This is a genomic window from Imperialibacter sp. (assembly GCF_040222385.1).
Lineage (GTDB): Bacteria > Bacteroidota > Bacteroidia > Cytophagales > Cyclobacteriaceae > Imperialibacter.
In genome coordinates, this window is the sequence record NZ_JAVKDF010000004.1 from 1 (window position 1) to 56,241 (window position 56,241).

Genomic DNA, 56,241 nt, shown 5'->3' on the forward strand with positions numbered 1-56,241 from the left:
ATGAAACCTGGGTTCGCTCTCGCAGATAGGGTAGAGGGTGTCCACAAACTGCTTGATATAGGGGGAATCTTTGTGCTTTTCGTCAGCATCCTCACCCGTAAAGCACATAAGGTGCACAAACTCCTGTATGTCGTGATTGAACTGAAAGGACTGATAGGCCAGCGTGCCAGGCTCGTTATTTCTGATATTGTCGATAAAGCCACGTATCAGCTTTTCGGCTTCCTGCACATGGCCTCCTTTTACACGAAATTGAACCATTACGTAGAGCATCGCTGGTGGGTGTTTTAAGTTGAACTTGTATTCTAAAGATACAATTTTTTCCGCTGTCTTGTTACAATTCAAACTCCAGATAGGGCAGTAAGTTTAACATGTCCAGTGCCAGGAAAGTCAAATGTGTCATGATGATGGTGCAGAGCTGGGCATAGGCTGTGGCCATGATCGACAGCGAAACACCCATCCAGTTTTTCATTCGAAAGAAAGTGGTGTAGACCCAAATATTGTACAGAAGCACAATTACTGTGTAAACGGTTATGATGGCCGCCTTGGCATCCGGGAATAGCTGAAGAAATGGGAACATGATGACGATGAGTGCCAGCTGCTGGGCGGTTACATAAATGTTCATCACCAGGTGCTCCGAAAAATTGTCGCCAATGGGTTTGAAGAAAAGCCAGGTGGAAAAGGTATAGATAGGAATGGCAATAATGTTGATAAGGGTAGAATACTCGTTGGCAAAGTCCCAGAAACCAACGAAATGCATTTTGTACCAATGCCAGTCTTCAAAAAAGTTGTTTTCCTGAGCCACTTTGAAGATGCCGTAGCGGATAGAAAGAATGGTGGTAACAGCGCCAACCAACAGCAAGAACTTGGCTGGTACATAAAGACTGAGCCGCTTGCCATCGATATATCCCCTAATGGCTTGTCCCGGACGTATCGCTAGTTCTCTGAGGGTGCCAAACAGGCCCGTTTCGATATCGAGCGACGATTCGAAAGACTCCCCCAACAATGTTTTCATATCAAAGCGATCCACTTTGGCGCTTTGTGCACAATTCGGGCAAAAATTACCCTGGAACACCGTTCCGCAGTTTTTACATACCATCAGCCGTAAAATTAGCAAAACGGCTACTTAACTATCACGGTGACGGTATATTATGTGAGGCAAATATCGGCGGCATGACTTTTCTCCGGAAGGGCTCTATTTCATAAATAGACTAATAATTCCGACATTTTATCAACATAGCCACCTGTATAAATCCAGCCGCTATTTGATCCTCTTCCTTGTATCTTCGCTCTCTTAGAAAACCAAAAAACATTGAGGACATGAAGAGATTAATACTCCTGTTTATGGGTGTAAGTATGGTCTTGTCTCCGGCACTGGCTCAGGAAAACTTTCCTGTGAATGGTGCCCAGGATAAACGGCTGAATATTTATGCTTTTACGAACGCCACCGTGGTGGTGGATTATCAAACAACGTTAACGAATGCAACATTACTTGTGAAAGACGGCTTCGTGGAAGCAGTCGGAGCGAGTGTTGCCATCCCCAAAGGCGCCATCGTTACTGACCTTGGCGGAAAATTCATTTATCCTTCTATCGTAGACCCTTATACCAGTTATGGTATGCCTGAGGTGAAGCGGGGAAGGAGAAGCTTTATGGATCCTCCACAGCTTGATTCGGATCGCAAGGAAGCTTATGGCTGGAACGACGCCATCAAAGCCGACTTCGACGGAGCCAGCGAGTTTACCATCGATGCCAAAACAGCCGAGAAGTGGAGAAAGCAAGGCTTTGGCACTGTGCTGGCCTTCAGGCCCGACGGCATTGTGAGAGGAAGCGCCACCCTGGTGACGCTCAGCGATGGCCCGGTGAACGAAGTGATTGTGAAAGAAAGAGCAGCTGCCAACTACGCATTTGACAAAGGTAGCTCCACGCAGAATTATCCCAACTCAATCATGGGTTATGTGGCTTTGCTTCGCCAAACTCACTACGATGCTCAGTGGTACACCTCACCCCTCAACAAGGTGCAAACCAATGTGAGCCTTGAGGCATTCAATGCGCTTCAAAGCCTTCCACAAATTTTCGAAACTGAAAACAAGCTGAGACTTTTGCTGGCCGACAAAGTGGGCGATGAGTTCGGTGTTCAGTACATCATCAAAGGCTCTGGCGATGAGTACCAGCGCATCAACGAGGTGAAGGCCACGAAGGCTTCTCTGATCATCCCTGTGAACTACCCCGCTACCTACGATGTGGACGACCCTTACGATGCATTGAATGTGTCGCTTTCTCAGTTGAAGCACTGGGAGCTTGCACCTGCCAATGCCGCAACGGTGGCCAAAAACGGCATCACCTTTGCCTTCACCGCCAGCGATCTGAAAGACCCGGCTGACTTTTTGCCAAACGTGAGAAAAGCCATTAAGTATGGCTTGAGCGAGCAGGAAGCCCTGAAGGCCATTACTTACACGCCAGCATCCCTTGTGAAGGCCGCTGACAAAGTAGGCAGTCTGAAGAAAGGCATGCTGGCCAACTTCCTGATTACTTCAGGCAACTTGTTTGACGAGAAAACAGCTATCTACGAAAACTGGGTTCAGGGCAACAAATATGAGGTGACCGACATGAGCGCTCCTGATTATGCCGGCAACTATCAGTTGAGCTACTCAGGCAGCAGCTATACACTGGAGATTTCAGGCAAAGCAGGGTCACAGAAGGCTAAAGTGAAAGTGAACGACTCAACTTCTGTAGATGCCAAAACAACCATTGACGGGCAGAACATCAGCCTGAGCTTTCAGCCTGAAAAGAAGAAAGATGGAAACATCCGACTAAGTGGCTGGTTGAACGGTAAAAACTTCAAAGGTGATGGTCAGCTGGAAAACGGTGACTGGATCAAGTGGACAGCTACTTACCAGAGCGCCATTGAAGAGAAAGAGAAGAAAGAGGACGGAGACAGCGACAAAGCGCTTGATCTTGGTAAGATCATGTATCCTTTTGTCGCTTTCGGTAACGAAGAGCTTCCAACAGCCAAAACATACCTGATCAAAGGTGCCACGGTTTGGACGAGCGAAGATGCCGGCAAGCTGGAAAGCACTGACGTGTTGGTACAAAACGGCAAGATTGCGCAGGTAGGCAAGGGGCTATCGGCTCCGTCTGGCGCTGTAACTATCGACGGTACTGGCAAACACCTTACGCCCGGCATCATCGACGAGCATACGCACATTGCACTTAGCGGCGTGAACGAAGGTTCTGAAGCTGTTACTTCTGAAGTACGCCAGGAAGATGCGATTGACTCAGAAGATTCTGATATCTACCGTCAGCTGGCTGGTGGTGTGGTAGCCGCTCAGCTGCTGCATGGCTCGGCCAACCCTATTGGCGGCCAGTCGGCATTGATCAAGTTCCGCTGGGGAGCAGCGCCTCAGGACCTGCTGATCAAAGGTGCTGATAAGTACATCAAATTTGCTTTGGGTGAAAACGTGAAGCAGTCGAACCGACCACCCACCAGCAATATCCGTTTCCCTCAAACCCGTATGGGTGTGGAGCAGGTAATGGCGGATGCGTTTACAAGGGCCGGGGAATACGACAAAGAGTGGAAAGCTTACAACGGCCTTTCTGCCAAGGCAAAAGCAACAGCAGTGAAGCCAAGGAAGGATCTGGAACTGGATGCATTGGCTGAGATATTGAACAAACAGCGTTTTGTTACTTGCCACTCTTATGTGCAGCCCGAAATCAATATGATGATGAAAGTGGCTGAGCGCTTCAACTTCCGTGTCAATACATTCACTCATATTTTGGAGGGCTACAAAGTAGCGGATAAAATGGCCGAGCATGGCGTGGGTGGTGGTACTTTTGCCGACTGGTGGCAGTACAAATACGAAGTGCGTGAGGCGATTCCTTACAACGCTGCACTGATGACCATGGCCGGCGTAACGGTGGCCATAAACTCCGACGACGCTGAAATGGCCCGTCGCCTGAACCAGGAAGCTGCCAAATCGATCAAGTATGCCGACATGGGCGAGTTAGAAGCCATAAAAATGGTGACCATCAACCCAGCCAAACTACTTCACCTCGACAGCAGAATGGGCAGCATTAAAGCAGGCAAAGATGCCGACCTTGTGTTATGGAACGATCATCCGCTGTCAATTTATGCCAAACCAGAGAAGACTATGGTAGATGGCATTGTGTACTTCGATATTGAGAAAGATGCACAAATGAGAGACGCCATTCAGGATGAAAGAGCCAGGATTATTGCCAAAATGAAGTCAGCGAAGGCTTCTGGTGCTCCAACGCAAAGACCAAGCCGTCAGTACAAGCACAGATGGGATTGCGAAGACGAATACCTTGGCGACATGATCAAAGCTTCGCAGGAAGACTAATCGCCCACTTTAAAAGCTAAACGAGATGAAAAAATTGAAATATATAATTGCAGCCTGTTTGTTGATAGCAGGACAAGCCAAAGGTCAGGTACCTGAGCCGGTAGGCCCGCAGGAAAAACCTATCCTGCTAATGAATGGCACGGCGCATATTGGCAATGGCCAGGTGATCGGAAACTCATTTGTTACTTTTGAGAATGGTAAAATCACCAACGTGGGCGATGCCACCGTTGTGCGGTTAGACATGACGAAATTCGAAGTCATCAATATTGCAGGTAAGCATGTGTATCCGGGCCTGATCCTGCCTAATACAACCTTGGGCCTTGAGGATATCTCTGCAGTGCGAGCGTCTATTGACAGCGAGGAAGTCGGAGACCTGAATCCACACGTAAGAAGCCTCGTGGCCTATAATACAGATTCTGAAGTGATTGCTACGTTGCGCTACAACGGTATTTTGCTTGCTCAGAGCACCCCTCAGGGTGACCTGGTTACGGGCACTTCTTCCATTATGATGCTGGAAGGCTGGAATTGGGAAGATGCTCAGTACAAAGCCGATGATGCGATTCATCTGAACTGGCCTACCAAGACCTTTGGCCCACGCTGGTGGATGGGCGAGACAGAACCTCGCAAGAACCCCAATTACCAGTCGTCGATTGACAAGCTGGAGAAGTTTTTTGCAGACGCAAAGGCTTACAGTGAAGGACAACCTGCTGTGACCAACCTGAGGCTGGAAGCGATGAAAGGTTTGTTTACCGGCGCAAAAAAGCTGTTTGTTCATGCCGATAGGAGAGTGGAGATCATGGAAGGTATTCAGTTTGCCAAGGCGAGCGGTGCCACCAGCATCGTTCTTGTAGGCGGAACGGACGCTGCCAACTGCATCGACTTTCTGAAAGACAACGACATTCCGGTGTTGCTGACAGACGTGCACAGAATCCCGGGCAGAGAGGATGAAGACTATGACCTGGCCTACAAACTGCCAGCCATTCTATCTAATGCAGGTATCAAAGTAGGGTTGACTTATGAAACCCTTCATGGCTCAAGGAACCTGCCTTTCACAGCAGGAACAGTAGCAGCCTATGGCGGTATCAGCAAAGAGGAGGCTCTGAAGATGATCACCTCTAACACTGCTCAGATACTCGGTATCGATAGTACAACCGGTACGCTGGAAAATGGCAAAGATGCCAATATCGTGGTGTCTGAAGGCGATATTCTCGATATGCGTACCAGCAAGGTGACCAGTGCCTTTATTATGGGCAAAGGCATCATATTGGATGGCAAGCAGCAAATGCTGTACGACCGCTTCAAGCGGAAGTATGAGTCTCAGAAATAGATCACATTGGTGATAGTAGTGAAAGGCCTCAAGAATGCTTGAGGCCTTTTTTTGTGCCTTATTAAAAGATATAAATTTTTTATTCACCAACAGCAACTATTTTTGCGCCCGCTCGTCATTGTGATATTATTATCATTCTGTTAAGATGTTAAAATTAGTTTCTGCTATTGTCCTTTTCGCATCGGCATTTCCCGTTTCTTCGGATGAAACCAATGCGCCAGCCGAAGTAGCTTTCAAGCAGGTGTACGCCCGGGAAAACATTACCCTTCATGAGCGGCCTATTGTTAACAGATATGGTGTTGATGTTCGGGAGGTGAAAGCTGTCTTTACTGCCAGGAGTAGTTCTGCGGTGGTGGTAGAAATGCTGAGAAATGCTGATAAGGGAATGCAGTGGAATATCGGCGCCGGTGCCTACGATGTGCTCAACAACGAGAAACACACCTGGGTCACATATATTGAATACGACCTGCCCTGGCCACTGAACGACCACGATGCTGTGCTTCGCCACTCTCTGGTAGAGAAGGGCAGTATTATTGAGGTGGCTATTGAAAGTGTAGAAGATGTCCTTCCTTTGAAGAAAGGCGCCGAAAGGATGGAACAGGTACAGGGAAAATGGACGATCCGATCTTTGGGATTTGACGTAGTCGAAATCAGCTATCAGGTCAGCACCAAGCCAAGCGCCGTACCACGGCTTATCACAGATCCCATCGTTCACTATCAAATGACCAAGTCGATGAGCGCTCTCAGGGAGTTGCTTGAGCAAACAACCATTTAGTCGCTACATCCAGTATCCCGCACAACTCATCATTGTAAATCGACGGTTCAGCATTTCTTTGTGGTATAGTCACTTTTTGCGGCGTTTCTTTGATCAAAAGGAAACGATATGGAAAAAGCGATACTTATTTCTCACGCCTCTGCAGGTGCACTGGTGCTACTCACCGGCCTGCTCAACTTCATTAGCAAGAAGGGCGGCAATCTCCACAAAAAGCTGGGGATAGCGTATGTGCTGGGAATGGCCTGGATATTTGTTTCTGCCATACTTATCATCGCTTTCTATCGGTTCAGTGCCTTTCTCATGGTCGTAGGGGTAGTGAGCTTCTACGCCACTTTCACTGGCTATAGGGTGACCAAACGAAAGAAGCTGGGAGAGCACACCTGGGTTGATCTGAGTGCTTCGGGACTTACCATGGCTTTTGGTATCGGATTGGTGGGCTACGGATTCTATGTGGGAAGTGTCGCTGGTTTTGGAGTGTCTTTGGCTATCCTCAGTTACATTTTCGGTTTTTTCACTGCTTTTGCTGCCTACAGAGATTTGGCTTTTTTACTAAAGCCGAAGGAAGAGACCTATAAACTGTGGTGGTTGCGCCAGCATATCAGTGCCATTGGTGGCAGTTATATTGCAGCCATTACAGCTTTCGCAGTGCAAAACGGTGACCGTATCATGGGAGGTTCGCAGTATCAATGGCTGCTTTGGCTTATCCCGACCGTGATTTTTACACCTGCGATCATTTTCTTTCAGCGCAAGTTTAAAACAAGGAAGGAACACATTACCGTATCTGCTGGGGCATAAATTGGAGGCTGCCTCAAGGCATTGACTATAAGCCAGCGGTGGAGACAGCCTCACATTGCTTAAATCACGTTTGGCAGGTCAGCTACCAGCTTCCATTTATCTTCCCTGGTCAAAACCAGGAGCAGGGTAGAAACAAACGTCATTTTACTGCCTTTAAAGCTCACCAGAGCGCTGGCTGTATTTCCGTTGATGCTCACATTGGAAATAGTTACCTCCCTTTTGTCGCCACCAAATTCTTTGCTTTTTATTTTGGCGAGGTAAACTTCCCGGGACATGATGGCCACACCCTCCGAGCCAAAGAGGCGGTTCATCACCACCCTGAAGTTGGTGTCCAGTACTTCTTCAAGGATAATCGGATCCTGATAATCGGCCGCTGTTGCGAATTGCATGACCGTCTTTTTCACCTCTTCCACGCCAGTTTCCTGGCCCTGAGCAATGCTAAATACCATAGTGCCAAATACGGTCATCATAATGTTTGAAATGTTTGTGTTCATGATTAGAAATTGTTAGAGCTTTATAATTGAATTGTTGTTTGTGTTCGCATGACCGAATGATGCTGGAAGTCATCTTCCAGGCTAAAGCCATTAATAGGAGTAGCTTTTGCCAGGCCCTAAATCCTTGCGGTAGGCGTCAATTGCCTCTATAGGCAATGAGAACCTGATGACTGTCCCATCTTCACTTTCCAGGCCTTCAATAACGTCGACCAATACGGGAGCTCCGAATGTTTCAATAGGCCGATAGTCTCCCGGCTCGACAACAAAGTGTTCTTTCACTTTCACCAATTTGTTGACCACGCTACCCATGATGAGGTAGGTGTTCTTCAACTGATCCGCCTCGTTGAAGCCCATGGCCATCCAGCCCGTTGTCGGGGCTTTCATTTCGAATTGCACCCGGTTGTTCTCGTAGGCCCAGGTGACTTCCATTCCGTTTTTGCGAATGCTGTTGGTTTGAACAGAAGGGGTGGGGTTAAACAACATTGCCACAGCGCCGCAAAGGATTCCGATGCTTGTAATTATTATTTTCATTACTATCAATTATTGATATATCAATTATTTAGGTAAATTTTTTTTAAATCATATTTCCCTGGATTCTTAAAAGCATACCTTTCAATTTGTTTACCTCTTTCTTAGAAAACCCTTCCAGGCTCTTGGCCCGGTGACTTTGCACCAGATCCATATGCTTATTGATGAATTTTTGTCCTTCTTTGGAAACAGTAATCATGTATTGTCTTCTATTGCCCTCTATGGCTTCCCTTTGAATAAGTCCTTTCTTTTCCAGTAAATCGAGCATTCTGGTGATGGAAGCCGGATCTTTAATAGACTTTTCGGCAAGGTCACGCTGAGAAAGACCAGGGTCTGCTTCGATCACTTTTAGCAATACCCATTGGTCGACAGTGATGCCTGCACCTCTCTTATCCAGCTCCTTTTGGGAGTATTGTTTGGCCAGCTTGTTGGTTTGGTCGAGCATGAAGAGCACAACTTGCGACAAATCATCTTTCATTATTGATACATCAATTATTGATATTCAAATTTAGAGATGATCTGCTTAACGAGAAAGTTTTGAAAAGGTTATTTTACCGGCTCCCGCAAAATTGTCTTTAATTTTTCCGGGGCTGTTTTCCTGAAGTCCGACAGATAAATCTCATGGTGCAGGCCGTTCCGTTTCAAGCCATTGGCTTCAATAAACCCCTGTAGTTTACCCAGGCTTTCGGGCTCTTGATCAAACGGGCCAACATGGAGGATTTGCACAACATTACCTTCGTTCATTTCAAAGTGCTCTACCTGCCTGGCGACTGTCAGCCCTTTTTTGCTAACAACATTGGATGCTGCAGTGGTAATATTCTCTTTTTCCACAAACTCTGGCATCCTTATGAGCAAACGAAACATCCACTCTGACCTGGGGATTTTGGTAGGAGCATCTGTCATGGATACCCCGCCATACTTGTCTTCATCAAACCACCATTGCCCTTCCAGCTTTGGCACCACGAAGTCTTTTCCCGCAACTTTCCACTCAAATTTAATGGTGTAGGCGACCGAGTAGAGAGCTTCTATGCACTCAGCAAAACCTTTTGATGACGGATCGCCCTGGCCTGCAATAGCCAGGTATTGCATAGGTGCCAGTTTCAATAGCTCAGGCTTTTGTTTGGCTGTATAATATGTTTTGTCAGTTTTGGAGAGGTCAATCTTCGTCATTGCTGCGCTTCGATGTTATTGGGGATAAGAAAACCCAGGTCACTGACAACGTTGTGTCAGTGGGAATCAGTTTTTTTCTCACATTTGTTAGCGAGCGACTCAAGAACTTTGGTAAGGAGAGTAGAAAGGGTGGGGTCCGTAATTTCTCCTTCAAGTGAAAATCGTTGCCTGATGGCCGGAATGGTTGAGGTGGTGCTTTCATCAAAGTCTGCGTTTTGGGCTTTCAGTGTGAGGAGCAGCGTGGAGAGCGCATTTTCGCCTCCCATCATAGATGGAGAGTAGCTCAAAGCTGCCAATGGCTTGTGATATACTTCACCACTACCTACCAGCCAGTCGAGGGCATCTTTTAGCACACCAGGCATTCCAAAGGCGTACTCCGGCGTGCAGATGATGACGGCGTCGGCTTGCTTCCATAGATTTCTCCAATGAAGAACATGCTTGTCGGTAGTGGTGTCCGACTGTTGAGGGTTAAAGTGTGGAATACCGCCAAGGCTTTCGAAGATAGCGAATTGAAAGCCAGGGCCGGCGAGCCTTTCAATAGCTTGTAGAAGCCTCCCTGCGGTTGCGCTAGGGTTGATACTACCTGAAATCGCCAATACTTTCACCGTCTTACTTTTCATAAACGCAAAAATGAATGTAGCCGACAAATTGATTTGTCGGCTAAAAATCATGTCAACGAAAACTCTTCTGCATAAGTTGACTATTCGTATCGCAAGGCATGACTTGGATTCACCGTTACCGTTTTTAGTACGGCGAGCGTCACACTCAAGCTGGCGATAGCAAGGATAATGGCGATGGTGATGGCATAGGGAAGTAGGCCGATGGGCACTCTGTAGGCGAAACCCGCCAGCCATTCGTTCATGGTGAAATAGGCAACTGGCAAACCGAGTACGAAGGCAATGGCAATCAGCTTCAGGAAGCTGAAATTTTCCTGCCAAAGTAGATTGCCAACAGAAGCTCCGAGGATCTTTCTTACGCCCATTTCCTTGGTGCGCTGCACCATCATCAAATAGGCCAGACCAACAAGTCCCATGGCGGCAAGTAACAAGGCAATGCCTGCAAAGAGATTAAATACCCTGAGTGCCTGTTTTTCTGCCGTGTAGAGTTGCTGGTTCTTCTGATCCATAAAATACGCTTCATAGCCAAATTTTTGGTCAAAGCCTGTGTAAATCTTGCCAATCTCGGCAACAGCCTGCTGGATATTTCCGCCATTTAGTTTTACAAGCAGAAAGTTGAGTTCGTCGTAATCGACAGTGATCAACAGGGGCTGAATGGGCACATGTAGCGACTGAAAATGAAAGTCTTTTACGATGCCAACCACGATACCGTCAAGCACAGCATCCTCGTCATCCCAAAGGAGTCGGCTACCCAGAGGGTCGGCCAGACCAAGGCCTTTTGCTGCAGTTTCATTCAACATGTAAGACCTGCCAAGGGAGTCCATGCCGTTCGACTTATCAAACCACCTTCCTGATAACAGTTCCAGGCCAAGTGGAGCTTTAGCATCGAAATCCATCCCCATTTCTGACACATCCACATTGATGTCGGGTGCGCCAATTTGAAAGATGCCATTTTGATTGAATTGGGTGCCCGGAAGGTTGGATACCGCTCCCATGTCGATGACGCCGGGTACCTTGCTGATTTCATTTTTCATAGCCTCCAGGCTTTCCACCACATTTCTGCTTTTGAGTTCTACCACGAGCACCTGCTGATCGTCATAACCCAGGGGCACCTCCTCCATGTATTTTACCTGCGACACCAGAATGGTGCTGCCAAAAATGAGAATGGCCGAGACAGAAAATTGAATCACTACCAGCGTCTTCCTTACCCAACTGCTTTTGGTACCGGTCACAAATTTACCTTTTAATATTTCGCCGGCTTTGATTCGGGATACCGTGAGGGCCGGATACAGGCCAGCGATAGATCCGACAACAACCACTACTAAAAGGCCAAGAAGTGTATTGAGCGTGGTGAACAGATCACTGTAAACAAATGGCTTTCCGGTTAGGTTTTTGAAGCCGTCGAAAGCCAGCAAGGCCAGCAAATAGGCCAAGCCTAAGGATAGTAAACAGGTGAAAATGCCTTCGGATAGAAACTGCCAGGAGATACCCGTTCTATTGGCTCCGAGTGTTCTTCGCACGCCTACCTCTTTGGCCCTTTCGAAAGCCCTAGCCGTGGAGAGGTTGATAAAATTAATAGAAGCGATAGCCAGGATAAAGGCAATGGCTGCAAAAAGGATGTAAACGTAAACAACATTGCCATTGGCTTCCAGTTCCCAGCGGATATGCGACTTGAGATGGATGTCAGTGATGGGCTGCAGGTCGAACCTAACTTCACCACTTTCAAAGCCAGCGTACCACTGGTCGCTGATATGACCATTGCGATGCATCCACTCTGGGATTTTCTGTTGCAGTGCCAGGGCATCAGCTCCAGGCTGAAGCTTTAAATAGTTGAAATGGCCGTAGTCGTCCCATTGAAACCAGGAGTCCGTTGGATCCATGTATTTCAAAGTGACATAGGAGATGATGAAATTAGGGTGAAAGTGTGAAGTAACCGGCGCATCTTCCATGATACCTGTGATCATAACTGGGTGGCCTTCGGCATCTACTTCAAGCACTTTTCCGAGGGGATTCTCGTCGCCAAAGTACTTTTTGGCCATCGAAGACGAGATGATCATGCCGCCTATTTCTTTCAGTGCAGCATCAGGGTTGCCCACCAATAGTTTAAAGTCAAAAACCCTGAAGAAAGTGCTGTCGGCAGCATAGCCATCAGGCTCCCGGAACATGACATCTTTCTCGGGGTTTCGGATATACATGGACTGCTTGGTGAGTCCAGGCCCATAAAGAGGGGTTAGGGAAACTGCCGCTTCCACTTCAGGAAACTCTTTCACCATCTCCAGTGCCATGGGGTGAGGCGTGCGGGTTTGCGGATTACTCGACATGAAAGCGATCCGGTATATGTCCTCGGCCCTTTGATGAAATCTGTCGTACGACAGTTCAAGCTGGATGTAAATGAAAATGAGCATGGCGCTGGCCATTCCTATGACCAGTCCTGACATGTTGATGAAGGTAAAGGCCTTCTTTCTTGTCAGGTTTCTAAAGTAAACTTTGATGAAGTTGTTGAGCATGATACCTGTGATTTGTAATGAACCAAAAGTACCTTGCGTAACGTGGTTTTGACGTATGTCGGCCTCATGTCGGCGTTCGAGATCATCATGTCGAACGTCCCGATCCCTGTATTGCGAAGGAGTGAGGCCAGTAAATTTCTTGAAAACGGTATTGAAGGAAGACTTCGACATGTAGCCGACCATTTCACCTATCTGCTCAATTTTCAGTGCTTTGTTATCCTCTTTACGAAACAGCTTTTTAGCTTCCAGCACCCGGTGGTAGGCCATCAGGTCAAAGAAACTCATGCCTTTGGTTTCGTTGATTACCTGCGAGAGTTGATGCGGCGATGCAAACACTTTTTTGGCAAGTCCGGCTAAGGAGGCATTGGGATCCAGGGCATATTTCTTTTCCGTCAGCTGGTGATCCAGTGCATTCATGATCCTGTATTTTTCAGGCTGATCGAGAGAAGAGCTGCCGTATTTCTGCTCGCTTTTTAGTGGTTCATGTGCATCCGGGCCAGAAAAGTACCAGGCCGATTGAGTGGAGAGCGCAAAAGCGCAGATGATGAACGGTAATTGTGAGGATGCCGAGGGCCAGATTTCCGATAGAACTACCGATATAATCATAGCGGCCACCATCAGGAAAAAGAACTTCAGCCAGATCACCTTTTTACTGCCTGAGCCTGGTGTGTCGATGCCTTTAAGCCTGGAACAAAGTAGGTAGGTTTTGCTAAGAGTGTAAGCTTCCCAAGTCAAAAAGATGGTAGCCACGAGGCTAGCGACTAACGGGACAAAATAAATGACAATGCCTACTAACAACGAAGGCAATAGCTGCAGTGTGTATGACTTGGGAATTGGCTTTTCGAAAAAGCTAAGCAGCAAGCCCCTGAAAAGAACTGGTGCTGGCAAAACCAGGTAAACACAGAGCGCTGGCCCAAAGTAGAAAATCAGGCTGAGGATCGTTAGCCAAGCCCAGGCATAGGTGAGCCACTGTGCGTAGGGAATGGCTCTTTTTCGCAGGGCACCAAAAGCAAGCATCGTCATTTGCCCAATGGCGATTAGCAGAATAATTTCGGAGTATCCTAAGTTTGGCATTTTCTGGTAATGAACAGCAGGCTTTCGTGCGAAGGAAGGTAAATTTAACCTCCATCCGCCATATTATCTATTCCTTACTTTTGTTAAGGAACTCATCAAAGGGCTGCAATACTCTGAAGACTTTCGCAGCATGATCTAAAAAGTCGCCCGCAATAACCTGGCTATCGCTAGGTTTATGGCTGGCCAGAAAGCTCTTTTGTTTCAGAAGTGCTATTTCCGGGTGATCCGCATCATAGCCCTTGGGTGTCGTTTTCAGGCTTTCGCCTTCTATCTGACCAAAAGTAGCTTTGAAGTCTTTGCTGTCGAGTATTTTATGCAGCTCAGCTCCGTTATAATCTATTTCCTGCCTGATGCTTTTCAGCCAGTCCTTCTCAGGGAGATAGGCACCGCCAGCAAGCATTGAGCCACCCGGCTCCAGATGGATGTAGTAACCAGCCCTGGTATGGATTTCAGACCTTTTAGCCGCAGCGGTCACATGTGCACCAAAATGGGTTTTGTACGGTGATTTGTCCTTCGAAAAGCGCACATCCCGATAAATGCGGAAGACACAGTCTTTGGCTTTGTGGTGGCCGATGGCGGGGTCAAACTCGACAATTTTTGCAATAAGGGCATCGATGAAAACTTCGAATTCGGCTTTTGCGGCTTCATACCTTTTCTTATTTTCTGTGAACCACTCCCGGTTATTGTTCTCTTTGAGTTCTTTAAGGAATTGAAAAGTGGATTTGGATATCCCTGGCATAGCGATCAGCTTAGTTAGATTGAATAGATAAATCTACTTAATGCTTCTGAAAGAGAGAACTCACAGGCGGCTTAATTCTAATTGGTGTTCTTTACCTTTAGTGCCCGGTAGTAGTCTCTGATGTTGAAGGAAACTGGCAACACCATTCTTACAAACACTGGTTGTCCGTTTTGCTTGCCAGGAGTCCATTTAGGGCCCTCTTTGATAAGCCTGATTGCCTCCTCGTTGCAGGTCTTGCACAATCCACGTTGCACCTTGATCCCATCAACGCTCCCGTCTTTGTTGACCACAAACTGCAGGAATACTTTTCCCTCTTTCTTCTGTTGAAGTGCATCGGGCGGGTAGTTCATGTTTTGCTCCAGGTAGGTAGTGTAGTTTTTCATGCCACCTACTGGCTCCGGATTTTTGTCAGCGATTGAATAGACCTTCAAGTCCACGCCGCCCTCCATGACCTGCTCGCCCCATTCGCCCAAACTAGCCTCATACACCTTTTTTGAGGCTTGCATCAGCGAATCCTTTTTTGTGGGTTCTGGCGTTTCCCGGGAAAGACTTTCCAGGCTTTTGCTCACTGCATAGTAGAGCTGGTTGTTAGTAAAGTAGTTGTTGGAGACAATGGAATCGAACATGGCGACTACCTGCTGCCACTTGCCTTGCTTGAAGGACGTTACAGCAGAATCGATATGTCCACCGGTCAGGCTTGGGTTCTTGACGTCATCGGGGTAGGGATTCCCCGGTTTTTGTGCCGAAGCAAACAGTGGGATAGAGGTGATAGCCAGGAAATATAAAACTTTCAACATGAGTTTTCGAAGGTAAAAAAAGAGAATGACTCTACCATCTTCGGAAGAGACGGCTGGTGATGTTCACCTGTCAGGAGGTGATATTTGAATTTGCCCGATCATGATAAAAAATTGAGATGAAAGCTTTTACGTAGTGATTCTGAGAAGGTTTGAAAATGGCTGCGATAAATCAGGGTGTTGATTGGTTACCAATCGTTAAACTCCTTATTACCATAGTCCAGCGCTAGTTTCATATACTTTTTTACTTCATCATTGATGTCATCTTTGTGCATCAGCCGCAAGTAGTGCTGATAAATCTCGATTCCCGGCACCTCGCCAATGCGATGGAAGCACAGGTTGTCTGCATATTTTCTGGGCAGGGTGAGGGCCACATCAATGAACTCTTTACCTACCCTTGGTATGTAGCCAAACCTGATTTTGGCCCCCAAACCAATCTGGGTTTTGGCGGGATGCACCTCGAAGTCGCCAATTTGCTTATACTGATCAATGAAGTAGTAAAACAGCTCTACTATTTCCGGCTTTCGCCTTTCCAGAAAACTCTCCAGCGTGCGGTCGTTGCAGGAGTGGTATTGATTTTCCCTGGAAAAGCTATGGTTGCATAGGGGGCACGTCCACATATTCACCAGCAACTATGACTTCTTCAGAAACTTTGTCAGAAGCACCAACTGTTGGCCATTCACCTTGCCTTCGATTTGCTCTGCATTGTCGACTACGAGCGAAATATTGCGCACCGCCGTGCCACGCTTGGCTGTAAAGCCGCCTCCTTTTACATCCAGGTCTTTTACGAGCACCACTGTATCGCCATTGGCCAGGGTCACTCCGTTGCTGTCCTTGTGGACGACGGCCACCTCTCCGTCTTGCATCAGAGTAGCCTGGGCCCATTTCAGCTCCGATTCTTCCATGTACATCATGTCGAGCAGGTCCTGTGGCCAGCCCTCGGCTCTTAAATCATAAAGGATTCGATAGGCTTGTACCTTTACGGCTGATACTTCGCTCCAGATGGTGTCGTTAAGGCAGCGCCAGTGGTTGGAGTCAGAGGCTTCACTTTGATCTAGCTGGGCCTGACATTTACCACAAACCAGGATGCTGTTGTCGACCGTTTCGTTCTCGCCAGGTGATACCAGAAAGGTAGAAAGGTTTTCTGTGGCTTGGCAAAGCTCACACTTTGATTCACTTCTTGCTTCGAGTTCGGAGGCTACGCTCATGGTATTGGTTTAAGAGAGCGCAAAAATAAGGATTTTAAATGGAAGGAGGTTGCCATCGAGACAAATGCAATTTCGATAACGTCACCTCGATCCGACGCAGGAGGGAGAGGTCTCCTCAACCTGACTCTGCGCTCCTACAGGAAGACCTCATCCACTTCGGCTCCCTTTGGTATTACCGAGGTGACGTTGCTTAATATTAGATTATTGTTCGTTAATGATGATGTCCACCTGGCCCATGTACGTGGCCATGCGCCAGTTCGTCTTTGCTCGCATCACGTACGTCAAGTACTTCCACTGAAAAGTTGAGTTCAACGCCTGCCAGGGCATGGTTGCCGTCAATGGTAATGCCATCCATTTCCACTTTGGTAACAGTCACTACCTGCTGCCCGTTTTTAGTGCCTGCATTGAACTGCATGCCCACTTCCACTTTTTGGTCGCCGAAAGCTGAGCGTGGCATCTTCTGAATCATTCGCTCGTCACGAACGCCATAGCCTTTCTCCGGGCTCACTTTTATTTCTACTTTGTCGCCCTTCGTTTTTCCGTCCAGGCCTTCTTCCATACCTGGTATAAGGTTGCCAATGCCATGGATGTATAGTAAGGGCTGATCGCCAACGCTTGAGTCAAGCGTGGTTCCTTCGTTGTCTTTCAGGGTATAGTGGATGGAAACCACTTTTTCTTTGCCGATTTTCATTCGTTTAAATTTTGTTTTGAACAATACTAAGGGAAAAAGGAGAGAAAAAGTTTAGCGACTGGATTTTTTGATCAGATCATAAGCCGGTTAGGATGAATTCAGAGATAGATTGCTAATTTGTTATTACTTCGGAAAAACAGAGATACATCGTATGATTTTCATTGACTATTTAACTTTCGGACTAACAAAAACTAACGTTTTTATCAGTATTTTCACTTCGTTGGGTAATTATTGTGCCGGACAAAAACTACAAACACTCATCACTCTGTGAACTTAACTATTTTATGAAAAACTTTTTTTTAGTTCTGGTTCTACTAGTGCCCGCAACTATCCTCGGGCAGGATGCAGTTGAGGATCGAATCCAACAAATAAAAAGTCGGTTTTACAGCCTGACAAATAATACGCTTACGAAGCTTCAACTAGAGGGATTTGAGTTTTACTTCCAGAATGGCAACCTCAAAAAGGTTATCTCCAGGACGAATACAAATATCTATGAGTACTACTTTGATCTAGACTATACGTCACATCATGCTTACTTTATCTATACCATCGATGATAAAAATGGTAAAAAGCTGGAAAACAGGTATTACTTCGGAAAAGACGACCACCCAATCCGCTGGCTGGGTCCTGATAAGAAGGAGGTGGATTTAGAAAGCGAGGGAGGTTGCGAACAGCCCTTATTACTTATTTCAAAATCAACTGATTTCCTTATCATGTACAACAACTATCTGTTGAGTAAGAAAAATCCATCCTATAGTAGTGTTGTTGAAGAAATTGATGAGAAAATGAAGGATTTTTCGAATAGGTCACTTTTGTCGGATACAATTGAAGTTGAAAATGCTCCGGAAGAGTACTATTACTCACATAAAGTTCTCTTTTCTAGCCAGAGCGGGAAAAAAATAAAATTATTGTCTTTTTCGGGTGGAGACCACGCAGCTACCACGACAACCTCCTTTTTTGATAGCAATGAACAAGTGATGTTCGAAATTGAAGAAAATAGGGATGTTTTTGGACATTACCGTCTGACACACGGGTACTTCAAAGATGGAGATTTGTTCCGAAGGGTAGCGTTTTCAAGCGTTTCTGGAAACTGGGGTAGATGCAGAGATTTTCAATATGCTTTTATTCCGGAATTTAGTGACTACTAGATTTAACGGTGACTTGGTGCAGGTCTTGGAGATACAAAATAGACATTCTCAAAATGCCTGATTTTAAAGCTCTTTGTTAAGGTCCTTGAAGAGAAATGAGCATCGAATAAAAAAAAAGACAAGTAGTAACTGACAGCAATGGAGAGCCTCTCGGCGTTTTTTTACCAATGGAAGAGTACAACGCTTTGCTCGATGAATTGGAAGAGCTGGAGGATATCAAAGAGTACGATAGCATTAAAGCATTGAACGAGCCCACCATTCCACTACGGGAAGCTATCGCCCAAAGGAAGAAAGGCAATGGTTGATTACTTGGTTGTACTTGCCACTACAGCCCGGATATCCTCCTTGGTCAAATGAGGGTAGCTTTCCAGTAACACTTGCTCAGGCCATCCGTTAGCAATCCTGTCTAAAACGAACTCCAAAGAAATGCGAGTGCCTTTGACGGTTGGTTTACCAAGGAGGATATTTTTGTCAGAAACGATTCGATCTTGCCAGTTCATGGCTAAAGATACAAAGCGTTGCTAGATTGGTTTCACGCTTCAAAAAGCAGGCTTGATCATGAGAATGAGGTGAAGCGAACCAAGGTACGCTAGCCTTAAACTTGAAAGAAGTTGGTGAGGTGCGGAAAAATTTTTCCACCATATCTTTCTAAATTTCGCAATCACCAATTTTCAAGGCAAGATGAAAATAACATACATCTTCGGCGCAGGAGCTAGTGCCAATGCAGTTCCAATGGTTAGGGAGACAAAAGGCTACATCGAGAAGACGATCTTAGACTTCCTTGATTTTTATGGAAATGCCGATGACCTAGTGGCCAGAGACCTATCCAATAAGACGCTTCTTGATTCCCTTTTGGCTGATTTGAGATGGATTAGATTGCTTCTGAATGACTATGACACACCCGACCAGTTAGCGCTGGATTTTTACAATCAAAGGCCCGATGACAACAAGTACCCTAACCAGGAATTTGTGAAAATAAAAAACCTTATGGCCATTCTTATTCTTAAGGCGCAATTTGAAAGCGCAGGTAAAGAGGGGAGGTATCTAGCATTCTGGAAAAGAATTATGCAGGGCGACAAGTATAGGGATTTTGAACTGCCCAAAAACCTCAACTTTATAAATTGGAACTACGATTCAATGTTTTATGAAAGCCGGTTTCTCAGCAAAAGCGACTGCGAAGAAAATTCGCTGAAATACGAGGAAATTTTGAAGCCTTTCGAGAATACACTAGCAAACATTAACGGGACTGCAGGTTTTCTCGCCCAGCCTGGTAATCAAGTTAGGGCCTACTATGAACATATGCACCTCCCGTCTTATTACAAATACTTTCCATCAAGATTTCCAATTAGAGGAGACGCAGAGTTTAATTTTAAATATGAGCTCCTTAGATTACACGCAAGGCTTCAACAGTTTGAATATTCAGACAACACAGGAACCAAAAATGGAATATCTTATGCGTTTGAAGACGATGGTAAGAACAAAGAAAAGGCTCTTAACTTCGTTAAAGATTCCGATTTCATAGTAACTATCGGTTACTCCTTCCCAGAGTACAACAAAGAAATCGATCATGCGATTTTGGGTAAGTTCAAGGGAAAGCGGATATATGTTCAGGATATGAGGTCGGAAATAGCCGATAAGATAAGGCGGTTCTTTTCAAACACAGAAATTGTGAAGCATGTAAATGAAGTTGACCAGTTCTACATTCCCTATGAGTGGAAACCAGAGTGGTGATGGTACTATGGGTTCCCAAACTAAGTTCGCAGAACAATTGAATGTATTTAAATGCAGATCACAAAAAATAATAATATGGAGGAAGCAAACTCATTACTCGAAGTTTACAAGCAAAAACTGAGCGACATTAAAAATCCAAGCCATGATATCCATCAAAAATTTGAAATGTTGAGTACTCTAACTGAAGATTTGCTAAAGTCGCATGATAACCTCATGATGTACTGCAATACTCTATCTAATGCTCAAATAGCAATGGCCGAGGCTAACAAAGAATTGTCCGAAACTGTTGTTTCGATACTTCAATACATTAATAAACAGCGACAGTAGCCAGTCATATAACTGGTTGTAATAAAGGATTGGGGATGCCTACAAATTGAGCGAGTACTGATTACCAACGGCAGACACGGCCTTCAGTTTTCCATCGATAGAAAAACCGACCGTCTCCACCCGGTTTTCATTATCATCGAAAGCCTCGATGCCTATTTTTCAAATCTCAAATCCGCCGTCTCAAATTTATAAACCCTTAATCGCCTCTTCCAAGCTTTTAATCTTCGCTTCTGCATCGGCCATCTTTTGTTTTTCCATGGCCACTACCTGCTCGGGCGCACCAGCCACAAAGCGTTCGTTGCTGAGCTTCTTCATTACGGAGTTCAGGAAGCCTTTGGTATAGGTCAGCTCTTCTTCCATTTTCTTGCGCTCGGCCTCTACATCAATTTTCTCGCTCATCGGGATGTAGAACTCATCGCCTTTGATCACAAACTGTGTGGCGTTGTCCACCTTGTCGGAAGTAAAGCTTACTGAACTCAGGTTGCCCAGCTTCTGCATGATGGGCATAAAGGATTCATACAATCCTTTCTTTTCTGTATTAATCAGCAGATCAAGCGCTTCTTTTGGAGAAAGGCCTTTAGCGTTTCTTGTGTTACGGCACTGGCCAACTGCCTCAAAAGCCCAGCTAGCCTGTTCCAAAAGCTCCGCATCGAATGGCTTCTTCTCGGGCCATTCAGCAACGATGATGCAGTCTTTGTCGCTTCTTTCTTTCATCGCATGCCATAGCTCTTCGGTAAGGAAGGGCATGAACGGATGCAACACTTTCATCAGGTCTTCAAACAGCCTGATGGTGGCATCATAAGTGGCTCTGTCGATTGGAGCCTGGTAGGCTGGCTTGATCATCTCCAGGTACCAGCTACAGTAATCATCCCAAATGAGCTTGTACACCGTCATCAGCGCATCGCTCATGCGGAACTTTTCGAAGTGGTCTTCCAGCTCCACGAGAGCCTGATTGAAACGACTTTCAAACCAGCGGATGGCCATTTCGTTGTCCTTGCCCGAAAGGCTGTCATCTATTTCCCAACCGCTTACCAGGCGGTAGGCATTCCAAATCTTGTTGGAAAAATTACGGCCCTGCTCCACCAGCTTCTCGTCAAACAGCAGGTCGTTGCCTGCCGGAGAGCTGAAAAGCATGCCAGTGCGCACACCATCGGCACCAAAGTCACGAATGAGGTCGAGTGGGTCGGGCGAGTTGCCCAGCGACTTCGACATCTTGCGGCGCAATTTATCCCGCACAATACCGGTCAGATACACGTCTTTGAAGGGCCGCTGCCCGGTGTACTCATAGCCTGCAATGATCATCCGGGCCACCCAGAAGAAGAGAATCTCCGGAGCTGTTACCAGCGTGTCGGTAGGGTAGAAGTAGCCCAGGTCTTTGGCCTTGGTCAGGTCAATTTTGCCAGTTGCCTTGTCGAAGCTTTCGTCGGCAAAGCCGCCAAAGGTCTCCGTTGGCCAGAGCCAGCTCGACGCCCAGGTGTCGAGCACGTCAGCGTCTTGCTTCAGGTCATCAGCGTTCAGTGCAGCATTGCCGCTGGCTTTTTGGGCCATGGCCAGTGCTTCCTCAATGGTTTCTGCCACCACAAAGTCGTTTTCCCCTTCGCCGTAGTAGTAAGCGGGAATGCGGTGACCCCACCAAAGCTGCCGACTGATGCACCAGTCACGCACGTTTTCCATCCAGTAGGCGTAGGTGTTCTTGAACTTGTTGGGGTGCAATTTCACCTCATCGTCCATCACGGCTTTGTAGGCACGGGTGGAAATGTCTTTCATTTTGATGAACCACTGTAGCGAAAGCTTGGGTTCAACCACGGTGTTGGTTCTTTCGGAACGACCAATGCGTGTAACAAACTCTTCTGAGCCAACAAGTATCCCGGCAGCATCAAGGTCTTTTACCACCATTTTTCTAACGATAAAGCGATCTCTGCCCACATAAGCTGGCACGCCGCACTTTTCGTTCAAGGTGCCGTCGAGGTCAATGGTGTCAATCACCTCCAGGTTGTGACGCTGACCAATTTCGTAGTCGTTGGGGTCGTGGGCTGGTGTTACTTTCAGGCAGCCTGTACCAAATTCCTTGTCAACGTAGTCGTCGGCAATGATTGGAATTTCACGGTTGATGAAAGGCACAAGGGCGTGCTTGCCGATCAAATGCTTGTAACGTTCATCGGTGGGGTTAACAGCAATGGCAGTGTCGCCCATGATGGTTTCCGGACGCTGCGTGGCAATGACCACAAACTCATTGGGGCTATCTTTGATGGCATATTTTACAGAGTAAAGCAGCGACTTTTCGCCGTCCTCCTTATAGATAACTTCTTCGTTGGAAAGGGCGGTTTTGGCCTCACAGTCCCAGTTGATCATGCGCAGGCCACGGTAGATATAGCCTTTGTTGTAAAGGTCAACGAATACCCGGATTACCGCTTTATAGTAGTCGGGATCCATGGTGAAGGCGGTGCGATCCCAGTCGCAGCTGGCACCCAGCTTTTTGAGCTGCTCCAGGATGATGCCGCCGTATTTTTCCTTCCACTCCCAGGCATACTTCATGAACTCGTCCCGGCCGATTTCCGACTTTTTGATGCCTTTTTCACGTAGCATGGCCACCACTTTGGCTTCGGTAGCGATGGAGGCATGGTCGGTGCCAGGCACCCAGCAAGCTTCAAAACCCTGCATTCTTGCCTTGCGGATGAGGATGTCCTGAATAGTATTGTTGAGCATATGGCCCATGTGCAATACGCCCGTGACGTTCGGCGGAGGAATAACGATGGTGTAAGGTTTTTTGTCTGGATTGGGTGTGGCTTTAAAAAAGCCTTGCTCCATCCAGTGCTTGTACCATTTGTCCTCTACCTGAGTTGGGTCGTATTTGGTAGCCAGTGCCATAAAGTGTCTGTATCTTCTTGAGTTGAAATTCGAGGGGCAAAAGTAATGAAAATCTGCTTGAATGAGGGCGAGACTGCCCTTGCTTTGTTAAACTTTAGAAGTTTATGGATATTAGGAAGGTCGATACACATTATTTTAGCTCACGATGGCAAACTTAAAGAGGAATATCCTGGCGATCGCCTTTGTGGTTGCGCACATTTCCGCAGATGCCCAAATGACAAGTCATGACGCTGAACAGGCGGCCTGGATACAGGCTGTGACTTCGTCGATGGTTTATACCGAGAAACTATACACGCCTAAGGCGGTCGTTGTAGACGCTGATAAAAATGGACTAAGGGCCATAGATGTAAATGGGCTTTCTGATTTTTATAGAAATAAAGGATGGAAGAAGGTGGAGTCGCTGCAATCAATCGGGGCTACTGATGCCAATGTACATATTGGTTATGAGATTGTCACTTTTAAGGCAGGTGATGAAAGCTATACGCAGTTGATTATCTGGAATCAGAAAAACGGTGGGCCATTGCGAGAGCTTGAGGTAATTGGACGGTCTGTAAACCAAGGCAACGTAACTGCTGAAGTGCTTGATGCGCCCAGAGCCAAATGGATACGGCTATGTAATGAACATGATCCACTGAAGCTGGTTGCTGAGTTGTACACCGCAGATGCGATGTACTACAACCATAAACCGATGATAGTCGGTACGGAAGCTATAGCAAAAGAGTACTGGTACATGGGTAACTCCAGCTATCAATTGAGTTTGACTCCTATCGTGATTGAAATGGTCAACCCGGACTTGGCTTTTGAGATTGGCCAGTGTTCGGGCAGCTACAACGGGAAATATGTGTTGGTGTGGAAAAAAAGCGCTGACAAAGGCTGGCAAGTGGCGCTAGACTCTAATATTTGAGACCTGGCAATTAATAGGTTAACTTAGGTTGATATTTTTTTAATAGAAGCGAGCCGACTCATGAACGAATAAAACTTCCAGGAGCAAAAAGTAACAGAATACTAAGTTAATGGTGTGCTTTGACTATTCTGTAAAAAATCTTTCAAACAAGAAATCCAATTGGAGGTTTCGTCACGTAAGTAGCTTCGAAATGTTCCTGAAACATGAGTAACCTTAGAAAAAGTAACCTTTAAAAACAAAATGGAATTAACAGCAACTGCACCGTCAAACTCGGGAGAAATTCAATGGAAGCAACTATGGAGCCTTGTAGCGCTTTATGCTTCGGTTATCATAGGATGGATTGCCTATTACAACTACCAGCCCATACTCCTTCATAAGTATAACTTCACAGACCTAACGCTCTTTCTTTTTATAGCCCAGGGTATCATCATGGTGGTGACACCGCCTATTGCCGGACTTTTGGGCGACAGGTTCAGAAAATCAAAAGGCAACAGACTCCCCATCATCAGTGCTGGCATTAGTGCCGCTGCCATGGTGTTTATGTCTGTAGCGTTTACGCTTATCATGGATCCGGGAGAAACCTTTAAATGGATACTGCCTATCCTTATTGTGCTTTGGCTGGCTTCCATGAGTATTTTCACAAGTCCCGCCATTTCAACCATTGACCTGTTTGCTCCTGCAAATAAATTGCCCCGGGCTATGGCCATTATCACGATTGTTTATGGTGCATTGTATGCCTTAGAACCAGTGATTGTTGACTTGGTAGATCTCCTTGGCCCCCCGCTGACATTCGTTGTAGGAGGTGTTATTACCGCAGGTTCGGGCTTTTTGATGAAAAAGAGCATGGGTAAGAGTCTTGACGGTATTGTGACGGATATTAAGAAAGAGGATAAAAAGAAATCAGATTACACATACGCATTCATTGTGGGCCTTGCTTTTGGTATTTCTACCACCATTCTGTTCAATATGTTTCCTGGTTGGTTGGAGCCAAAAATTGGTCACGTCTTCGATATAAACAGCAGTGTGATCATATCGGTCGTCCTCTTTCTGTCTGCTGTTTTCTCACTGCCGATCAGCCGAATTGTTGAAAAAAGGCCACTTTACATATCATTGCTTGTAAGCGTAGTTGCAATTTTCGCTATCATTTTCGCTATCTACTTTGTGGAAAACTCCTACCTGACACTTATTCTTCTGCTGCTCTTCTCGTTTTTCTACAGCATGGTGTCGGTTTGTGGCTTGCCACTTGCGCTTAGCGTAGTCAACGACAAGAACAAAGTATTTGGCGTCGGGATCTTTTTCGCTGGGTTCGAATTGCCCAACGGAATTCTCGAAGCGATATTGGTTGCTCAAGGGCTTTACTGATTAAGATTCCTTGATCATTCTTTTAACTTTGCTGTAGTTGAAAGAACAAGACCCAAAGATGATTATAACAGCAAACGATCCCTCATTAAAATCATGGGTAGAAGTCAGGCCGGGGTCTGACTTCCCCATTCAAAACCTACCCTTCGGTATTTTTCAAACGGCAAACACCCAGCCCAGGGTAGGCGTAGCCATCGGCGACTACGTGCTTGACCTAAAAATGCTTGCCCACGAAGGGTTTCTGGATGCGCTTCATATTCCAGAATCGGTGTTTGCTCAACCCTACCTGAATGAACTAATGGCATACGGAAAGGAAAAGACAAGTGCACTAAGAAACAGAATAGCCGACCTTCTCAATGATGAAAACGAAGACCTCAGAGATGAAGAGGATCTGCTTCCCGACTTGCTGGTACCTATGAAAGAGGCAAAACTGCTCATGCCGGTGAAAGTAGGCGACTACACTGATTTCTATTCCAGCAAAGAGCACGCTACCAATGTGGGCACCATGTTTCGGGATCCTGAAAATGCTTTGCTGCCCAATTGGAAGCACTTGCCGGTGGGTTATCATGGCAGGGCGTCGTCCATTATCGTGAGTGGTGAGCCCATCCGTAGGCCGAAAGGGCAGAGAAAGGATGGCGATAAAGACCAACCGGTATTTGGCCCAAGCGGCCGCCTTGACTTTGAACTGGAGATGGCATTCATCACCTGCAAAGAGAACAAGCTGGGAGAAAGTATTTCGACTTCGGAAGCTGACGACTACATTTTCGGCTTTGTGCTTTTCAACGACTGGTCGGCTCGTGATATGCAGGCGTGGGAGTATGTGCCGCTGGGGCCGTTTCTTGCCAAAAATTTTGCATCGTCTGTGTCGCCATGGGTAGTGACACTGGATGCACTGGAGCCATTCAGGGTGGCGGGGCCAAAGCAGGAACCAGAAGTTCTGCCTTACCTGAAGGCCGAAGGACTCAGTAATTTTGATATCAATCTCGAAGTGGGGATTCAGCCTAAAGGAAGCACAGAGAAAGTGGTGTGCCGATCCAACTTCAAGCACATGTACTGGAACATTCGCCAGCAGCTGGCCCACCACACCGTCAACGGCTGCAATATCAACGTAGGCGATATGTATGCTTCTGGCACGATCAGCGGCCCCACGCCCGATAGCTATGGATCTATGCTGGAGCTGGCCTGGAAGGGAACCAAACCGATACCTATGCCCGATGGCACCACCCGAAGTTTTTTGCAGGATGGCGATACGGTGACGATGAGGGGATATGCAGAAAAAGATGGGGTAAGAATTGGTTTTGGTGAAGTAAAGGCTGAAATTTTACCAGCTACTTAAACGCTCCATCCTATGAAATCCATTCTCCTTACATTTATGCTTGCAGGTTTTTTTATGGTTAAGGCCCAACCAATCAAAGTGGCCTGTGTTGGCGACAGCATCACCGAAGGTCATGGTATTGAGGAGGAGGACAAACGATACCCGCAGGTGCTGGGGCAGCTGCTGGGCAATGGCTATGAGGTTAGAAATTACGGCATCAGTGGCCGGACGCTTTTGAAACAGGGCGACTTTCCCTATTGGAACGAACCGAAGTACACAGAGGTGTTGGCCTGGCAGCCTGATATCGTGGTCATCAAGCTGGGTACCAACGACAGCAAGCCGCAGAACTGGAAATACAAAGGCGATTTTATCGACGAATACCTCGAGTTTATTCGGTCATTTGCCTCTTTGCCCAGCCAGCCAAAAATCTACATTTGCCTGCCGGTGCCAGTTTACAAAGACGCTTTTAATATTACCGAGGAAGTAGTAAAAGGAGGCGTAATTCCCAGAGTGGAGCAAACGGCAAAGGAGGCGAAGCTGAAGACCATCGACCTTTACAAGGCATTGTCAGGCCATCCCGAAATGTTCCCTGATGGTGTGCACCCCGATGCTGCTGGGGCAAACCTGATAGCCGAAGCTGTTTACAAGAAAATCAAATAATATGGATCACGTGATGACCATTGACCCAAAGGATGTAAGTGTGCCGGCTTTGCATGGGCTCATGCAGGGCGTGGTGGCCCCGAGACCTATTGCTTTCGCTAGCACGATTGATAAAGAAGGCAGGGTCAATCTGAGTCCTTTCAGCTTTTTCAACATGTTCAGCTCTAATCCCCCTATGCTTATTTTTTCTCCCTCAAGAAGGGTGCGTGACAATTCTACCAAGCACACATTGGACAATGTGCACGAACATGGGGAGGTGGTGATCAATATTGTGAGCTACGCCATGGTGCAGCAAATGTCGCTGTCGAGCACCGAGTATGAGAAAGGCGTTAATGAGTTTGTGAAGGCTGGTTTTACGGAAGTTCCGTCAGAAAAAGTTAAACCACCCAGGGTAGCCGAGTCACCCGCATCTTTTGAGTGCAGCGTAAAGCAAATCCTTCCGTTGGGTGATCAGGGAGGTGCCGGCAACCTGGTGATTTGCGAGGTATTGCTCATGCATTTCAAAAAAGAGATATTGGACGAGCAGGGGAGGGTGGATACAGAAAAAGTGGACACAGTTGCCCGCATGGGAGGCAACTGGTATTGCAGAGCCCACGGCGAGGCTTTGTTTGAAGTACCGAAGCCTTTAGAGAAAAAGGGAATGGGCGTGGATAAGCTGCCAGAGCGTATCAGACTCAGCAGCGTGCTCACAGGCAATGATCTTGGCATGCTGGGTAACGTGGAGCACCTGCCCAGCGATGAAGAGGTAAGGGAGTATCATAAGCACGAAAAAGTACAGCTGCTAGTCGAGGAATACGAAAACGATCCTACTGGTTTCGAGGAGGCCCTGCATCAGCTCGCCCAGCAATACCTGCATGATGGATATGTGGAGATAGCGTGGAAGATTTTGTTGCAGATTTAGAAAGAGCAGAAAAAAGGAAAGCCATCCCTTTCAGGGACGGCCTTGCCTATCTACTACATCCTATTTAAACTACTTGTTATTCAGTAAACTCTTAGCAGCCAGGATGCTTCAGTCAAGCAGTTCGTAGGCTATCTGTGGTTTCCCACGTTCGCCCCCCTGCATCAGCGCAGTAAATTTCAGTTTGTAGTAGTTGCCGCTTGCGTCTTTAATGATGTAAAATCTGTCTTCATGTACAGCTGGTTGACTTCCACCGGGCCCGCCGGTTACTCTCCAGGTTGAACCAATCGCCGCCTGACTTTCGCTGAATGCTAGGCTGGCTGCGTTGCTACTGCTAAAATCCTCATAGCTTATTGTTTCTGTCAGCACCATGGCTGTTTCCACTCCGGCTACATTCTGCAATACTATGTCCTGGAAGTAGTAAGGGATAAGGCCACTGCCAAAATTGGTGGAATTCATGAAGCCTGTCCAGGCAATGTCCCACTTGTCTTTGGCTGGTTCTACATCCACAACGCCATCCTCAAAGTGTGCGTAAACGAATTGCTGTCCTTCCACTTTGTCTATTTCTATTTCTTCAAAAGTGGTAGCGGAAATGTCGGCATACTGAAGCAGGTAGCCCTCTGCTGTTTGGGTTATCTTAATTTTTTTCCATCCTCTTGATTCGCCTACAGCACCCGCAGCAGCTGCCGGTGCTTCTCCCCGGTTAATGATGTACACAACGTTTTCGTCAGCCGTTGCTGAAATTTCTGCTATGGCCGTTTTGTCCAGGTCACCACTTGGGTCGTCGATCCAGCCAAAAGCATCGGTAGAAAAGGCGTTGATGCTCATAGCAGCCGCAAAGCCAACTGTATCAGCAGCAGTTACTTCTGAGAGATATGTTTTCTCCAGGGCTTGGGCAAACATGGTAACCGATGAATTGAGAATTACTTTGAAGTCGGCTCCCGAATAGAAGCCGAGATCCCAACTGTCCCGGTTCACTGCTGTTTGGCGGTTGGCACTCAGGTCAATGAATACCTTGTTGGGATAGGTAGTACCTCCTCCGTCAATGTCTATCTGGCCTTGTGTCGCCAGTATCTCCGCAAAGCTGAGCGTCATGGTGGCGGTGGTGCCAGGCAAAAGCCCATCGCTGGAAGTAGAGAGGGTAAATGTGATGACCTCATCCCCATCGAAAAGAGCTCCATCAACCTTAGAAACAGTGAAGGAGGCTTCCTGAGCACCTTCTACGGCCGTTAGGGTGATTGCATTGTTGCTGGCCGCAGGCGTAGTTGTGAATTTGGTTCCGTAGGCGATGTTTTCTCCGGCAAGTTCCACCGTAATACTAGCTGTTGTCACATCCAGGGCTCGTGAAAATGAAAGAACTACTTCAAGTTCGCTTTCATCTTCAGTAATGCTTTGTTGAGCCGATGGAAAATTGACAAGATTGTCGGGAAGAGCTGGTTCATCATCACCGCATGCTGTTAAAATAGCCATCGAGCATATTGATAGGACAAAATATTTGGCCTTTATCCAATGTGTAATTGTATTCTTCATCTTTAATTTTAATTAGACTTATTATAAATAGATTTCTAAATTTTTTTACTCTTGTTTACTTGTTCAGGTTAAAACTCAGCCCCAAAAAGTAAGATCTTCCATAGCCAATTGGCCTCGCTCCGCCCGTACTGTGGGTTCCGCCCGTATCGGTGGACGTGTTGTTTACATTCGTCACGTTGAGGAGGTTTCTCACTCCAAGTGTGGCATTCAGGTAGCCGAACAATTCCTTTCTGGCGGTGAAATCCATCATATGGTATCCGTCTATTTTGGCCAGTCGAATAGCCTCAGCACCGGTATCGTCTGTGCTCACTTCATAGTTGGGCAATGAGCCGGTGTATTTGTAGAATACATTGAAGGTCAGCCCGGCAGATTCCAGTTGATAGGTGGTTACCAGGTTCGCTTCAGGCGTCCATGTGAATTCGGGAAGCTCACTATCGTCTTCTATTAGTTGGTTGTATCGCCCGGTATAGGAAACCCCCACTTTTACTTCAAGGGCCTTGCCTGTATAGGTGGTGTTCCACATAAGTCCCTTCGTTTTAAACTTATCAATATTGATGTAGGTAGTTATCAGACTGTTGCTGGGTTTCTGTCCGTAGCTAATCATGTTATCTACTGCGTTAAAGAAACTATTGAGTGTCATGTCAACCCTCGATTTGGCTGTGCTCATCACCTTCCAGCTAAGTCCACCATTCACACTGTTAGATAGTTCGGCCTCCAGGTCGGGGTTTCCTTCGATGGAATGGCTGGCGTCGTAGAAGTTGAAGTACAGTTCTCTCAACGATGGTGCCCTGAAGCCTCTTGCGTAGGCAGCCCTTAGTACCAGGTTGTCGGTTAACTGAAACTTAGTGTTGATGGAAGGAACTGCTGGCGGTGCCTGGTACACCGAGTTTTGAATGACCCGAAAGCCAGGCCTGATGCTTATTTTGTCAGTTGGGGTATATTCAGTGGAAAAGAAGAAAGCATAGTCGTTCAACCAGGGAGCGTCAGCGCTGATTCGGCCACCTTCTCCCTGTTCCAGGTTAATATCGTAGCCCGGCTGAAACGACCACTGAGGTGAAAGGCTGTATTGGAATGTGCCCCTTAGACTAATACCGTCGTACGAAGATACATCTTGCAACCCTGCACCAAGGGCCAGCCTTACATCGCCAGTCTCCTGATCCACTGTGGTTGTAAGTGTGCGTCTGCTAAAATTGATAAGAGAAACAGCGCCGTTGTAGCTCAATTTGTCAAATAACCTGGTTTGGCCTTGTAGCTGGTGGTTGAACCTTTTGGTGATATACTCCTGATCAAGTGCCTCGCCACCATTGAAAACGCCCGGGTTTTGGATAGACTCGTCCAGATAGTCGAGCTTGTAGAAAATGTTTGATTTATCATTTCTGAAGCCGATGAGCCCGCTGCTCAGCCATTGGTTTTTTGGGTGCCATTGTTTGTCCCGGCCCGTGGCATTTCCCTGCCAGCCATAAAACTGGTTGTGGCTTAGCCTTGCCTGGGTATACACTTTGCCCAGCTTATAGCCTGCCCCCATGCTTTGATTGTGAACGCCCTTGTCGAATCCGTATTCCGACCCGGCAGACTCTTCCTGTATCCGGGCATCCAATGAAAGCTTGTCGTTCTCCGGCTTTTTGGTAATAATATTGATGACTCCTGCCAGCGCATCAGCACCATACACTACCGACATGGGCCCTTCCACTATCTCTATCTTCTCGATGTTGTTGACATCTACCTGATTAAGGGCACCCGAATTGGAGGTGCCCTCCCTTGTAATCAAAGGCATGCCGTCTATCAAGACTTTGATATTCTGGCCGCCAAGTCCTTGTAGCGTCATACTCGACTCACCAAGAGCCATGTCCTGAGAAAACCTCACATTGAGTTCCGTCTGCAGCACGTCCTGCAAACGATTAGCTCCTTGTGACTGGATTCTTTCCATAGCAATGGTTCTTACCTGATACACCGATCTACTGGCTGATTGGGGTTCGAACTGGCCAGTGATAACAATGTCGTCCATCACATAACTTTTCAGGCTGTCCTGAGCCGCCAGGCCGAAATGAACAACGAAAACAGAGATGACTAGAAGAATTATTCGCATCCCTATAGCTTTGGTAGTGAGTCGACTAGTTGTTTCCATGCCTCCAATTCAGGAATGCCTGGTTTTCTAAGGCCAAAAAACTGGGCAATCATATTTTTCCCGGCGTCAAACACTTCTATGCTGGTAACATTGCCTTCTGACGTGGGTTTGCGCACTACCCAGGCAGTTTGGCTGGCCTCCAGCTTCAGGTGCATGTTGAATTCCGGGTCAAGGACATTGAGCCATTTTTCCTGGCTTTCGAGAAGGCGGATCGTTTTTACCTTTCCTTGCTGTATTTGCAGGTTGCCCCGGTTGCCGGCAAAAATCATGATGGGAAGTTTGGTGCTTGCGGCAGTTTCGAGCACCTGCTGCAGGTTGTCGGTGCTTATGGGGTAACTGAAAGTGCCATTGGCAATCTCAAGCGCCTTGTAGCGATGCACGTTGTGCCTTTTCAGCATGCCAAAGAAGTCGTGGGTATCTTTTAATTCACTCCATTCTTGAAGAAAGGCGGGTTTGTCGATGGAGTCTCCAAAGGTGGGTTGGCTGTAAGGCTCTACCGTTTGCCCCGGCTCCTGGTTGTCGGAGCGGTAGTCTTCAACAATTTTCAGAAAGGCGTCGTTGTTGCTTTTTTCCTGCAGGTAAATTTTTGTGATCGCCTCTCCGGCCTTATCGAAAATCTGCAAGCTGGTGAGGGTTCTGTCGCCTTTGGTCATTTGGTGGGCAAACCCCACATGCCAGGCGCTAAAGAAAACACGGGTTTCGATAGGGCCAATCACCGTTCCCATAGCTCTTTCACCTTCGCCAAAAGTTTCCACTTTTTGGAATTTACCCTTGTGCTCCAGCACACATGCGTCGTTTCTGGTTAATGACATCACGTAGCCAAGCTCTGGTAGCCGCTTCAAAAAGTCGGGCCAGCTTCGTTCCGGGGTGGCGTCCAGTCTTATGCAGGTCGGGCCTACTTCTGTTGCCAAAAGTTCTGCTTCACTTACTCCCAGCTCCTGAGCAGCATTTCTGATTCTTACATTTGGTTGTGCGGCTTGAATCTCCTCCCAGGCTTTTTTTAGAGCCTGAACATCAGTTTTATCAATCGTTAAGTTTTCCATTATCTGCTATTTATAGTTTCGTTCAAAAGGGATGTAGTTTCAAAAGGGACGGAACCCTTTGTGTATATCATAGGTATGTCGCTATTCTCACCGTAAATCAGCTCAACAGGGTAGGAAAATGTATGCTCGATCATTTCCTTTCTGAGCATAAGTTGACTAGGGCCCTGCCCCACTTCTTTCCCGTTTTTCATAAACAGAAAGTAGTCGGCGTACTGAGCGGCAAGGTTGAGGTCATGTATCACAGCGGCCACTCCATATCCACGTTCCACACACCTTTGCCGAACTATGTCGAGCAAGCCATGCTGCTGTGCTATGTCGAGGCTTGAGGTCGGTTCATCTAACAGCAGGTAAGTCGGATGCTCCTGCTGGTCGTGCAATTGAGCAAGTACCCTGGCCAGGTTCACTCTTTGCTGCTCGCCACCCGACAGTGTTTGGTAGACTCTGTGCTTGAGGTGATAAACATCGGCCTCCCGCATCACTTCCTTTGCGATCTCTTTGTTTTGGCTGTTGGTAGTGTTATGAGGAGTTCTTCCGAGCATCACCACCTCTTCAGCGGTAAAGGCCAGGCTCAGGTGTGTTTTTTGCGGCAGCACTGCTCTTGTCAATGCCAACTCCTTTGAAGTATAGGTGGGCATTGCCTGACCGTTGATGCTGATTTCTCCGTCGTCAGGGAGTATGTCCCGGCATAGCGCTTTCAAAAGCGTTGACTTGCCGGCGCCATTAGGGCCGACAATGGCAGTAAACTTGCCTGGGAAAACGGCAACCGACACCTGGTCGAGTATTTTCTTAGGGCCTACAGAATAACTTATGTTTTTTCCCTGATACATGAGAGTCCGGTTAAATCTGAATTCTTTTTTTTCTGACTGAGGCGAGCATCCAGATGAAAAATGGCGTTCCCATTAGTGCTGTGATAATCCCGATAGGGAGCTCTGTAGGAGCAACAATTGTTCTGGCAATCATATCTGCTACGGTAAGCAAAATGGCACCGCCTATGGCTGAAGCCGGAAGTATCAGTTTGTGATCCGGGCCAAATGCCATGCGCAGAATGTGAGGAACAACCAAGCCAATGAACCCGATGGCACCTGCCATGGCAACCGATGCGCCCACTGCCAGCGCACTGAGTAAAATGATGCGATGCTTGATTTTTTCTACTTCCACTCCCAAATGACGGGCTTCGGATTCTCCCAAAGCGATGGCGTTGAGCGACTGACTTTGCCCGATAAGGGCGACGGCAGGGAGCACAATAAGCCAGATAGTGAATCCTATTTTATCCCAGGAGGCACCACTCAGATCGCCCATGCTCCAGAAGGTGAAGGAACGCAACGCTGTTTCGTTAGAATGGAAGATGACGATGCCCATGAGAGCTGCGCAAAGGGCAGTGATGGCTACACCTGCAAGGATGAGGATGGTGACGTCGGTTTGATATGCACCTTTGCTGAATTGGTAGGCGATGTAGGTGGCAGCAAGGCTGCCTGAAAAGGCGGCCACTGGAAGCAGCCATGTTGTAAGGTCCGGAGTTAAAAACAAAGCGATGCCAGGGCCGAAAACCAGGACAACGACAGCCATCAAAGCCGCTCCGTTGGAAATACCGATGATGCCGGGCTCCACAAGCGGATTTCTGAATAACCCTTGCAATGCAGCACCTGAAATACCCAGTGCGCCACCAACTGCCACGCCAAGTACCAGCCTCGGAAGACGGATCGACAGCAAAACTGCCGAATCTCTTGAGCTGACATCTGCCACATCGAGTCCCAGGTTGTGAAGGAGAATATTAACAATTTGACCAACACTGATGCCCAGGGCACCCACACGAAGCGAAATGAACATAGTGCACACAAGCAGCGCCACCAGACTGCCTAATATCGCAGTATGGGTAGTGAAGTTGCTTTTAGCTTTCATTGCCGGAAGGGTAGCCACTTGCATAGGTTAGTTGCTTTGGGCCACGTTGTGCGCTGCCAGCTCAGGGTGAATGCTAGTTGCTAGCTGAATAGCTGCTTTTCCTACCCCGGGCCCAAAGCCTGACAACCAAAGTCCATCCATAGCAAGGATTTGCTTTTTTTCTCCTGCCGTGGTTTGCATCAGGCCCTGTATTTGAAGTGCTCCTTCCACGCCGCCCAGGCTTTCGAGGCCACTGTCAAAAAACAAAATGTAGTCAGGATTGGCTGCCACCAGGGCCTCTGGTGTTAGTGGTTTGTAGTCGAATATTTCGTCAACAGCAAACTGCGCACCGGCCATTTTGATGAGCTCCTCGGCAAATGTGTTTTTGCCGCAGATACTCAATGAGCCAAGCCCACGTGCATACACGAATAGCACCCTCGGTTTCGTGCTGGTTTTGCCAATCATCGAATCCAATAGATTGAGGTCTTGCTCCAGCGTGACAACCAGTTGCTCTGCTTCCTGCTCCTTATTGATAATTTTACCTATGTCAGCTATTATCTTTTTGGTGGAAGCGACGTTGAGTTCATGTTTGAACGTATGAACTGGCAAAGCTGTCGCTTGCAACTGGGTAATAACCTCGGCGTTAATATGATCCTCCTCAGCCAACACAATATCAGCATCCAACGACAGCACGCCTTCGGCTTTGATGCCAGTGCGATAGCCTACCGAAGGAAGGTCTTGCAGGCTTTTAGGTCGGGTGCTTGTTTTATCAGCCGCAATAATCTGATCACAACTTCCCAGTGCACAAACGACCTCAGACAAAGTCCCTCCAATGCTAACTATTTTTAGTGATTCCTTTTCGGGAGCTGAGTTTTCTGTGCTCTCCGATGTTGTATTTGCTGGCCCGCATTGGCTGAATACGAGCAGGCACACAGCCGAAATGCCAAATAGATTGATATGCTTCATTTATTTAGAATCATTTTAAATAATAGCAAATGTAGGCCGGGGAGATTGGGCTGTCAATCGCTTGATTGAGCTTAAATAACTGCTTCTTTAAGTACAGGGAGTGCTTTTAGTAGGGATTGGCGATAGCTAGTTTAAGCTATTGGTGCTATTATTCGGAGGGGATTGCTAAATGTTTTCAATTAAAATTTACATTAGCCATTTTTGAAATGCGGCGCTTCTTTGCGCATTGGACGTTTGACAGGAGCCAATGATTCATGTATTTATAGCCCAACAAATGCCCAGTTTATGAGCTATAAAAATTTTCTTATAGCTCACCCAGGTATGGCGAGTAAGTTTATTTTTGACTGATTGAGGAAATTAAACAGTAATAAGCTTCTCCCGGATGGCCTTCACCACGAGATCCACAGGAGTCTTCACGTTCATTTTCTTCAGGATATTTTTTCGATGGGCGTGAATGGTATGAGGGCTGAGGTGCAGCTCCTCTCCAATTTCCTCTGTCGACATGCCTTTTGCTATAAATCGGATAACCCCGATTTCTCTTTCAGAAAGCTGGTTTCCGGGAAGCTGGTCGTCGGGCGCATTTACTGGCAGGAAAGCCTCCATCACTTTGTTGCAAACAAATTTCTCCTGATGAACTGCAGCTTCAAGGGCTGCCAAAACTTCTCGCTGACTACAGTTTTTGGTGATGATGCCAATGGAGCCCAATTTGATCAGTGGCTTTAAGTCTTCCTGATCGATGCGGGAAACAAGTAGGAGAGGGTATACTTGAGGGTTGTCGGTAAGCACTTTTAAGAGACTCGCCGGATTCAGGTCTTTCACCCCATATGGGTTGACTATAAGGATGCCGGACGGAAATTTTTTCAGGACGTTGCTCAATGCAACACTGCTCTTGGCCGTTTCTACCTGTGCGGTTTCAAAAGCTTGATGCACCAGGTATAACAAGCCGGCGACGGACAATTCATGTGTATCAGCTACGATTATGTTAGGTGCAGACATCAGGCATTTTATCCTCAGTCTGCAAATAACAGCAAGTCCCTTGAGAAATTAAAGTTTATTTAGACTAAATATAAATAATTGACTTAACAGGTCAATTTTCAGGATGAAGTTACAGCACCAATCCAGTCTATTTGCTCGTCATTCTGTAGGTAAGGGCGCCCGAAGGACATTTTTTCACCTGCTCGATAATTTCTTCACTTGTTCCGCCTTCAGTTTTGATCCAGGGACGCTCCTTGTAATTAAACACTCCGGGCAAACCTCTCCAGCATTTTTCCGAGTGCTGGCACTTTTCAGCCTGCCAAATGATGGTTACCTCTCCGTTACTGTACTCTTTTATGTTGTCGGCCATATCAGTTTAGTTAATTTCTGTGTCTATTGGGTTAGCTTTTGAGAGCATTTTGTGAATGGGGCAGCTATTGGCCACAGATGTAAGTCTTGGTAGCTGTTCCTGGGTGTAGCCAGCCAGCACTACCTTTCTCCTGAAGGTGCCCACGCCATCAACCGTTTCATACACTACGTTCACTGATTTAACAGAGGCCTCCCACCCTTTGTGCTGAATATACATCTGCAACGTGATAGTGGTGCAGGCAGCAAGGCTTGCACAAACAAACTCTGAGGGTGTAGGGGCGGTATCTCCCCCTCCTTTTTCTTCGGGTTCATCGAGCAATACTTCGTGCTGGCGGATTTTCGCACTCACCTGAAAATTTGTGCCGTTTGGGGTTGCTGTTGCTTCTGCCATGGGTGTTATTTAAATCTTGCTTTATTTGTTTCATTCATCAAGTCATGATACTCGTGATGCTTTTTCAAAAATGCCACCACGAACGGACAAAGTGGCACCAGCTCCTGGCCCTCCTTCCTGATCATGTCCAGTGCTTCTTTCACAATCTTACTGGCCACTCCTTTTCCTCTCAATGATGGATTTACCTCGGTATGAACAAGGAACATTTGATTGGTTGATTTCTTGAACGTGTATTCTATCACAGACAGAACACCGTCAATCTCTAACTCAAACCTCTTTTTGTCGGGGTTATTGATAGTCTTATAAGCGTCCAGGTTCATAACACGTCTCTTAATTCAGGGTTTTTATCAAATACGGATCTGGCAAAAGGACAAAGAGGAATAATGCTTATCTTCTTTTCTCTTGCGTAAGCTACGGCGCTTTCTACCATCAGCCTACCTGCACCCTGGCCACGCAATTCGCCGCCCACTTCGGTGTGGTCAATAATGATACGATCTGTGCCAGCTTTGCTGTAGGTCATCTCGGCCATTTTGCGACCTTCCGATTCTATGTAGAATGATCCTTTTGAGTCTTCTTCCCGTTGTTTTACTTCTAGCATGGTTGTAAGATATTAAAAAGGCTGGCAGAATAACCTGTCAGCCTTCGGTGATTTAATTCATTGGCACTTCCATGAGCAACACTTCGGCATTGGAGGCGGCGGTTAACTTGCTATGGTCGGTTTCCCAAACTCCGAAGCCATCTCTTCTGCCTAGTTTCTGCCCGTCCACTTCAACATCGCCTTCCAGAATAAAGTAGTAGAGGCCATTGCCTTTTCCTTTCACCTGATAGTCGAGCGACTTGCCGGCGTCAAGCTTGGTCATGCTAAACCAGGCATTTTGGTGTACCCACACACCCTCATCATCCGCATTGGGCGACAACACCTGCTGCCATGCATTATGGTTTTTATCGGCGTCAAGGGTGATCTGGTCATAGCGGGGTGTCACATCCTTTTTGTTGGGGAACATCCATATTTGAAGGAATTTCACCTCTTTGTCTTTGTGGAAGTTCTTCTCACTGTGGTAGATGCCTGTGCCGGCACTCAGTACCTGCACATCTCCCTGCCTTATCACCTGTTTGTTGCCCATGCTGTCCTGATGCTCAAGGTCGCCCGACAACGGAATGGAAATGATTTCCATATTGTCGTGGGGATGAGTACCAAAGCCCATGCTGCCGCTTACTGTATCATCATTCAATACCCTCAGCACACCAAAATGTACCCTTTCAGGGTTGTAGTATTGGGCAAAACTGAACGTATGATAAGAGTCTAACCAACCGTGGTTGGCGTGGCCTCTGGTGTTTGCCTGATGCAAAACGGTTTTCATTTTCTGTTCTCCTTTCCGAGCTGAAGTTAGAGAAAAATCCTCTGTTACATCAACTCAAGATTAGTTTATATGTATGTACATGTAAATACGAGCTTCACCAAAAAATGTTGTTTTTAATATCGTTTTAATTTGAGGCTTAATCCTTTTTCATATCTCTGTATTATCATGAGTTTTTGTGGAATAATGGCGTTAGTACGTGTACTTTAGATTCACTAAGGTGTAATACCGAACAAAAGACGAATAGTGTGAACATACTACTGGTAGAAGACGAAGCAAAGGTGGCATCATTTATCAAGCAGGGGCTTGAAGAGCAGGGCTATGTGGTTGACCTGGCTACTGACGGGCAAATGGGGCTAACCTTATTTCTAAAGGGGTCTTACGACGTCGCAGTTCTGGATGTGATAGTCCCCTTTATCAGTGGGGTAGAACTTTGTCGGGCGATCAAGAACAATAAACCTTCACTGCCGGTAATCATGCTCACTGCGCTGGGTACCACCGAAGACAAAGTCAATGGTTTTGAGGCTGGTGCCGACGACTACCTGGTCAAGCCCTTTGAATTCAAGGAATTGCTGCTGCGGCTCAAAGCACTTACCCGCAGAAGTCAGAGAGAGGAAGTAGTCTCACATGTGTTGACAGTGGCCGACTTGACCCTTGATCTTGATAAAAAAGTGGCTCATCGGGGAAATAAACAAATAGACCTGACGGCGAAGGAATTTGGATTACTCGAATACCTGATGAGGAATAAAGGCAGAGTAGTGTCGAAGATCGATATTTCGGAGAAAGTGTGGGACATTGATTTTGACACTGGCACCAATGTGGTGGAAGTATATATCAATATCCTGAGGAAAAAGATAGACAGGGACTTTGAGGACAAGCTCATCCATACCCGGATAGGGATGGGGTATATTTTTGAAAAAGCCTAATGCAAATCAGGGACAAGCTCACCTTCCTTTTCTTGCTTATAGTGGCGCTGATCATGGGCGCTTCTTCCCTGGCGATCTATTACTTATCGGCTCAGTATCGCAAGCAAGAGTTTTATGAAAGGATAGAGAACAAAGCCAGAAATGTGGCCAAACTGCTTATTGAAGTGGAGGAGGTGGACGCAGAGCTGCTGCGGAAGATTGAGGAAAACAACCCGGTGAGTCTGCCAAATGAAGAAATAACTATTTTCGACTACCAAAACCAGGTGCTTTATAGCTCTGAGGGAGAGCAAACGGTAGCCGTAAATGAGCCACTGCTTAACAGGATCAGGCTGGAAGGAGAGGTGAGGTTTGTATTTGGCAATCAGGAGGTGTTGGGTGTACTTTTTACTGATCAATACGACAGGGTGGTGGTGGTTGCTTCTGCCACCGATATTTTTGGGTACCGAAAGCTGGACAACCTGCGCAATGTGCTTTTCATAGTCTTTGGTGCCGGCTTACTCTTCACTTTTGTATCGGGTCGGATTTTTGCCCGTCGAACATTAAGCCCCATTTCACGGGTGATCGCTCAGGTCGATGCTATTGGTATCAGTAACCTGAGCAGCCGGGTGGACGAGGGAAACCAAACGGATGAACTGGCTCACCTGGCTGGTACATTCAATGAAATGCTCGACAGGCTGGAAGAGGCCTTCAAACTTCAGAAGAACTTCATTGCGAATGCCTCGCATGAGTTGCGGACTCCTCTTACGGCTATCACTGGCCAGCTTGAAGTAACCTTGCTGAACGACAGGACTGCCGAAGATTACAAACGCACTGTAAATTCTGTTCTTGATGACATTAAGAGCCTGAATTATCTGTCCAACAGGCTGCTGCTGCTGGCACAGGCGAGCTCTGAGAGTGTTGAAAGCTCCTTTGGTTCTATAAGGGTGGACGAGGTTCTCTGGCAAAGCGCTGGTGAGCTCCAGAAAAGAAATCCATCATACAAGGTCTCAATATCGTTCAACGAGGATTTGGAGGACGATCAGATGACCATCGTAGGCAATGAACAATTGATAAAGACTGCTTTGCTCAACCTGATGGATAATGGGTGCAAATACTCTGACCCTCATGAGGTGCAGGTAAACGTTGAACCAGACAGAGGACAACTGGTGTTGACTTTCCGGGATTTTGGCATCGGCATAGACGAAGAAGAACAGGAGTTGATTTTCGAGCCCTTTCACAGGGGAAGCAATGCCCAAAACATCAAAGGCCACGGCATTGGACTGTCGCTGGTGCAAAGAATAGTGAAACTGCACGAGGGAACGTTGACACTTATGTCAAAAAAGGGCAAGGGCAGCACTTTTACCCTAACGTTTCGGGTCAAGAAAAAAATTTAATACCATTTTAATCTCGCACTAATAGGGCCTTTAGGTGACCGTCGTACAATTGCATCATAAACACCAAAAGTATGAGCGAGTCATCATCAACATCGAGAATTAAAGTCACAGCTTATGTAATAGCCGGACTTTTGTTTGTAAGCCTTTTTATTGGCGCCCACTATATCACCCTGAACAAGGAGGCGGTTGTCAGTCTTAACGAGGAGAAGCTTAAATCTGAAGCATTGCTTTCAGAGAAACTTCAACTTCAAAAAGAGATTGATAAGTTTAAAAAAGAGATAGCCTCTCTGACAGGCAAAAACGCTAATCTTGATCATCTCCTGGCTCAGGCGAACGATAATCTGGCTCAGAAGGAAGCGCAGCTAAGCCAGATTAAACGGAGCAATGGTTCCATAGCAGAGCTGAACAGGCAAATAGCTGAGTTGAAAGCTTTGAAATCAGGTCTCGATTCGCAAATTGCCAGCCTTAACGGAGAAGTTAGCAAGCTTCGGGATGAAAACGGCAACCTGAGAAAAGAGAATGCCAATGCTAATGCCATGATTGCTCAGTTGGAAATGGACAACAAAGTCCTTACTGAAAACATGAGCCTCCTTACCGCTTTGACCGAGGATAACCTTGTGCTTGTTACCAAAAAGAATGAAAAATTAACGGTAAGAGCTAAGAAAGCCAAGAAAATCAACTTCGTGTTCGACGTGCCCCAGAGTGCGCTTGGTGGCCTGGAGTTCAAAGTAGTGTCTCCTGGTTCAAAAGTTTATTCCAAAGCTGATGGCACTGTTTCACATCACCTCTTGCAGGGAGATGGCAATCCTGTCGCAAGCCTTGGGGTTTATCCGGGTCAGTTTGAAATGGTTCAAAGGGTAGAGATGGTTTTTACACCCAAAGAAAAATTGACCACCGGAATTTACAAGATCGAGGTGTATAACAAAGGTACTAAGCTGGGTCGTATGCAGGTGAAGCTGGATTGACCCGAGAAAGATAATATAGGTTGATTAGGTTAGGTTCCTGATTGAAAAGCGCCGGGTTTCCCAGCGCTTTCTTTTTTTTTAACAGTGTCTTGAGTTGCCAGTGAAATTGTTGAGGGCGAAGGTTGTTCAAACCTTTTTGGCTATTTGACAGTTTTTATATCTTGTTTGAAGTTCCTGTATTGATTATACCATCAAATGAATATTCTATTAATAGAAGACGAGCCAAGTGTGATTTCGCTTATTCAGAGAAGCTTTTCTTCCTCCGGCTATAACACGAGCGTAGCTATGGATGGTAAAACCGGTCTCCAAATGGCGTTGAATAATGATTTTGACTTGATTATATTGGATTTGATGATACCTGTTTTGAGTGGCATGGAAGTTTGTAAAAACTTCAGAAAAAAGAATTCGCATACGCCACTGTTGATGCTTACGGCACTCAGTACCACCGAAAATATTGTGGCTGGACTTGATGGAGGAGCCGACGACTACATGACTAAACCCTTTAAACTTGCCGAACTGAATGCCCGTGTGCGGACGCTAACACGCCGACCTGGTGCTCGGCCTGACGAAGGAGACAAGTTGATATTTTCTGACATTGAGCTGGACAGGGCTACAAAAATAGTGACCCGGGCAGGAAAAAAAATATCCCTGACGGCCACCGAATTTCGGCTACTCGAATTCCTTCTCGCTAATAGGAATAGGGTACTGTCCCGAATGGAAATTCTTGAAAACGTGTGGGATATTAATTTCAATTTGGGCACCAATGTAGTCGACGTATATATCAACTATTTACGAAAAAAAATTGATGCAAATAGTGACAATAAGATCATCCATACGGTGTTCGGAATGGGTTATGTCATGAGGAGCGAAGAATGAGCATTCATAATAAGATATCACTGATAGTTACGGGTATTACCGGAGCGATAATTCTTTTACTGAGCATCTTCATTTATATTTTTTCGGAGAGGAGCACCTTCGAGATGTTTTTTCACCGACTGGAAGTAAGGGCGGCCATCATTGGACACGCCTACCTGGAAGATGATGAGAGCAATGCCGCAATCTATCATACAGTCAAGGAAAGACATCTTAAAAACCTGCCCGACGAAGATCACTACATTATTGAGTTTGCAGACGATGGTTCGGGGATGAAACTGGCACAAAAGCCAAACCTGCCGTTGGACGACCTTTTTTACCAGGAGCTTTTACGAGAAGGCAGAGTGCGTCATTTTTCTAATAACGTCTTTTACGTTGGAGAGTTCATCAATGAGGGGGGGAAAGACATTGTGGTGGTTTCCGAAGCGGTGGACACGCTTGGAATGGAAGAACTTGCTTACCTGAAAAAGCTATTACTGTTCGGCTTCTTCGGAAGTATCATCGTTACCTATTCTTTGGGTAGAGTTTTCTCAAATCAAATATTTAAACCAGTAAGGGAGATTATTGATAAGGTGAAGGGAATCAGTGTTTACAATTTAAATGAACGCCTTGAGGACACCAAAAGTGATGATGTTGTAGCAGACCTTACGCATACATTTAACGACATGCTTATTCGTCTGCAAATGACATTCGAGATGCAAAACAATTTTATCAGTAACGCTTCGCACGAATTCAAAACACCGCTGACCATCATTGCTGGAGAAGCGGAACTTGGTCAGGATGAGGGCGAGCTTTCTGATAGCATGAGGCAGTCTCTTGAGGTCATTACCTATGAAGCAGAAAAACTTAAGGAGTTGATAGATGGGATGCTGGCCATTGCTCAAACGGGCTTTGACGGCGTAAAACAACATTGGGGTGAAGTTCGGCTTGACGAAATCATTCTTTCGGTGAAGAATACGATTAACAAAATTCATTTTAATAATAAAGTAGAGGTAGACTTTGGGAGTCTGCCTGCCGACAATAGCAAATTGTGTTTGGAAGGTAATGGTACCTTGCTGAGGGTTGCGCTGAGCAATATCGTTATGAACGCATGTAAGTATTCTGATAATAACAAGGTGAGAATTAGGGTGACTACGGACGACAGGCGGATATATGTTCAGGTGAGTGATCAGGGTATTGGGATTCCCGAGCATGACTTACCACAGGTATTTGTGCCGTTTTTCAGGGCATCAAATACACATAAATATCAGGGACATGGTGTAGGTCTTCCGCTCGCCAACAACATTATAAGGATGCACAAAGGCCATGTAAATGTAAAAAGCAAAGAAGGGCAGGGCACCACTGTCATAGCCTATTTCCCCCATTTAATGGAAGCAGCACTCTAATCACATTCTAATAGTGTTCTTAGCAGATTGTAATCTGAATCTTAGCACATCTTAATTCTTCAATCGCAGTTTTAGAAAAATAAAATGCGATATGAAAACTATTCTTGTTCCTGCAGATTTTACTTCCAATACGATTAAAGTGGCTCAAGAGGCCGTTCAAGCTTTCGAATGCGATATCCGCTTACTGTTTGTTCACGCTTTTAATATGCCAGATAGCGAACAGGATTTGCTTTTTGGGAGTTATAGAAATGAAAACAGAAAATACGTTTCCCCTGAATTTTTGAAGGAGCTTGAAGACTTGAAAGATGTATTTTCCTACAAGGTAAAGAACGTAATAGTTGATTTTTTTTACGGTACCACCCCAATGCTTTTTTCAAGTTATCTAGACTATTACGACGTGTCATTGATTGTTTATTCTTCTGAGCAAAGTTTTGGAGACTTGTCCGCCAATAGCGTCGACATGAGGACTTTGATCAGGCAATCGGAGTGTAAGTCGGTGGACATCGATTCTTCGGCTATTTTCCAATCCCTTTCAACTCCATTTGCCCGGATTTAGTTGGCTTAGATCTCAACCGTTAAACGAAGCATATGTTACTAAAGGGAAGTATTCCTGTTAAATACATCGTTGGGAAAATCAAGTATGAGATTTTGGTTGTTATGGGCTATGGCATCGCCATCGAAATAGTTTACCAGAATTATCATATTTCAGAAATTTCCATACCGATGACGGTTCCAACGGTGTTGGGAACTATCATTTCATTACTACTTGCTTTTCGGTCCAACCAAGCCTACGACAGGTGGTGGGAGGCCAGGATAATCTGGGGAGCTATTGTAAACGACAGCCGGACACTTGCCAGGCAGGTGTTGTCGTTGGTAAATGAAGACATTGATCCGGACTCATCCCGGAGATTTCAGGAGAGGTTTATTCATAGGCAAGTGGCTTGGTGCTACGCCTTGGGTAAGGGGTTGAGGAAAGACAATCCCTTCCCATTTGTGGAAGGCCATGTAAATGATGATGAGCTTGAGTCTCTGGCGAGCTACGACAATGTGCATGTAGGGCTTACCCTTCTCCAGTCTATTGATTTGCGAAACGCCTATCAAAAGGGATGGTTGAACGATTTTCAGCAGGTTGAAATCGATAAAACTCTTACCAGGCTGTGTGACTCTATGGGAAAATGTGAACGCATAAAGAACACTGTTTTTCCTTCTACTTACAGCTTGTACATACATCTTGCTCTGCACTTCTTTATATTACTATTGCCCTTTGCTATGCTCGATCTGTTTGGTTTTTTCATGGTTCCAATTCTTGTAGTGATTGCTGCATGTTTTTTTCTCATAGAAAAAATGGCTATCCATCTTCAGGACCCTTTTGAGAATAAGCCGACTGATACCCCAGTGCTGGCAATTTCGAGAAATATTGAGCGTGACTTGAAACAAATGTTACGTGAAAAGCATATTCCAGAGTCGATGCAGCCCAGGGCGTTCTACATCTTATAGCACAATCATCAGGAGTATTTAATTAAAAGCTTGCAGGAAAATCAAGCGATTCGGTTGGTAGAGTACAACGGCGGAATTTTTTCGCCGTTGTTTTTTTTCGCCAATCGGTAGCAATCTTCGAACGCTACTTTTCGACTACCGGCATCCTCATCCAATAAATGTCTCCTCTTCCATTGCCCTGAGAGTTGAGTTGCCTGACAAATCCTTCGTAACTTAGAGAACCTTCGATCTGATCGGAAGACTTGACAATCTCGCTAGTAAAAAAAAGCCACTGTCCGTCTGGCGAAACGAAAGGACAATAGTCGAGTCGTGGGCTGTTGATGGTCGCTCCCATATTAACGGCTGGCAGCCACTTGCCCCTAGCATCTTTTCTGCTGATGTATAAGTCGCCACCTCCCTGGCTGCCTTCCCTTTGCCAGGAGCCGAAAATGATGAACCGTTCGTCCGGGTCAACGAAGGCATTGTATTCATCGGTAGATGAATTGACAGCAGAGTCCATGGGCTGCGGTGTGAGAAATTGCCCGTTTTTGAACCTGGAAAAAACGATATCTTCTCCGCCCATGCCGCCTTCTTCCAGCCTCAGTGTGAAATAAAGGGTGCCGCTTTTAGCTAAGGATGGATAATACTCATGGCCTTCGGAGTTCACAGGCGTCCCCATATTTTTAGCTTCCGACCAGCTGCCATCCTTTTGTTTTTCTACATACCAAATATCAAAGTCTTTGTCGGGCCCACCATTTGTTAGCGACCGCCTTGAAGCAAAATAAAGCTTCGATCCATCGGGTGAAAACGCAGGTTCAATATCATAGCTATCGCCAGAAAATGAAGCAATCGCAGGGGCTTCCCATTGCTCTCCACTATACTTACGCATCACTATCACACTCTTTTGGGCGCCCACCAGAGAATAGTAGATTTCAGTTCCATCGGGGGAAATCGCAAAATCTCTTTCATTGTTGCCAGTTGAGACTTTCGCAGGGGCAAACATTTCAGGAGTGGTGCCTGGCTTTGCCTGGCCAAGGTATTCCCACGGCTTTTCGGGCTGTGATTTACAACCGACAATCAGTGCAAACAGAAGCAAATAACGGCTCATGGTGATAAGTTTAGTGACGTTAGGTTAATTCCTGCTGCGTTTCTTTCGGGCAGCCTTTCTTAGAACAACCCACTGGCAATCGGGCCGTATTTCGGCAAAGGTTCCTTTTATGTGCAGTCAGGCATCGTACACGCAGGAGTGCCGCTATTCATTTCAATACTTTTGAGAATTTTATTTCTGACAACTGCGTTAATTTGCAATGCATATGGTCGGCAGTAAGAGTTTTGCGTGACATAATAGAAGAAGATTGATGAATAACGGAGCAGTTGCGGCCACCATGGCCAACGAAACCACCAACAAAGCCACATTTTCTATTCTGGTGGCCCTTAGTATTTCACACCTGCTGAACGACACCATGCAGTCGCTGATCCCATCCATTTACCCAATGGTGAAGGACAACTATCAACTCACGTTCAGCCAGATTGGCTTGATTACACTTACGTTCCAGTTGACCGCCTCGCTGCTACAGCCTGTAGTGGGTGCATTTACCGACAAGCGACCGCAGCCGTTCTCGCTGGCCATAGGAATGGGCTTCACACTACTAGGACTTCTGGGCATGTCGATGGCAGGAAGCTTTACTATGATTCTTGTTTCAGCGGCTTTTATAGGTCTCGGGTCATCAGTTTTTCATCCGGAAGCCTCCCGCATGGCGCATATGGCCTCTGGCGGACGCCATGGAATGGCTCAGTCGTTGTTTCAGGTAGGCGGCAATGCAGGAAGCTCCCTGGGCCCATTGCTGGCAGCACTGATTATTGTGCCGCTTGGGCAATTTCACGTCATATGGTTTTCTCTTCTGGCCCTGCTGGCGATGATTATATTGGCCAACGTCGGCAAGTGGTACAAGTTTCAGTTGGTGGTTAAGAGCAGGAAAGCCAAGCGGACGGTTGATGAACCCGAAAGGATATTTGCCCTACCTCTTAAGAAAGTAATCTGGTCGCTGACCATTTTGCTTTTGCTGATTTTCTCCAAGTATATCTATATGACCAGCATGAGCAGCTACTTCACTTTTTACCTGATTGAAAAATTCGGTGTTTCTGTAAAGGCCTCGCAGTTGTACTTGTTTATGTTCCTTTTTGCCGTGGCTGCCGGCACCTTCCTGGGAGGTCCAATGGGAGATCGGTTTGGTCGCAAGTATGTGATCTGGTTTTCGATACTTGGTGCGGCACCTTTTACGCTGATGCTGCCTTACGCCAGCCTCTTCTGGACGGGGGCATTAAGTGTAGTTATTGGCCTCATATTGTCATCTGCTTTTTCGGCCATCCTCGTTTACGCCCAGGAGTTGGTGCCTGGCAAAGTGGGCATGATTGCAGGCTTGTTCTTTGGTCTGGCTTTTGGCACCGCCGGCATCGGATCGGCTTTGCTCGGGGAACTAGCTGACAGAACAAGCATTGAATATGTCTTTACCATTTGTTCTTTCCTTCCCCTGTTGGGTATCATAGCTGTGCTCTTGCCAGGCAGAAAAGAGCTCCAGGCGGGTTGATGTTTGAGATGTTTGGCAGTGACCGGTACCGTCCGCTGGCGGGCAAATCAGCTTTGTGGCTAGAGGTAAAACAGCCGTAATAATTTGATTATCAATTAATTAATTTATGGAACGATGATTGCAAAAGCGCCAACAAAAGTAAAACACCTATCACTATGTTGACGAACTTCTTGAAATCGGCACTCCGCAACAGCCTGCGACACAGAGGCTACACACTGATCAATGTCCTTGGCTTGTCGGTAGGACTTGGCGTGTTTTTGATCCTCATGTTCTATATCAGGTATGAGCAAAGCTTCAACTTGTATCATTCGAAAGCTGATAAGATTTATAGAATTGTAGAAAGTGGGACTACTCCCGAAGCGGGAGAAGTGAAAACTATCTTTACAAACTGGGCCATGGGCGGGGCGTTGAAAGCTGAGTTTCCCGAGGTAGAGGACATCACCAGGGTGTTTATCTTTGGTGGCGCTATGCACTCAGTTGGTGAAAAGAAATTTCTGGAGCGAAATTATTATGTAGTTGAGAAATCATATTTTGACGTGTTCGACCACCGATTCACGGCAGGAAGCATCACCCAGGACGTTGGTAACAATGGTGTGGATCTCATCTTGACTCATTCGGCTGCCAAAAAGTATTTTGGCACGGAGAACCCTGTTGGCAAAATGATTGACTCTGACCGCTTTGGCTCCTGCAAGGTGGTAGCTGTAGTGGAGGATGTGCCAAAAAATTCAAGCTTTCAACCAGATTTCTTTTATCTCGCCGACATAAAAATGTGGAGCGAAAATTATCAAAGATATTTCGCCAGTTGGGAGCCTCGAAATTGCGGCACATTTCTGGTGCTGAACGATCAGTCGGCTGTTGCTTCTATCATGCAAAAGAAGGAGGCGTTTCTAAAAGACAATATGGGAGAGCAGTGGGAGACAAGGGATTTTGAGTTGCAGCCGTTTACAGATGTGCATCTTAGGTCTGTAGACATTGATACTCCCACACAGCATGCCAAGGGTAATCAGCAATATATCATTATTTTCGGACTCATAGCCGTTTTTGTGCTTGTCATCGCTGTCATCAATTACATCAACCTTGCGACTGCAAGAGCTATTTTCAGACGCAAGGAAGTGGGTATTCGCAAAGTAGTTGGTGCATCAAAGGGGCAGCTGATAAGCCAATTTTTAGTGGAGTCAATATTGGTTTCAACCGTCGCTTTAATTGCTGCATTAGGGCTTATAGAACTGGCACTTCCATGGTTCAATAGCCTTACTGAAAGAACTATCGAAATCCCTTATCTTCAACAGCCCTCCATCCTTGTGGCAATCTTCTGTGTGAGCGCTATAACGGGCATCTTTTCCGGCCTGGTACCTGCTTTCATTATTTCAGCGTATCAACCGGGCCAGGTGCTGGGCGGGCATTTTCAAAAGGTGGGTAATTTGATATCCCGAAAAGTATTAGTGGTCTTCCAATTCTCCTTGTCCATTGTTCTGATCATTGCTACCGCCGTGGTGTACAATCAAATGGACTATGTACAAAACCGGGATATGGGATTCGACAAAGAACGAAAAATGGTGATTGATATTAACTCAGGAAATGTTCGGAGAAGCTTCAGAGCCATGAAGAGCGAGTTTGCATCCCACCCTGATGTTCTGAATGTGGCGGCAGTCAGTCGGGTGCCAGGTGAGTGGAAATCACTCCCTGCTGTTTCCGTTACAAAGACGGCCGGCGAAGAACCCCAACTGATGCGGTTTATGGGTTTTGACCCTGATGCACTTGAGACATTTGATATCAAATTGAAAGTGGGGAACAATTTTTCAGGTAACGACCAGTTAGACTCTCTCCATGTTCTGCTCAACGAAAAAGCAGCAGCAATGCTCGGGGGTGAAGGCATCGTTGGTGAGAGGATTCAGTTTCACGACGGGGAAGAATCCATTACTTTTCAGGTAGTCGGGATCGTTGAAAACTTCAATTTCGAGTCTCTTTATCAGGAGATTGGCCCGATGGTGATCGGCCCGTGGAACAATGTGATAATGTCCATCGACTACTTTGTGCTCAACACCAAAGGTGACCCCTCTAATGTACTGGAACATGCAAGTGCCGTACATGATAAGTTTGCTCCTGAGGGTTCGATCGAATACAATTTTCTTGATCAACAGTGGGAACGGTATTATCGGGATGATATTAAGAGAGGAACCGTGTTTGCCCTGGCGGCTGGGTTGGCAATTTTAATTGCTTGTCTAGGCCTGCTAGGCCTGGCTAGTTTCGCAACGTCCTTGCGACTGAAAGAGTTTGGTATCAGGAAAGTGCTGGGAGCATCTAATCAGCAGTTGGTCTACCTGATCTCGAAAGAGTTTCTGTTGCTGGTGCTGATTGGTTTCGCATTGGGTAGCCCACTGGCCTATTGGCTGATGGACAAATGGCTTAGCAGCTTTGCCTATGCAGAAGGGCTTTCGATATCAACATTTGTAGTAACCGGACTTGCGGTTGCCTTGATAGCGTTGCTTACCGTTGGCTACAAGTCTTTGCAGGCTGCTCGCCGTAATCCGACCGCATCTTTGCGGAACGAGTAAATAGGCATTGACAGTTCAGTTTAGGGACGCATGCAACCCTTTGGATCGACTTATGTCTTTTCCCATAAACTGGTTAATTACTCTAAGTCAAAAACTATGAAATTACTCAAAAAAATAGGATTAACTGCGGCTTCATTATTTCTGGTGGTGGGAATGGCATTTGCCCAGCAGAAAGTCGACAGAACGTTCAGCGGCATTAATAAAGTAACTATGAGCATTTCCTCGGGGGATGCTTTTTTTGAGAAATCTACTGATGGCAAAGTATATGTGGAGCTGGAACATGATATAGATGATTACGAGCCTACCATTGAGCAAAAGGGTTCGACTCTTGTGATCAATGAAGAAAAGATGAAGAACCGGAGAAGTTGGAGCGGAGACTCAAAATGGACAATTAAGGTGCCGGATGAAGTTAACATCAGCTTTAATACAGGTAGCGGCGATGTGCAAATTAGTGGACTGATGGCCGACTTAAGCACTAATTCGGGCTCGGGTAATACAAGAATTGAAAATTCGAATGGAAAAATCAGGGTGAATACCGGGTCTGGCAATATCAGAGCCAGAGAGTCTAAAGGTGAGCTTAGCTTTAATGCAGGTTCTGGCAATATCGACTTGTACTCCGTCGACGCTGAAGTGAGCGCCAATGTGGGAAGTGGAAATGTGAGTGTCGAAAAACTAAAACTATCGGGAAGAAGCTCATTCAATTCGGGCTCTGGCGATGTCGAGGTTTCTTTGGCCACCACACCGGCTTACGACATATCAGTTAACAGTGGCTCAGGTGATTCAACGCTTGACTTTGAAGGGAACAAGATTGAGGGCGTGATAGTGATGGAGGCCAATAAAGACAATGGTGATATTGATGCTCCCTTTGATTTTGATAGCACGGAGGAAGTAGGAAATGGCCGCAATACAACAGTGAAGAAAACAAAGAAGATGGGGTCTTCTGATGTGAGAATTAAAGTGAGTACTGGCTCAGGAACTGCTGAAATCAAAAGCTAAACAGAAGCTTTTAATTGTGTAGAAATATGAATGTCAGGTCATGGAGCCTGACATTTTTTATGATTTTCTCAGGACATAGACGCCCCCAATAACCAGGAGCACTCCGAAACCAAGATAGATGTAGGCGGTAGTTGCGCTAGTTTCATTTTTAGCAGAAAGCTCCAACTTGCCCACTTTCAGCGATGCGGATGAATTCTGGAGCTGGGTTACACCTTCATATCCCAGGTAGATACCACCTGCGATGAGTAAAATACTGATAATTTTCTTCATAGCTATTGAGTTTGTAGGAGTTGCAAGGTACATAACGAACAATGGATCACAAGAATTGTTTGGAGTATAGTCGCCGGAGAAAGCATTTAAGGGCTATTTGTCCTTTTTGCCTTTGGTTTTGGTCTGATTTGGTTCTTGTTTTTCAGGCTTGGGAAAAGCCTTGTATTCCTCCCGGAGTTCGGGACTGTCAATGAAGCAGACTGGGCTGGAGACTTTGATGGCTTGTTCTTTGACCTTACGTTTCTTTTTCATGGCGAATCCAGTTTGAATGGGTCTTGAAGATAAACCCCTTGAATAAGTTGGCCGCTATTCAGGTCTTCAGTAAGTATTGTTGTGCATTTTGCCTGAGTGGCAGCGCTTATCACCAGGCTATCCCAAAACGAAATCTTATTAACCGTCTGTATGTCAATAGCGGTATTAATTGTTTCCTTGTTGTTGATAACAAGCTCAAAATCATCGAATAGCTGAAGGATGTCTTTCACTACTTGAGGTGGAATGTGGTGTTTAACAGTCATTACCCTGTAAAACTCTTGCATTACCTGTGTTGACCAAACCAGAACAACTTTGTCTCTAAGGCTATCTATCAATTGAGTGCAATGGACTTTTTTTATCTGATCATCTTCACTGAACAGATATATCAAAAAATTAGTGTCGATAAATACTTTACCTCTCATAAAGCTCATCACGATCGAATCGTTCTCCTTTAGTTTTTACCTGCACTTGCTGCTGAAGCAACTCTAACCTTTTTATGAAATCAGATTGGTCAGATTTGACGGTTTTCTTTAGGTAGTCCCTTATCATCTCATTCAAGGTTGTTCCGTGTTTTTCTGCATACTCCCTGCTTTTAGAAAGGAGGTCGTCAGGCATTGATAGTGTTACATTCTTCATAGCACACATATTATGTGTGCAAATATAATTATTTGAAATCAATTCTGACTTTGATTCCAGAGGAAATGATTGAAAACGGCCCTGATGTCATTGTAACTATAGTCATCGCCTAGCTGAACCTTGATGGGCGTAGCGCTGAAGTTTTCTGACTTTTGTACCAAGGGTAGTATCTTTTCTACTTTTTCTACAGGCACAAGGTCAAAAATAGAGAGCTCGCCTGTCTTGATGAAATCGATCAGGTGGACTTCGATAGTGCCCACAGCCAATCCTCTTTCCTCGGCTATATCAGCAATGGACTTGCCCTTTTTGAACAAGTCCATTGATGTTTGCCTACTGTCGCCTGCCTTGGCTTTGGGCAGCCGTGGAGGAGGCGGAAGTTTTTCAACCACCTCCCGGCGATGTTTGTCGGCTTGCTCCAACACCTGGCTGCTATCGATTCCTTCGCTTAAGCCTTTGGTTAGCAGCAGGGCCTGTTCAATCAGTTGTTGCCGGGCGAGCAATTGTACCTGAAGAGCGTGCAGTTCTTTCAGGTATTTTTTGACTCGTGACTTTTTCATCATCGAAGTAATGTGCGATTTCAGTGGTTCGAAAACTTCTTCTCCCATTCGTTTGTCGAAATAGGCCTGTGCCGCCGACATGCGCTCATGAAGCTGCGCATGTCTGTCCTGCTCGGCATTGGGCAACAGGCCCTGGAGCTGGGCAAGGAACTTGTCTGCCACATCTTTATGCCCAATCGTTGTTTGTACCATTTTGCTGAACAGTTCCATCGCTTCTTCTTTGTTGGGCACCTGGCGGCCATCAAAGCCTTTGTAAAAGTCGGTCAGTTCCTGGCATATCGGCTGCCATTGGAAGGTGGTCATCAGCTTGTTTTCGATAAAAGCCTTGTGTTCCACCTTTAGCAGTGGCGAGAGTGATGCTTCGTTCTCAGAATGAGATACAAACTCGTTGACCTTGGCATCGCTCAGAATACTTTGAGAAGGAATTGCCGAACGCAATATCAATCCTTCCATGTTGGTCAGTCGGCTGAGGGCCACGTACACCTGCCCGGAGGCAAACGACTGCCCGGCGTCGATAATAGCTTTATCAAACGTCAGGCCCTGGCTTTTGTGGATAGTGATGGCCCAGGCCAGCCTCACAGGATACTGCTTGAACCTGCCCATGATTTTTTCGTCAATGCTGTTCTTTTCGGTATTGAAAGAATAGTGCATGTTCTGCCACTCCTCTTGCACTAGTCGTATAGTCGAATTGTCTTCGGGTGTTGAAACTATGATCTTGTCTTCATCGATGCTTTTGACGACACCAATTTTGCCGTTATAGTACTGCCTTTCCTCGCCTTTATCATTCCTGATGAACATCACCTGCGCCCCAACTTTTAGTTGTAGAATTTCATCGGCAGGATAGGCCCTATCGCTGAACTCGCCTTCTACTGCCGCTTTGAAATTGTAAGTCTTGCCGGGTAATTTTAAGAGTTCTTCTTCATTGATGGCATGCGCTTTATGGTTGTGGGAGGTGAGGGTGATGTAGTTTTCGCCCTCAGGAATTTTGAAGTCAGGAAGAAAGCGCCTGTTGAGCAACGCCAACTGCTCTCTGGTTACCGTATTGGTTCTGATGCCATTGAGCAACCCAATGAAATCTTTCTCCGTTTGGCGGTAAATTTTCTGCAATTCAATGCGCAATACAGATGCTTCTGACATCACATGTGCATCAAAGAAGAAAGGGCTTTTGTAGTGTTCTTCGAGCAGTGTCCACTCATGGTCTTGCACTACGGGTGGTAGCTGATACAGGTCGCCTATCAAAAGCACCTGCACGCCGCCAAATGGTTCGTGAAAGCGTCGGCGAAAGTGCCGCAAAATCTGGTCGATGGCATCAAGCATGTCGGCCCGCACCATCGATACCTCGTCGATGATCAGCAACTGGAGTTCTTGCATCAATTTGCGCTTGTTGCCGTGCATTTTCATTTTCTGAAACAGCGATAGCTTGTCGTGAGCGCCATCGGTTTCTTGTCCTGTCCAGTTGCGCTTGACAGGCAGGAAAGGCCCGAACGGAAGCTGAAAAAAGGAGTGCATGGTGACCCCGCCTGCGTTGATAGCGGCTACACCTGTGGGTGCCACTACCACATAGTTTTTTCCTGTGGTTTCTACAATGTGTTTTAGAAAAGTGGTCTTTCCGGTACCAGCCTTTCCGGTCAGGAACAAGTGTCTGCTGGTATGGTTAACAAACGAGGCTGCCAGTTGAAAGAGCTGATTGGATGTATCTGAATTCTTCATGGAGATCGTGAAGTTAAGAAAGTTGTAAAAAGAAACTGGCCGATCAATCGACCGGCCAGCATTTAAAGTTGATAACATTACTTCGAAGAGTTTCTGTCGCCGAGAAGTAAGAGTTCATTTACCTGAATCTCGGTAATGTACTTCTTGTTACCTTCTTTGTCTTCGTAGCTGCGATGAACCAGCTTGCCTTCAACGACCATTTCCGATCCTTTATCGGTGTACTTCTCCGCAATCTCCGCCAGCTTGCCCCAGGCTACGAGCTGGTGCCATTGTGTTTCTTCAACCTTTTCACCTTTTGCATTGCGGTAGCTCTCATTCGTAGCCAGGCTAAATCTCGCCATTTTCTTTCCGCTGTCTGTGGTGCGTACTTCTGCTTTGGCACCCATGTTTCCGATCAACTGTACTTTGTTTTTTAAAGCGTACATAACTGTAATTGTTTTGGTTAAAAATTTTTATCTCAGTCGGAAGGCGTTGGCTTAGTTGCTTTTGCCGAACCGACGATACAAAGGTGCAGGGAGCCCAAAACGGAAGCCGGTTTCTAGTCGTTTACATTCGATAGTAGTCGGTTGTAAACGTTTACAAACGTTTGTTTTCGGATAAAATTGTCCTATATTACCCCGGTAAAGTGTTTGATTATGAGTGAAATAGCTGAAAGTAAAGTATGTCTGGCCTGTGGAAAACCACTTCAAGGAAGAATCGATAAAAAGTTTTGTGATGACTATTGTCGCAACACTTATAATAACCAAACGAAGTCGGCAA

58 protein-coding genes (1 of these 58 only partly in view) are annotated in these 56,241 nt (G+C 46.3%); 24 read left to right on the plus strand and 34 right to left on the minus strand.

Going from position 1 to position 56,241, the window contains the following annotated elements:
• Both RIG68_RS00835 and RIG68_RS00840 read right to left on the minus strand, forming a co-directional pair.
• Positions 1 to 270 (minus strand): putative quinol monooxygenase (locus tag RIG68_RS00835; RefSeq protein ID WP_350117791.1); only part of this gene is annotated, 270 nt, incomplete at its 3' end.
• Positions 271 to 331: 61 nt separating this feature from the next.
• Positions 332 to 1,012, minus strand: coding sequence for a DUF3667 domain-containing protein (locus RIG68_RS00840; RefSeq protein ID WP_350117792.1), 681 nt, complete (start codon positions 1,010 to 1,012; stop codon positions 332 to 334).
• Positions 1,013 to 1,317: 305 nt separating this feature from the next.
• Here RIG68_RS00840 and RIG68_RS00845 point away from each other — a divergent pair, with 305 nt between their 5' ends.
• The 4 genes from RIG68_RS00845 (at position 1,318) to RIG68_RS00860 (ending at position 7,253) form a co-directional block, all read left to right on the plus strand.
• Positions 1,318 to 4,356: an amidohydrolase family protein gene (locus RIG68_RS00845; RefSeq protein ID WP_350117794.1), complete on the plus strand. Its 3,039-nt coding sequence runs from the start codon at positions 1,318 to 1,320 to the stop codon at positions 4,354 to 4,356.
• A gap of 25 nt (positions 4,357 to 4,381) precedes the next feature.
• A complete protein-coding gene (locus RIG68_RS00850; protein WP_350117796.1) occupies positions 4,382 to 5,683 on the plus strand; it encodes an amidohydrolase family protein in 1,302 nt (433 codons plus the stop codon).
• Between the two features lie 145 nt (positions 5,684 to 5,828).
• Positions 5,829 to 6,458: an SRPBCC family protein gene (locus tag RIG68_RS00855; RefSeq protein WP_350117799.1), complete on the plus strand. Its 630-nt coding sequence runs from the start codon at positions 5,829 to 5,831 to the stop codon at positions 6,456 to 6,458.
• Positions 6,459 to 6,566: 108 nt separating this feature from the next.
• Positions 6,567 to 7,253, plus strand: a complete 687-nt coding sequence (locus RIG68_RS00860; RefSeq protein WP_350117801.1) for a hypothetical protein — start codon at positions 6,567 to 6,569, stop codon at positions 7,251 to 7,253.
• Between the two features lie 59 nt (positions 7,254 to 7,312).
• Here the strand turns inward: RIG68_RS00860 and RIG68_RS00865 are convergent, their stop codons facing one another.
• The 11 genes from RIG68_RS00865 to RIG68_RS00915 form a co-directional block, all read right to left on the minus strand.
• On the minus strand, positions 7,313 to 7,747 hold the full coding sequence (locus tag RIG68_RS00865) for a nuclear transport factor 2 family protein (RefSeq protein ID WP_350117803.1): 435 nt from the start codon (positions 7,745 to 7,747) through the stop codon (positions 7,313 to 7,315).
• Between the two features lie 90 nt (positions 7,748 to 7,837).
• Complete coding sequence (locus tag RIG68_RS00870) at positions 7,838 to 8,278, minus strand: DOMON domain-containing protein (RefSeq protein ID WP_350117805.1); 441 nt, start codon at positions 8,276 to 8,278, stop codon at positions 7,838 to 7,840.
• Positions 8,279 to 8,321: 43 nt separating this feature from the next.
• Positions 8,322 to 8,753, minus strand: a complete 432-nt coding sequence (locus RIG68_RS00875) for a MarR family winged helix-turn-helix transcriptional regulator (protein WP_350117807.1) — start codon at positions 8,751 to 8,753, stop codon at positions 8,322 to 8,324.
• Between the two features lie 68 nt (positions 8,754 to 8,821).
• Complete coding sequence (locus RIG68_RS00880) at positions 8,822 to 9,445, minus strand: GyrI-like domain-containing protein (RefSeq protein WP_350117809.1); 624 nt, start codon at positions 9,443 to 9,445, stop codon at positions 8,822 to 8,824.
• Positions 9,446 to 9,501: 56 nt separating this feature from the next.
• The gene (locus RIG68_RS00885) at positions 9,502 to 10,065 is read right to left on the minus strand and encodes an NADPH-dependent FMN reductase (protein ID WP_350117811.1); all 564 of its coding nucleotides are present in this window, start codon (positions 10,063 to 10,065) and stop codon (positions 9,502 to 9,504) included.
• A gap of 80 nt (positions 10,066 to 10,145) precedes the next feature.
• Positions 10,146 to 13,643: an ABC transporter permease gene (locus RIG68_RS00890; protein WP_350117813.1), complete on the minus strand. Its 3,498-nt coding sequence runs from the start codon at positions 13,641 to 13,643 to the stop codon at positions 10,146 to 10,148.
• Between the two features lie 67 nt (positions 13,644 to 13,710).
• Complete coding sequence (locus RIG68_RS00895; RefSeq protein WP_350117815.1) at positions 13,711 to 14,382, minus strand: DUF2461 domain-containing protein; 672 nt, start codon at positions 14,380 to 14,382, stop codon at positions 13,711 to 13,713.
• Between the two features lie 77 nt (positions 14,383 to 14,459).
• Positions 14,460 to 15,179 carry an energy transducer TonB gene (locus RIG68_RS00900; RefSeq protein WP_350117817.1) on the minus strand — a complete coding sequence of 240 codons (720 nt, stop codon included), beginning with the start codon at positions 15,177 to 15,179 and terminating at the stop codon, positions 14,460 to 14,462.
• Positions 15,180 to 15,364: 185 nt separating this feature from the next.
• Positions 15,365 to 15,796 (minus strand): DUF5655 domain-containing protein, encoded by a 432-nt coding sequence (locus RIG68_RS00905; protein WP_350069767.1) that lies wholly within the window; start codon positions 15,794 to 15,796, stop codon positions 15,365 to 15,367.
• 12 nt (positions 15,797 to 15,808) lie between these two features.
• Entirely contained in the window at positions 15,809 to 16,384 is a 576-nt protein-coding gene (locus tag RIG68_RS00910; protein ID WP_350069764.1) for a PhnA domain-containing protein, read from the minus strand.
• Between the two features lie 211 nt (positions 16,385 to 16,595).
• Positions 16,596 to 17,075, minus strand: coding sequence for an FKBP-type peptidyl-prolyl cis-trans isomerase (locus RIG68_RS00915; protein ID WP_350117819.1), 480 nt, complete (start codon positions 17,073 to 17,075; stop codon positions 16,596 to 16,598).
• Positions 17,076 to 17,359: 284 nt separating this feature from the next.
• On the opposite strand from RIG68_RS00915, the gene RIG68_RS00920 reads away from it, so the two are divergent.
• On the plus strand, positions 17,360 to 18,223 hold the full coding sequence (locus RIG68_RS00920; RefSeq protein WP_350117820.1) for a hypothetical protein: 864 nt from the start codon (positions 17,360 to 17,362) through the stop codon (positions 18,221 to 18,223).
• Between the two features lie 167 nt (positions 18,224 to 18,390).
• Positions 18,391 to 18,528, plus strand: coding sequence for a hypothetical protein (locus RIG68_RS00925; RefSeq protein ID WP_350117821.1), 138 nt, complete (start codon positions 18,391 to 18,393; stop codon positions 18,526 to 18,528).
• Here the strand turns inward: RIG68_RS00925 and RIG68_RS00930 are convergent, their stop codons facing one another.
• Complete coding sequence (locus tag RIG68_RS00930; RefSeq protein WP_350117822.1) at positions 18,529 to 18,723, minus strand: DUF433 domain-containing protein; 195 nt, start codon at positions 18,721 to 18,723, stop codon at positions 18,529 to 18,531.
• Positions 18,724 to 18,904: 181 nt separating this feature from the next.
• On the opposite strand from RIG68_RS00930, the gene RIG68_RS00935 reads away from it, so the two are divergent.
• Both RIG68_RS00935 and RIG68_RS00940 read left to right on the plus strand, forming a co-directional pair.
• Positions 18,905 to 19,954: a hypothetical protein gene (locus tag RIG68_RS00935; protein ID WP_350117824.1), complete on the plus strand. Its 1,050-nt coding sequence runs from the start codon at positions 18,905 to 18,907 to the stop codon at positions 19,952 to 19,954.
• A 75-nt stretch (positions 19,955 to 20,029) separates the two neighbouring features.
• Positions 20,030 to 20,281 carry a hypothetical protein gene (locus RIG68_RS00940; protein WP_350117826.1) on the plus strand — a complete coding sequence of 84 codons (252 nt, stop codon included), beginning with the start codon at positions 20,030 to 20,032 and terminating at the stop codon, positions 20,279 to 20,281.
• Between the two features lie 186 nt (positions 20,282 to 20,467).
• On the opposite strand, the gene RIG68_RS00945 is transcribed toward RIG68_RS00940, so the two are convergent.
• Positions 20,468 to 23,149, minus strand: a complete 2,682-nt coding sequence (locus tag RIG68_RS00945) for a valine--tRNA ligase (RefSeq protein WP_350117828.1) — start codon at positions 23,147 to 23,149, stop codon at positions 20,468 to 20,470.
• Between the two features lie 145 nt (positions 23,150 to 23,294).
• Here RIG68_RS00945 and RIG68_RS00950 point away from each other — a divergent pair, with 145 nt between their 5' ends.
• The 5 genes from RIG68_RS00950 to RIG68_RS00970 all read left to right on the plus strand — a co-directional run bounded on the left by RIG68_RS00950 (position 23,295) and on the right by RIG68_RS00970 (position 28,288).
• Complete coding sequence (locus RIG68_RS00950; protein WP_350117830.1) at positions 23,295 to 24,053, plus strand: YybH family protein; 759 nt, start codon at positions 23,295 to 23,297, stop codon at positions 24,051 to 24,053.
• A 240-nt stretch (positions 24,054 to 24,293) separates the two neighbouring features.
• On the plus strand, positions 24,294 to 25,415 hold the full coding sequence (locus RIG68_RS00955) for an MFS transporter (protein ID WP_350117832.1): 1,122 nt from the start codon (positions 24,294 to 24,296) through the stop codon (positions 25,413 to 25,415).
• A gap of 58 nt (positions 25,416 to 25,473) precedes the next feature.
• On the plus strand, positions 25,474 to 26,748 hold the full coding sequence (gene fahA, locus RIG68_RS00960) for a fumarylacetoacetase (protein ID WP_350117834.1): 1,275 nt from the start codon (positions 25,474 to 25,476) through the stop codon (positions 26,746 to 26,748).
• A 12-nt stretch (positions 26,749 to 26,760) separates the two neighbouring features.
• Entirely contained in the window at positions 26,761 to 27,387 is a 627-nt protein-coding gene (locus RIG68_RS00965) for a GDSL-type esterase/lipase family protein (protein ID WP_350117836.1), read from the plus strand.
• 1 nt (position 27,388) lies between these two features.
• Entirely contained in the window at positions 27,389 to 28,288 is a 900-nt protein-coding gene (locus tag RIG68_RS00970) for a flavin reductase family protein (RefSeq protein WP_350117837.1), read from the plus strand.
• A gap of 108 nt (positions 28,289 to 28,396) precedes the next feature.
• Here the strand turns inward: RIG68_RS00970 and RIG68_RS00975 are convergent, their stop codons facing one another.
• From RIG68_RS00975 to RIG68_RS01030, 12 genes are all read right to left on the minus strand, one after another.
• On the minus strand, positions 28,397 to 29,815 hold the full coding sequence (locus RIG68_RS00975; protein WP_350117839.1) for an HmuY family protein: 1,419 nt from the start codon (positions 29,813 to 29,815) through the stop codon (positions 28,397 to 28,399).
• A 55-nt stretch (positions 29,816 to 29,870) separates the two neighbouring features.
• Positions 29,871 to 31,901, minus strand: a complete 2,031-nt coding sequence (locus RIG68_RS00980; protein WP_350117841.1) for a TonB-dependent receptor plug domain-containing protein — start codon at positions 31,899 to 31,901, stop codon at positions 29,871 to 29,873.
• A gap of 2 nt (positions 31,902 to 31,903) precedes the next feature.
• On the minus strand, positions 31,904 to 32,983 hold the full coding sequence (locus RIG68_RS00985; RefSeq protein WP_350117843.1) for a hemin-degrading factor: 1,080 nt from the start codon (positions 32,981 to 32,983) through the stop codon (positions 31,904 to 31,906).
• Entirely contained in the window at positions 32,983 to 33,810 is an 828-nt protein-coding gene (locus RIG68_RS00990; protein WP_350069708.1) for a heme ABC transporter ATP-binding protein, read from the minus strand. Before RIG68_RS00990 ends, RIG68_RS00985 begins: the two co-directional genes overlap by 1 nt.
• Before the next feature lie 10 nt (positions 33,811 to 33,820).
• Complete coding sequence (locus tag RIG68_RS00995; RefSeq protein WP_350117845.1) at positions 33,821 to 34,882, minus strand: FecCD family ABC transporter permease; 1,062 nt, start codon at positions 34,880 to 34,882, stop codon at positions 33,821 to 33,823.
• A 27-nt stretch (positions 34,883 to 34,909) separates the two neighbouring features.
• Entirely contained in the window at positions 34,910 to 35,827 is a 918-nt protein-coding gene (locus RIG68_RS01000; RefSeq protein WP_350117847.1) for a heme/hemin ABC transporter substrate-binding protein, read from the minus strand.
• Between the two features lie 357 nt (positions 35,828 to 36,184).
• On the minus strand, positions 36,185 to 36,823 hold the full coding sequence (locus RIG68_RS01005) for a LuxR C-terminal-related transcriptional regulator (RefSeq protein ID WP_350117849.1): 639 nt from the start codon (positions 36,821 to 36,823) through the stop codon (positions 36,185 to 36,187).
• A gap of 127 nt (positions 36,824 to 36,950) precedes the next feature.
• Entirely contained in the window at positions 36,951 to 37,172 is a 222-nt protein-coding gene (locus RIG68_RS01010) for a (4Fe-4S)-binding protein (RefSeq protein ID WP_350117851.1), read from the minus strand.
• Positions 37,173 to 37,178: 6 nt separating this feature from the next.
• A complete protein-coding gene (locus tag RIG68_RS01015; protein ID WP_350117853.1) occupies positions 37,179 to 37,562 on the minus strand; it encodes an OsmC family protein in 384 nt (127 codons plus the stop codon).
• 5 nt (positions 37,563 to 37,567) lie between these two features.
• Positions 37,568 to 37,882 (minus strand): GNAT family N-acetyltransferase, encoded by a 315-nt coding sequence (locus tag RIG68_RS01020; RefSeq protein WP_151999018.1) that lies wholly within the window; start codon positions 37,880 to 37,882, stop codon positions 37,568 to 37,570.
• On the minus strand, positions 37,879 to 38,160 hold the full coding sequence (locus RIG68_RS01025) for a GNAT family N-acetyltransferase (protein ID WP_350117855.1): 282 nt from the start codon (positions 38,158 to 38,160) through the stop codon (positions 37,879 to 37,881). Before RIG68_RS01025 ends, RIG68_RS01020 begins: the two co-directional genes overlap by 4 nt.
• A 52-nt stretch (positions 38,161 to 38,212) precedes the next feature.
• Complete coding sequence (locus RIG68_RS01030; RefSeq protein WP_350117857.1) at positions 38,213 to 38,923, minus strand: pirin family protein; 711 nt, start codon at positions 38,921 to 38,923, stop codon at positions 38,213 to 38,215.
• Between the two features lie 245 nt (positions 38,924 to 39,168).
• Here RIG68_RS01030 and RIG68_RS01035 point away from each other — a divergent pair, with 245 nt between their 5' ends.
• From RIG68_RS01035 to RIG68_RS01065, 7 genes are all read left to right on the plus strand, one after another.
• The gene (locus RIG68_RS01035) at positions 39,169 to 39,846 is read left to right on the plus strand and encodes a response regulator (RefSeq protein ID WP_350117859.1); all 678 of its coding nucleotides are present in this window, start codon (positions 39,169 to 39,171) and stop codon (positions 39,844 to 39,846) included.
• Positions 39,846 to 41,219 (plus strand): sensor histidine kinase, encoded by a 1,374-nt coding sequence (locus tag RIG68_RS01040; RefSeq protein WP_350117861.1) that lies wholly within the window; start codon positions 39,846 to 39,848, stop codon positions 41,217 to 41,219. Before RIG68_RS01035 ends, RIG68_RS01040 begins: the two co-directional genes overlap by 1 nt.
• 71 nt (positions 41,220 to 41,290) lie before the next feature.
• A complete protein-coding gene (locus RIG68_RS01045; protein ID WP_350117862.1) occupies positions 41,291 to 42,184 on the plus strand; it encodes a DUF8429 coiled-coil domain-containing protein in 894 nt (297 codons plus the stop codon).
• A gap of 195 nt (positions 42,185 to 42,379) precedes the next feature.
• Complete coding sequence (locus RIG68_RS01050) at positions 42,380 to 43,060, plus strand: response regulator transcription factor (RefSeq protein ID WP_151999024.1); 681 nt, start codon at positions 42,380 to 42,382, stop codon at positions 43,058 to 43,060.
• On the plus strand, positions 43,057 to 44,442 hold the full coding sequence (locus tag RIG68_RS01055; RefSeq protein WP_350117864.1) for a HAMP domain-containing sensor histidine kinase: 1,386 nt from the start codon (positions 43,057 to 43,059) through the stop codon (positions 44,440 to 44,442). Before RIG68_RS01050 ends, RIG68_RS01055 begins: the two co-directional genes overlap by 4 nt.
• Before the next feature lie 91 nt (positions 44,443 to 44,533).
• Positions 44,534 to 44,998, plus strand: a complete 465-nt coding sequence (locus RIG68_RS01060; protein WP_151999026.1) for a putative universal stress family protein — start codon at positions 44,534 to 44,536, stop codon at positions 44,996 to 44,998.
• 32 nt (positions 44,999 to 45,030) lie between these two features.
• Positions 45,031 to 45,939 carry a bestrophin family protein gene (locus RIG68_RS01065; protein ID WP_350117866.1) on the plus strand — a complete coding sequence of 303 codons (909 nt, stop codon included), beginning with the start codon at positions 45,031 to 45,033 and terminating at the stop codon, positions 45,937 to 45,939.
• Positions 45,940 to 46,063: 124 nt separating this feature from the next.
• Here RIG68_RS01065 and RIG68_RS01070 read toward each other — a convergent pair whose 3' ends face one another.
• Positions 46,064 to 47,026, minus strand: a complete 963-nt coding sequence (locus RIG68_RS01070; RefSeq protein ID WP_350117868.1) for a hypothetical protein — start codon at positions 47,024 to 47,026, stop codon at positions 46,064 to 46,066.
• 250 nt (positions 47,027 to 47,276) lie between these two features.
• Between RIG68_RS01070 and RIG68_RS01075 the strand changes: the two genes are divergently transcribed.
• The 3 genes from RIG68_RS01075 (at position 47,277) to RIG68_RS01085 (ending at position 52,057) form a co-directional block, all read left to right on the plus strand.
• Entirely contained in the window at positions 47,277 to 48,506 is a 1,230-nt protein-coding gene (locus tag RIG68_RS01075; RefSeq protein ID WP_350117870.1) for an MFS transporter, read from the plus strand.
• 155 nt (positions 48,507 to 48,661) lie between these two features.
• Positions 48,662 to 51,061 carry an ABC transporter permease gene (locus RIG68_RS01080; protein ID WP_350117872.1) on the plus strand — a complete coding sequence of 800 codons (2,400 nt, stop codon included), beginning with the start codon at positions 48,662 to 48,664 and terminating at the stop codon, positions 51,059 to 51,061.
• 96 nt (positions 51,062 to 51,157) lie between these two features.
• Entirely contained in the window at positions 51,158 to 52,057 is a 900-nt protein-coding gene (locus RIG68_RS01085; protein WP_350117874.1) for a DUF4097 family beta strand repeat-containing protein, read from the plus strand.
• Between the two features lie 57 nt (positions 52,058 to 52,114).
• Here the strand turns inward: RIG68_RS01085 and RIG68_RS01090 are convergent, their stop codons facing one another.
• The 6 genes from RIG68_RS01090 to RIG68_RS01115 form a co-directional block, all read right to left on the minus strand.
• Positions 52,115 to 52,327, minus strand: a complete 213-nt coding sequence (locus RIG68_RS01090; RefSeq protein WP_350091711.1) for a hypothetical protein — start codon at positions 52,325 to 52,327, stop codon at positions 52,115 to 52,117.
• A gap of 93 nt (positions 52,328 to 52,420) precedes the next feature.
• Positions 52,421 to 52,579, minus strand: a complete 159-nt coding sequence (locus RIG68_RS01095) for a hypothetical protein (protein WP_350117876.1) — start codon at positions 52,577 to 52,579, stop codon at positions 52,421 to 52,423.
• Positions 52,576 to 53,010: a PIN domain-containing protein gene (locus RIG68_RS01100; RefSeq protein ID WP_350117878.1), complete on the minus strand. Its 435-nt coding sequence runs from the start codon at positions 53,008 to 53,010 to the stop codon at positions 52,576 to 52,578. The genes RIG68_RS01095 and RIG68_RS01100 overlap by 4 nt, the downstream gene beginning before the upstream one ends.
• Positions 52,991 to 53,215, minus strand: a complete 225-nt coding sequence (locus RIG68_RS01105) for a DUF6364 family protein (protein ID WP_350069648.1) — start codon at positions 53,213 to 53,215, stop codon at positions 52,991 to 52,993. The genes RIG68_RS01100 and RIG68_RS01105 overlap by 20 nt, the downstream gene beginning before the upstream one ends.
• A gap of 38 nt (positions 53,216 to 53,253) precedes the next feature.
• On the minus strand, positions 53,254 to 55,482 hold the full coding sequence (locus tag RIG68_RS01110) for a helix-turn-helix domain-containing protein (RefSeq protein WP_350117880.1): 2,229 nt from the start codon (positions 55,480 to 55,482) through the stop codon (positions 53,254 to 53,256).
• 77 nt (positions 55,483 to 55,559) lie between these two features.
• A complete protein-coding gene (locus tag RIG68_RS01115) occupies positions 55,560 to 55,907 on the minus strand; it encodes a single-stranded DNA-binding protein (protein ID WP_350117882.1) in 348 nt (115 codons plus the stop codon).
• Between the two features lie 210 nt (positions 55,908 to 56,117).
• Between RIG68_RS01115 and RIG68_RS01120 the strand changes: the two genes are divergently transcribed.
• Positions 56,118 to 56,241, plus strand: the beginning of a protein-coding gene (locus tag RIG68_RS01120) for a hypothetical protein (RefSeq protein ID WP_350117884.1). 251 nt of this gene lie beyond the right edge of the window; only the first 124 of its 375 coding nucleotides appear in the window; it begins with the start codon at positions 56,118 to 56,120; its stop codon lies off the right edge, out of view.

What these genes read in the sequence shown, in the direction of transcription:
- RIG68_RS00840 (WP_350117792.1), bottom strand. Translation starts at nt 1,012, where the DNA reads ATGAAAACATTGTTGGGGGAGTCTTTCGAATCGTCGCTCGATATCGAA.
- RIG68_RS00845 (WP_350117794.1), top strand. Translation starts at nt 1,318, where the DNA reads ATGAAGAGATTAATACTCCTGTTTATGGGTGTAAGTATGGTCTTGTCT.
- RIG68_RS00850 (WP_350117796.1), top strand. Translation starts at nt 4,382, where the DNA reads ATGAAAAAATTGAAATATATAATTGCAGCCTGTTTGTTGATAGCAGGA.
- RIG68_RS00855 (WP_350117799.1), top strand. Translation starts at nt 5,829, where the DNA reads ATGTTAAAATTAGTTTCTGCTATTGTCCTTTTCGCATCGGCATTTCCC.
- RIG68_RS00860 (WP_350117801.1), top strand. Translation starts at nt 6,567, where the DNA reads ATGGAAAAAGCGATACTTATTTCTCACGCCTCTGCAGGTGCACTGGTG.
- RIG68_RS00865 (WP_350117803.1), bottom strand. Translation starts at nt 7,747, where the DNA reads ATGAACACAAACATTTCAAACATTATGATGACCGTATTTGGCACTATG.
- RIG68_RS00870 (WP_350117805.1), bottom strand. Translation starts at nt 8,278, where the DNA reads ATGAAAATAATAATTACAAGCATCGGAATCCTTTGCGGCGCTGTGGCA.
- RIG68_RS00875 (WP_350117807.1), bottom strand. Translation starts at nt 8,753, where the DNA reads ATGAAAGATGATTTGTCGCAAGTTGTGCTCTTCATGCTCGACCAAACC.
- RIG68_RS00880 (WP_350117809.1), bottom strand. Translation starts at nt 9,445, where the DNA reads ATGACGAAGATTGACCTCTCCAAAACTGACAAAACATATTATACAGCC.
- RIG68_RS00885 (WP_350117811.1), bottom strand. Translation starts at nt 10,065, where the DNA reads ATGAAAAGTAAGACGGTGAAAGTATTGGCGATTTCAGGTAGTATCAAC.
- RIG68_RS00890 (WP_350117813.1), bottom strand. Translation starts at nt 13,643, where the DNA reads ATGCCAAACTTAGGATACTCCGAAATTATTCTGCTAATCGCCATTGGG.
- RIG68_RS00895 (WP_350117815.1), bottom strand. Translation starts at nt 14,382, where the DNA reads ATGCCAGGGATATCCAAATCCACTTTTCAATTCCTTAAAGAACTCAAA.
- RIG68_RS00900 (WP_350117817.1), bottom strand. Translation starts at nt 15,179, where the DNA reads ATGTTGAAAGTTTTATATTTCCTGGCTATCACCTCTATCCCACTGTTT.
- RIG68_RS00905 (WP_350069767.1), bottom strand. Translation starts at nt 15,796, where the DNA reads ATGTGGACGTGCCCCCTATGCAACCATAGCTTTTCCAGGGAAAATCAA.
- RIG68_RS00910 (WP_350069764.1), bottom strand. Translation starts at nt 16,384, where the DNA reads ATGAGCGTAGCCTCCGAACTCGAAGCAAGAAGTGAATCAAAGTGTGAG.
- RIG68_RS00915 (WP_350117819.1), bottom strand. Translation starts at nt 17,075, where the DNA reads ATGAAAATCGGCAAAGAAAAAGTGGTTTCCATCCACTATACCCTGAAA.
- RIG68_RS00920 (WP_350117820.1), top strand. Translation starts at nt 17,360, where the DNA reads ATGAAAAACTTTTTTTTAGTTCTGGTTCTACTAGTGCCCGCAACTATC.
- RIG68_RS00925 (WP_350117821.1), top strand. Translation starts at nt 18,391, where the DNA reads ATGGAAGAGTACAACGCTTTGCTCGATGAATTGGAAGAGCTGGAGGAT.
- RIG68_RS00930 (WP_350117822.1), bottom strand. Translation starts at nt 18,723, where the DNA reads ATGAACTGGCAAGATCGAATCGTTTCTGACAAAAATATCCTCCTTGGT.
- RIG68_RS00935 (WP_350117824.1), top strand. Translation starts at nt 18,905, where the DNA reads ATGAAAATAACATACATCTTCGGCGCAGGAGCTAGTGCCAATGCAGTT.
- RIG68_RS00940 (WP_350117826.1), top strand. Translation starts at nt 20,030, where the DNA reads ATGGAGGAAGCAAACTCATTACTCGAAGTTTACAAGCAAAAACTGAGC.
- RIG68_RS00945 (WP_350117828.1), bottom strand. Translation starts at nt 23,149, where the DNA reads ATGGCACTGGCTACCAAATACGACCCAACTCAGGTAGAGGACAAATGG.
- RIG68_RS00950 (WP_350117830.1), top strand. Translation starts at nt 23,295, where the DNA reads ATGGCAAACTTAAAGAGGAATATCCTGGCGATCGCCTTTGTGGTTGCG.
- RIG68_RS00955 (WP_350117832.1), top strand. Translation starts at nt 24,294, where the DNA reads ATGGAATTAACAGCAACTGCACCGTCAAACTCGGGAGAAATTCAATGG.
- fahA (WP_350117834.1), top strand. Translation starts at nt 25,474, where the DNA reads ATGATTATAACAGCAAACGATCCCTCATTAAAATCATGGGTAGAAGTC.
- RIG68_RS00965 (WP_350117836.1), top strand. Translation starts at nt 26,761, where the DNA reads ATGAAATCCATTCTCCTTACATTTATGCTTGCAGGTTTTTTTATGGTT.
- RIG68_RS00970 (WP_350117837.1), top strand. Translation starts at nt 27,389, where the DNA reads ATGGATCACGTGATGACCATTGACCCAAAGGATGTAAGTGTGCCGGCT.
- RIG68_RS00975 (WP_350117839.1), bottom strand. Translation starts at nt 29,815, where the DNA reads ATGAAGAATACAATTACACATTGGATAAAGGCCAAATATTTTGTCCTA.
- RIG68_RS00980 (WP_350117841.1), bottom strand. Translation starts at nt 31,901, where the DNA reads ATGCGAATAATTCTTCTAGTCATCTCTGTTTTCGTTGTTCATTTCGGC.
- RIG68_RS00985 (WP_350117843.1), bottom strand. Translation starts at nt 32,983, where the DNA reads ATGGAAAACTTAACGATTGATAAAACTGATGTTCAGGCTCTAAAAAAA.
- RIG68_RS00990 (WP_350069708.1), bottom strand. Translation starts at nt 33,810, where the DNA reads ATGTATCAGGGAAAAAACATAAGTTATTCTGTAGGCCCTAAGAAAATA.
- RIG68_RS00995 (WP_350117845.1), bottom strand. Translation starts at nt 34,882, where the DNA reads ATGAAAGCTAAAAGCAACTTCACTACCCATACTGCGATATTAGGCAGT.
- RIG68_RS01000 (WP_350117847.1), bottom strand. Translation starts at nt 35,827, where the DNA reads ATGAAGCATATCAATCTATTTGGCATTTCGGCTGTGTGCCTGCTCGTA.
- RIG68_RS01005 (WP_350117849.1), bottom strand. Translation starts at nt 36,823, where the DNA reads ATGTCTGCACCTAACATAATCGTAGCTGATACACATGAATTGTCCGTC.
- RIG68_RS01010 (WP_350117851.1), bottom strand. Translation starts at nt 37,172, where the DNA reads ATGGCCGACAACATAAAAGAGTACAGTAACGGAGAGGTAACCATCATT.
- RIG68_RS01015 (WP_350117853.1), bottom strand. Translation starts at nt 37,562, where the DNA reads ATGGCAGAAGCAACAGCAACCCCAAACGGCACAAATTTTCAGGTGAGT.
- RIG68_RS01020 (WP_151999018.1), bottom strand. Translation starts at nt 37,882, where the DNA reads ATGAACCTGGACGCTTATAAGACTATCAATAACCCCGACAAAAAGAGG.
- RIG68_RS01025 (WP_350117855.1), bottom strand. Translation starts at nt 38,160, where the DNA reads ATGCTAGAAGTAAAACAACGGGAAGAAGACTCAAAAGGATCATTCTAC.
- RIG68_RS01030 (WP_350117857.1), bottom strand. Translation starts at nt 38,923, where the DNA reads ATGAAAACCGTTTTGCATCAGGCAAACACCAGAGGCCACGCCAACCAC.
- RIG68_RS01040 (WP_350117861.1), top strand. Translation starts at nt 39,846, where the DNA reads ATGCAAATCAGGGACAAGCTCACCTTCCTTTTCTTGCTTATAGTGGCG.
- RIG68_RS01045 (WP_350117862.1), top strand. Translation starts at nt 41,291, where the DNA reads ATGAGCGAGTCATCATCAACATCGAGAATTAAAGTCACAGCTTATGTA.
- RIG68_RS01050 (WP_151999024.1), top strand. Translation starts at nt 42,380, where the DNA reads ATGAATATTCTATTAATAGAAGACGAGCCAAGTGTGATTTCGCTTATT.
- RIG68_RS01055 (WP_350117864.1), top strand. Translation starts at nt 43,057, where the DNA reads ATGAGCATTCATAATAAGATATCACTGATAGTTACGGGTATTACCGGA.
- RIG68_RS01060 (WP_151999026.1), top strand. Translation starts at nt 44,534, where the DNA reads ATGAAAACTATTCTTGTTCCTGCAGATTTTACTTCCAATACGATTAAA.
- RIG68_RS01065 (WP_350117866.1), top strand. Translation starts at nt 45,031, where the DNA reads ATGTTACTAAAGGGAAGTATTCCTGTTAAATACATCGTTGGGAAAATC.
- RIG68_RS01070 (WP_350117868.1), bottom strand. Translation starts at nt 47,026, where the DNA reads ATGAGCCGTTATTTGCTTCTGTTTGCACTGATTGTCGGTTGTAAATCA.
- RIG68_RS01075 (WP_350117870.1), top strand. Translation starts at nt 47,277, where the DNA reads ATGAATAACGGAGCAGTTGCGGCCACCATGGCCAACGAAACCACCAAC.
- RIG68_RS01080 (WP_350117872.1), top strand. Translation starts at nt 48,662, where the DNA reads ATGTTGACGAACTTCTTGAAATCGGCACTCCGCAACAGCCTGCGACAC.
- RIG68_RS01085 (WP_350117874.1), top strand. Translation starts at nt 51,158, where the DNA reads ATGAAATTACTCAAAAAAATAGGATTAACTGCGGCTTCATTATTTCTG.
- RIG68_RS01090 (WP_350091711.1), bottom strand. Translation starts at nt 52,327, where the DNA reads ATGAAGAAAATTATCAGTATTTTACTCATCGCAGGTGGTATCTACCTG.
- RIG68_RS01095 (WP_350117876.1), bottom strand. Translation starts at nt 52,579, where the DNA reads ATGAAAAAGAAACGTAAGGTCAAAGAACAAGCCATCAAAGTCTCCAGC.
- RIG68_RS01100 (WP_350117878.1), bottom strand. Translation starts at nt 53,010, where the DNA reads ATGAGCTTTATGAGAGGTAAAGTATTTATCGACACTAATTTTTTGATA.
- RIG68_RS01105 (WP_350069648.1), bottom strand. Translation starts at nt 53,215, where the DNA reads ATGAAGAATGTAACACTATCAATGCCTGACGACCTCCTTTCTAAAAGC.
- RIG68_RS01110 (WP_350117880.1), bottom strand. Translation starts at nt 55,482, where the DNA reads ATGAAGAATTCAGATACATCCAATCAGCTCTTTCAACTGGCAGCCTCG.
- RIG68_RS01115 (WP_350117882.1), bottom strand. Translation starts at nt 55,907, where the DNA reads ATGTACGCTTTAAAAAACAAAGTACAGTTGATCGGAAACATGGGTGCC.